At 60.2% G+C, this 57,210-nt stretch carries 52 protein-coding genes, 1 tRNA gene and 1 riboswitch (1 of these 54 only partly in view); of the genes, 16 read left to right on the forward strand and 37 right to left on the reverse strand.

Annotated elements, in window-relative coordinates; translation table 11 throughout:
- Positions 1-143 precede the first annotated feature (143 nt).
- Positions 144-220 (forward strand) — tRNA-Met (locus FHP24_RS21815).
- 206 nt (positions 221-426) lie between these two features.
- Here FHP24_RS21815 and FHP24_RS21820 read toward each other — a convergent pair.
- Genes FHP24_RS21820 through FHP24_RS21830 form a run of 3 tightly spaced genes read right to left on the reverse strand, consistent with a single transcriptional unit; the run spans position 427 to position 3,049 of the window.
- The gene (locus FHP24_RS21820; protein WP_210237859.1) at positions 427-1,047 is read right to left on the reverse strand and encodes an anaerobic ribonucleoside-triphosphate reductase activating protein; all 621 of its coding nucleotides are present in this window, start codon (positions 1,045-1,047) and stop codon (positions 427-429) included.
- Positions 1,040-1,237 carry an anaerobic ribonucleoside-triphosphate reductase gene (gene nrdD, locus FHP24_RS21825; RefSeq protein WP_139678364.1) on the reverse strand — a complete coding sequence of 66 codons (198 nt, stop codon included), beginning with the start codon at positions 1,235-1,237 and terminating at the stop codon, positions 1,040-1,042. Before nrdD ends, FHP24_RS21820 begins: the two co-directional genes overlap by 8 nt.
- 12 nt (positions 1,238-1,249) lie before the next feature.
- A complete protein-coding gene (locus FHP24_RS21830) occupies positions 1,250-3,049 on the reverse strand; it encodes a ribonucleoside triphosphate reductase (protein WP_139678365.1) in 1,800 nt (599 codons plus the stop codon).
- 237 nt (positions 3,050-3,286) lie between these two features.
- Positions 3,287-3,505: riboswitch (cobalamin riboswitch) on the forward strand.
- A 251-nt stretch (positions 3,506-3,756) separates the two neighbouring features.
- Between FHP24_RS21830 and nrdH the strand changes: the two genes are divergently transcribed.
- Genes nrdH through nrdF form a run of 4 tightly spaced genes read left to right on the forward strand, consistent with a single transcriptional unit; the run spans position 3,757 to position 7,530 of the window.
- Entirely contained in the window at positions 3,757-3,990 is a 234-nt protein-coding gene (nrdH, locus tag FHP24_RS21835; RefSeq protein WP_139678366.1) for a glutaredoxin-like protein NrdH, read from the forward strand.
- A 5-nt stretch (positions 3,991-3,995) separates the two neighbouring features.
- On the forward strand, positions 3,996-4,391 hold the full coding sequence (gene nrdI, locus FHP24_RS21840; protein ID WP_139678367.1) for a class Ib ribonucleoside-diphosphate reductase assembly flavoprotein NrdI: 396 nt from the start codon (positions 3,996-3,998) through the stop codon (positions 4,389-4,391).
- Positions 4,379-6,532: a class 1b ribonucleoside-diphosphate reductase subunit alpha gene (gene nrdE / locus FHP24_RS21845; protein WP_139678368.1), complete on the forward strand. Its 2,154-nt coding sequence runs from the start codon at positions 4,379-4,381 to the stop codon at positions 6,530-6,532. Before nrdI ends, nrdE begins: the two co-directional genes overlap by 13 nt.
- A 14-nt stretch (positions 6,533-6,546) precedes the next feature.
- A complete protein-coding gene (gene nrdF, locus FHP24_RS21850; protein WP_139678369.1) occupies positions 6,547-7,530 on the forward strand; it encodes a class 1b ribonucleoside-diphosphate reductase subunit beta in 984 nt (327 codons plus the stop codon).
- 59 nt (positions 7,531-7,589) lie between these two features.
- Here the strand turns inward: nrdF and FHP24_RS21855 are convergent, their stop codons facing one another.
- From FHP24_RS21855 to FHP24_RS21885, 7 genes are all read right to left on the reverse strand, one after another.
- A complete protein-coding gene (locus FHP24_RS21855) occupies positions 7,590-8,420 on the reverse strand; it encodes an inositol monophosphatase family protein (protein ID WP_139678370.1) in 831 nt (276 codons plus the stop codon).
- The gene (locus tag FHP24_RS21860) at positions 8,417-9,247 is read right to left on the reverse strand and encodes a glycerophosphodiester phosphodiesterase family protein (protein ID WP_139678371.1); all 831 of its coding nucleotides are present in this window, start codon (positions 9,245-9,247) and stop codon (positions 8,417-8,419) included. The genes FHP24_RS21855 and FHP24_RS21860 overlap by 4 nt, the downstream gene beginning before the upstream one ends.
- 23 nt (positions 9,248-9,270) lie before the next feature.
- Positions 9,271-10,101: a glycerophosphodiester phosphodiesterase family protein gene (locus FHP24_RS21865; RefSeq protein WP_139678372.1), complete on the reverse strand. Its 831-nt coding sequence runs from the start codon at positions 10,099-10,101 to the stop codon at positions 9,271-9,273.
- Positions 10,098-11,228 carry an ABC transporter ATP-binding protein gene (locus tag FHP24_RS21870; RefSeq protein WP_139678373.1) on the reverse strand — a complete coding sequence of 377 codons (1,131 nt, stop codon included), beginning with the start codon at positions 11,226-11,228 and terminating at the stop codon, positions 10,098-10,100. Before FHP24_RS21870 ends, FHP24_RS21865 begins: the two co-directional genes overlap by 4 nt.
- A 4-nt stretch (positions 11,229-11,232) precedes the next feature.
- Entirely contained in the window at positions 11,233-12,150 is a 918-nt protein-coding gene (locus tag FHP24_RS21875) for an ABC transporter permease subunit (protein ID WP_139678374.1), read from the reverse strand.
- 3 nt (positions 12,151-12,153) lie between these two features.
- Positions 12,154-13,044 carry a carbohydrate ABC transporter permease gene (locus FHP24_RS21880; RefSeq protein WP_139678375.1) on the reverse strand — a complete coding sequence of 297 codons (891 nt, stop codon included), beginning with the start codon at positions 13,042-13,044 and terminating at the stop codon, positions 12,154-12,156.
- A 73-nt stretch (positions 13,045-13,117) separates the two neighbouring features.
- A complete protein-coding gene (locus FHP24_RS21885; protein ID WP_139678376.1) occupies positions 13,118-14,425 on the reverse strand; it encodes an extracellular solute-binding protein in 1,308 nt (435 codons plus the stop codon).
- 200 nt (positions 14,426-14,625) lie between these two features.
- Here FHP24_RS21885 and FHP24_RS21890 point away from each other — a divergent pair, with 200 nt between their 5' ends.
- The 3 genes from FHP24_RS21890 (at position 14,626) to FHP24_RS21900 (ending at position 17,839) form a co-directional block, all read left to right on the forward strand.
- The gene (locus FHP24_RS21890; RefSeq protein WP_139678377.1) at positions 14,626-15,780 is read left to right on the forward strand and encodes an ROK family transcriptional regulator; all 1,155 of its coding nucleotides are present in this window, start codon (positions 14,626-14,628) and stop codon (positions 15,778-15,780) included.
- Positions 15,781-15,899: 119 nt separating this feature from the next.
- The gene (locus tag FHP24_RS21895) at positions 15,900-16,949 is read left to right on the forward strand and encodes a P1 family peptidase (protein ID WP_139678378.1); all 1,050 of its coding nucleotides are present in this window, start codon (positions 15,900-15,902) and stop codon (positions 16,947-16,949) included.
- A gap of 23 nt (positions 16,950-16,972) precedes the next feature.
- Positions 16,973-17,839, forward strand: coding sequence for a D-amino-acid transaminase (locus tag FHP24_RS21900; protein WP_139678379.1), 867 nt, complete (start codon positions 16,973-16,975; stop codon positions 17,837-17,839).
- 7 nt (positions 17,840-17,846) lie between these two features.
- Here FHP24_RS21900 and FHP24_RS21905 read toward each other — a convergent pair whose 3' ends face one another.
- The 7 genes from FHP24_RS21905 to FHP24_RS21935 all read right to left on the reverse strand — a co-directional run bounded on the left by FHP24_RS21905 (position 17,847) and on the right by FHP24_RS21935 (position 25,478).
- A complete protein-coding gene (locus FHP24_RS21905) occupies positions 17,847-18,731 on the reverse strand; it encodes a LysR substrate-binding domain-containing protein (protein WP_139678380.1) in 885 nt (294 codons plus the stop codon).
- 62 nt (positions 18,732-18,793) lie between these two features.
- A complete protein-coding gene (locus FHP24_RS21910) occupies positions 18,794-20,302 on the reverse strand; it encodes a serine hydrolase domain-containing protein (RefSeq protein WP_139678381.1) in 1,509 nt (502 codons plus the stop codon).
- Positions 20,303-20,401: 99 nt separating this feature from the next.
- Entirely contained in the window at positions 20,402-21,145 is a 744-nt protein-coding gene (locus FHP24_RS21915; RefSeq protein WP_139678382.1) for an ABC transporter ATP-binding protein, read from the reverse strand.
- A complete protein-coding gene (locus tag FHP24_RS21920) occupies positions 21,142-21,969 on the reverse strand; it encodes an ABC transporter ATP-binding protein (RefSeq protein ID WP_132275530.1) in 828 nt (275 codons plus the stop codon). Before FHP24_RS21920 ends, FHP24_RS21915 begins: the two co-directional genes overlap by 4 nt.
- 1 nt (position 21,970) lies before the next feature.
- Positions 21,971-22,873, reverse strand: a complete 903-nt coding sequence (locus FHP24_RS21925; RefSeq protein ID WP_139678609.1) for an ABC transporter permease — start codon at positions 22,871-22,873, stop codon at positions 21,971-21,973.
- Positions 22,870-23,883: an ABC transporter permease gene (locus FHP24_RS21930; RefSeq protein ID WP_139678383.1), complete on the reverse strand. Its 1,014-nt coding sequence runs from the start codon at positions 23,881-23,883 to the stop codon at positions 22,870-22,872. Before FHP24_RS21930 ends, FHP24_RS21925 begins: the two co-directional genes overlap by 4 nt.
- A complete protein-coding gene (locus FHP24_RS21935; protein WP_139678384.1) occupies positions 23,880-25,478 on the reverse strand; it encodes an ABC transporter substrate-binding protein in 1,599 nt (532 codons plus the stop codon). The genes FHP24_RS21930 and FHP24_RS21935 overlap by 4 nt, the downstream gene beginning before the upstream one ends.
- A 208-nt stretch (positions 25,479-25,686) precedes the next feature.
- Between FHP24_RS21935 and FHP24_RS21940 the strand changes: the two genes are divergently transcribed.
- Complete coding sequence (locus tag FHP24_RS21940; RefSeq protein WP_139678385.1) at positions 25,687-26,724, forward strand: dipeptidase; 1,038 nt, start codon at positions 25,687-25,689, stop codon at positions 26,722-26,724.
- 102 nt (positions 26,725-26,826) lie between these two features.
- Here FHP24_RS21940 and FHP24_RS21945 read toward each other — a convergent pair whose 3' ends face one another.
- From FHP24_RS21945 to FHP24_RS21970, 6 genes are all read right to left on the reverse strand, one after another.
- On the reverse strand, positions 26,827-27,933 hold the full coding sequence (locus FHP24_RS21945; RefSeq protein WP_139678386.1) for a glycoside hydrolase family 88/105 protein: 1,107 nt from the start codon (positions 27,931-27,933) through the stop codon (positions 26,827-26,829).
- Positions 27,930-29,495 carry a polygalacturonase PglA gene (gene pglA, locus FHP24_RS21950; protein WP_139678387.1) on the reverse strand — a complete coding sequence of 522 codons (1,566 nt, stop codon included), beginning with the start codon at positions 29,493-29,495 and terminating at the stop codon, positions 27,930-27,932. Before pglA ends, FHP24_RS21945 begins: the two co-directional genes overlap by 4 nt.
- A 66-nt stretch (positions 29,496-29,561) precedes the next feature.
- On the reverse strand, positions 29,562-30,830 hold the full coding sequence (locus FHP24_RS21955) for an ABC transporter substrate-binding protein (RefSeq protein ID WP_139678388.1): 1,269 nt from the start codon (positions 30,828-30,830) through the stop codon (positions 29,562-29,564).
- 29 nt (positions 30,831-30,859) lie between these two features.
- Positions 30,860-31,975, reverse strand: a complete 1,116-nt coding sequence (locus FHP24_RS21960; RefSeq protein ID WP_139678389.1) for an ABC transporter ATP-binding protein — start codon at positions 31,973-31,975, stop codon at positions 30,860-30,862.
- Position 31,976: 1 nt separating this feature from the next.
- Complete coding sequence (locus FHP24_RS21965; RefSeq protein WP_139678390.1) at positions 31,977-32,882, reverse strand: carbohydrate ABC transporter permease; 906 nt, start codon at positions 32,880-32,882, stop codon at positions 31,977-31,979.
- Positions 32,883-32,885: 3 nt separating this feature from the next.
- A complete protein-coding gene (locus FHP24_RS21970) occupies positions 32,886-33,767 on the reverse strand; it encodes a carbohydrate ABC transporter permease (protein ID WP_139678391.1) in 882 nt (293 codons plus the stop codon).
- 212 nt (positions 33,768-33,979) lie between these two features.
- On the opposite strand from FHP24_RS21970, the gene FHP24_RS21975 reads away from it, so the two are divergent.
- A complete protein-coding gene (locus FHP24_RS21975) occupies positions 33,980-34,894 on the forward strand; it encodes a helix-turn-helix domain-containing protein (protein ID WP_139678392.1) in 915 nt (304 codons plus the stop codon).
- A 13-nt stretch (positions 34,895-34,907) separates the two neighbouring features.
- Here the strand turns inward: FHP24_RS21975 and FHP24_RS21980 are convergent, their stop codons facing one another.
- Positions 34,908-35,300: a winged helix-turn-helix transcriptional regulator gene (locus FHP24_RS21980; RefSeq protein WP_139678393.1), complete on the reverse strand. Its 393-nt coding sequence runs from the start codon at positions 35,298-35,300 to the stop codon at positions 34,908-34,910.
- Between the two features lie 115 nt (positions 35,301-35,415).
- On the opposite strand from FHP24_RS21980, the gene FHP24_RS21985 reads away from it, so the two are divergent.
- The gene (locus tag FHP24_RS21985) at positions 35,416-36,429 is read left to right on the forward strand and encodes a zinc-binding alcohol dehydrogenase family protein (RefSeq protein WP_139678394.1); all 1,014 of its coding nucleotides are present in this window, start codon (positions 35,416-35,418) and stop codon (positions 36,427-36,429) included.
- A gap of 62 nt (positions 36,430-36,491) precedes the next feature.
- Here FHP24_RS21985 and FHP24_RS21990 read toward each other — a convergent pair whose 3' ends face one another.
- The 3 genes from FHP24_RS21990 to xylF all read right to left on the reverse strand — a co-directional run bounded on the left by FHP24_RS21990 (position 36,492) and on the right by xylF (position 39,935).
- A complete protein-coding gene (locus FHP24_RS21990) occupies positions 36,492-37,277 on the reverse strand; it encodes an ATP-binding cassette domain-containing protein (protein WP_139678395.1) in 786 nt (261 codons plus the stop codon).
- Positions 37,278-37,291: 14 nt separating this feature from the next.
- Complete coding sequence (locus tag FHP24_RS21995) at positions 37,292-38,620, reverse strand: sugar ABC transporter permease (protein WP_139678396.1); 1,329 nt, start codon at positions 38,618-38,620, stop codon at positions 37,292-37,294.
- 274 nt (positions 38,621-38,894) lie between these two features.
- A complete protein-coding gene (gene xylF, locus FHP24_RS22000; protein ID WP_139678397.1) occupies positions 38,895-39,935 on the reverse strand; it encodes a D-xylose ABC transporter substrate-binding protein in 1,041 nt (346 codons plus the stop codon).
- A 203-nt stretch (positions 39,936-40,138) separates the two neighbouring features.
- Between xylF and FHP24_RS22005 the strand changes: the two genes are divergently transcribed.
- Positions 40,139-41,374: an ROK family transcriptional regulator gene (locus FHP24_RS22005; RefSeq protein ID WP_394344656.1), complete on the forward strand. Its 1,236-nt coding sequence runs from the start codon at positions 40,139-40,141 to the stop codon at positions 41,372-41,374.
- Between the two features lie 53 nt (positions 41,375-41,427).
- Here FHP24_RS22005 and mmsB read toward each other — a convergent pair whose 3' ends face one another.
- The 7 genes from mmsB to FHP24_RS22045 form a co-directional block, all read right to left on the reverse strand.
- Entirely contained in the window at positions 41,428-42,315 is an 888-nt protein-coding gene (gene mmsB / locus FHP24_RS22010; RefSeq protein ID WP_139678398.1) for a 3-hydroxyisobutyrate dehydrogenase, read from the reverse strand.
- 32 nt (positions 42,316-42,347) lie between these two features.
- On the reverse strand, positions 42,348-43,943 hold the full coding sequence (locus tag FHP24_RS22015; RefSeq protein WP_139678399.1) for a GMC family oxidoreductase: 1,596 nt from the start codon (positions 43,941-43,943) through the stop codon (positions 42,348-42,350).
- 12 nt (positions 43,944-43,955) lie between these two features.
- On the reverse strand, positions 43,956-44,957 hold the full coding sequence (locus FHP24_RS22020) for a branched-chain amino acid ABC transporter permease (protein WP_139678400.1): 1,002 nt from the start codon (positions 44,955-44,957) through the stop codon (positions 43,956-43,958).
- A gap of 1 nt (position 44,958) precedes the next feature.
- Complete coding sequence (locus FHP24_RS22025) at positions 44,959-45,846, reverse strand: branched-chain amino acid ABC transporter permease (protein WP_139678401.1); 888 nt, start codon at positions 45,844-45,846, stop codon at positions 44,959-44,961.
- 313 nt (positions 45,847-46,159) lie between these two features.
- Positions 46,160-46,876 carry an ABC transporter ATP-binding protein gene (locus FHP24_RS22035; protein ID WP_139678403.1) on the reverse strand — a complete coding sequence of 239 codons (717 nt, stop codon included), beginning with the start codon at positions 46,874-46,876 and terminating at the stop codon, positions 46,160-46,162.
- Entirely contained in the window at positions 46,876-47,658 is a 783-nt protein-coding gene (locus tag FHP24_RS22040; protein ID WP_139678404.1) for an ABC transporter ATP-binding protein, read from the reverse strand. The genes FHP24_RS22035 and FHP24_RS22040 overlap by 1 nt, the downstream gene beginning before the upstream one ends.
- Positions 47,658-48,860 (reverse strand): ABC transporter substrate-binding protein, encoded by a 1,203-nt coding sequence (locus FHP24_RS22045; RefSeq protein WP_139678405.1) that lies wholly within the window; start codon positions 48,858-48,860, stop codon positions 47,658-47,660. Before FHP24_RS22045 ends, FHP24_RS22040 begins: the two co-directional genes overlap by 1 nt.
- 184 nt (positions 48,861-49,044) lie before the next feature.
- Between FHP24_RS22045 and FHP24_RS22050 the strand changes: the two genes are divergently transcribed.
- Positions 49,045-49,953: a LysR family transcriptional regulator gene (locus FHP24_RS22050; protein ID WP_139678406.1), complete on the forward strand. Its 909-nt coding sequence runs from the start codon at positions 49,045-49,047 to the stop codon at positions 49,951-49,953.
- Between the two features lie 28 nt (positions 49,954-49,981).
- Here FHP24_RS22050 and FHP24_RS22055 read toward each other — a convergent pair whose 3' ends face one another.
- From FHP24_RS22055 to FHP24_RS22065, 3 genes are all read right to left on the reverse strand, one after another.
- Positions 49,982-51,022 (reverse strand): zinc-dependent alcohol dehydrogenase family protein, encoded by a 1,041-nt coding sequence (locus FHP24_RS22055; RefSeq protein WP_139678407.1) that lies wholly within the window; start codon positions 51,020-51,022, stop codon positions 49,982-49,984.
- Between the two features lie 94 nt (positions 51,023-51,116).
- Positions 51,117-52,679, reverse strand: a complete 1,563-nt coding sequence (locus FHP24_RS22060; RefSeq protein ID WP_139678408.1) for a hydantoinase/oxoprolinase N-terminal domain-containing protein — start codon at positions 52,677-52,679, stop codon at positions 51,117-51,119.
- Entirely contained in the window at positions 52,676-53,755 is a 1,080-nt protein-coding gene (locus FHP24_RS22065) for a DUF917 domain-containing protein (protein ID WP_112455483.1), read from the reverse strand. Before FHP24_RS22065 ends, FHP24_RS22060 begins: the two co-directional genes overlap by 4 nt.
- Positions 53,756-53,900: 145 nt before the next feature.
- Here FHP24_RS22065 and FHP24_RS22070 point away from each other — a divergent pair, with 145 nt between their 5' ends.
- From FHP24_RS22070 to FHP24_RS22080, 3 genes are all read left to right on the forward strand, one after another.
- Positions 53,901-54,857 (forward strand): AroM family protein, encoded by a 957-nt coding sequence (locus FHP24_RS22070; protein ID WP_210237860.1) that lies wholly within the window; start codon positions 53,901-53,903, stop codon positions 54,855-54,857.
- Positions 54,858-55,033: 176 nt separating this feature from the next.
- Positions 55,034-55,714 carry an AroM family protein gene (locus FHP24_RS22075; protein WP_180356084.1) on the forward strand — a complete coding sequence of 227 codons (681 nt, stop codon included), beginning with the start codon at positions 55,034-55,036 and terminating at the stop codon, positions 55,712-55,714.
- A gap of 50 nt (positions 55,715-55,764) precedes the next feature.
- A protein-coding gene (locus FHP24_RS22080) for an ABC transporter substrate-binding protein (protein ID WP_139678410.1) crosses the window boundary here: on the forward strand, positions 55,765-57,210 show its 5' portion. The gene runs 147 nt beyond the window's last position; only the first 1,446 of its 1,593 coding nucleotides appear in the window; it begins with the start codon at positions 55,765-55,767; its stop codon lies beyond the right edge, outside the window.

Here is a 57,210-nt window from a genome sequence, read left to right on the forward strand (position 1 = left end):
TATCGTTCGCAGAACTTAAATGAATGTCGGGGACGCCATTTGGTGCGGCCCTTACAGGAGACAAATTGCATAGCAATTTGCTCCGGCACTACGCATCACAGCAAAGCTGTGACGCAGTCGCGCAAACAATAGTTTGCGCTTGGCGCGGGGTGGAGCAGCCCGGTAGCTCGTCAGGCTCATAACCTGAAGGCCGCAGGTTCAAATCCTGCCCCCGCAACCAAAATATTTTCCCCGAAATACAATCATGAAATACCCTTTGACACCAGCCGGGGCTATGTCCGTTAGCTGGCGAGCGAGAAATCCAGGCTAGCATTTCAGAGATCGCAGGCCAACCGCAACAAAATCGGGTTTCTCATGTGGGAACGAGACAGCAATTGGGTTCGTATTCTCCAACTCAGAATCCTGGTTGCCTCGCCGTATCGTACATTATGCAGCGCGGATACCGATCGGTCGATACTTTTGGAGCTTGTGGCTAACGATACCGTAAGCGGCGAGTTCGGCCCCGATCATGGCAACCGCCTTGTCGTCGAGAAGTGACGGATCGATGGTGGTGCGCAACTCGTAATCGACGCCGCTTTCGAGGACAAGTTCGAGGCTTTTGCGTGCTTTGAGACCACTTCCCGGTACACGGGTTATTCGATCGTAATCTGTAAAAGCTGCCTTGATGTCGAACCCGACCCAATCGACGAGAGGCAGGATCGCTGCCAGTCGCTGGGGATAGGGGCCGCCGGAATGGAGGCCGATGCGATAACCCATGGTGCGGATATTGGCGATTGCGGCGCCAAGCCCGCGCTGGAGTGTCGGCTCGCCGCCCGAAAATACGACGCCGTCGAGGAGACCTCGCCGTGTTTCTAGGAATCCGAGAAGGTCTGTCCAATCCAACTCGTTGCTGCCAATGGCGGGTAGCAGATGGGGATTGTGGCAATAGGGACAGTCCCAGGGACAGCCTTGGGCGAAGACGGTCGCGACGATCTCTCCCGGCCAGTCGCAAAACGACAGGCTTTCGAAACCGCCGACCCGAAATCGTTCCGTTCCGGTCTCAGTCACGTTGGAAGGGCTCTTCGACGAAATATCTGCGTTCGGCGAATTCGCTTTTCTTGCCAAGATTGAAGGAGGCGACGGGGCGGTGGTAACCCATCACGCGCGTCCATATTTCGCAGCGCTGACGATCCTCATCGCGCAGGGTGAAGGCGGTTGCGTGCTGGCAAGCGGTATCCGGTTCGACGATCCGGTTCATCGGGAGTTCCTTTCAGTTGGCAGCGGCGTTTCGGCGCTGTCTGGCAATCAGGTCGGCATCACATTTCGGGCAGAACTGGTGCTCGCCTTCGATGTAGCCGTGCCTGGGGCAGATGGAGAATGTCGGGGTGATGGTGATGTAGGGCAAACGGAAATTCGTCAGCGCCCGGCGCACCAGCTTGCGGCAGGCCTCCGCCGAGGACAGCCTGGTTCCCATATAGAGATGCAGGACCGTGCCGCCGGTATATTTGCGCTGCAGGGCATCCTGTCGTGTCAGCGCCTCGAATGGATCGCTGGTGAAGCCGGCCGGCAACTGGCTGGAATTTGTGTAATAGGGTGCATCCGCCGTTCCTGCCTGCAGGATGCCGTCGAAGCGCTTGCGGTCTTCACGGGCAAAGCGATAGGTGGTGCCCTCGGCCGGCGTGGCTTCCAGATTGTAGAGGTGGCCGGTTTCTTCCTGAAACATCACGATGCGGCTGCGCACATGATCCAGCAATCTCAGGGCAAAGGCATGTCCCCATTCGCTGGTGATGTCGTAACGGTCATCGGTGAAATTGCGGATCATCTCGTTGATGCCGTTGACGCCGAGCGTCGAAAAATGGTTGTCGAGCGTGCCGAGATAGCGTTTCGTATAGGGTAGAAGCCCGTCATCGATGAGGCGCTGGACGATGATGCGTTTGATCTCAAGGCTGTCGCGGCCCAGGTCCAACAGAGTGTCGAGGCTTGCCAGAAGCGCCTTCTCGTCGCCTTTGTGGAGATAACCCAGCCTTGCGCAGTTGATGGTGACGACGCCGAGCGATCCGGTCTGCTCGGCGCTGCCGAACAGGCCGTTTCCGCGCTTGAGCAATTCGCTCAGATCGAGCTGCAGGCGGCAGCACATGGAGCGGACCATGTTGGGCTGCAGTTCGGAATTCAGAAAATTCTGGAAATAGGGCAGGCCGTATTTGGCTGTAAGGGCAAACAGGCGCTCGGCATTCTCGCTTTCCCAGGGGAAATCCGGCGTGATGTTGTAGGTGGGAATGGGGAAGGTGAACACCCGGCCCCTGTCGTCGCCCTTCGCCATGACCTCCATATAGGCGCGGTTGATCATATCCATTTCGATCTGGAGATCGCCGTAGGTGAAGGGCATCACCTTGTCGGCGATGACCGGCGATTGCTCGCGCAGATCTTCCGGGCATACCCAGTCGAAGGTCAGGTTGGTGAAGGGCGTCTGTGTGCCCCAGCGGGAGGGGACGTTGAGATTGTAGATCAGCTCCTGCATACATTGCAGGACTTCGTCATAGGACAGGGCATCGACCCGCACATAGGGCGCCATGTAGGTGTCGAAGGAACTGAAGGCCTGGGCGCCGGCCCACTCGTTCTGCAGCGTTCCGAGAAAATTGACGATCTGCCCGACTGCGCTCGACAAGTGCCGTGGCGGGCCTGCTTCCACCTTGCCAGGCACGCCGTTCAGCCCCTCCATCAGCAGGGTTCGAAGAGACCAGCCGGCGCAGTATCCGGCGAGCATGTCCAGATCGTGGATATGCAGGTCGCCGCTGCGGTGGGCATTGCCGACGGCTTGCGGATAGACGTGGGAGAGCCAGTAGTTGGCGACCACCTTGCCCGAGACGTTGAGGATCAGACCGCCGAGCGAATAACCCTGGTTGGCATTGGCGTTGACGCGCCAGTCGGCACGGTCGAGATATTCGTCGATGGTGGAGACCACATCGATCGCAACCGGTGTGACGGATGCATCCGCAGGATCCTGTACGGCATCGGGAAGCCCGGTTGCCGGATGCGGGCCGCGAGTTCGGTCATCCACCACGTGTTGCATTTTCTCATCCTTCACGAATCAACATATTGCGTATGTTTCCTCGCCAAGACGCCATATGGAGTGGCATTTCGTTGACTTATCTCAACCGAGAATGACGAACGTCAAGTTGTGCGAAGGCCCTGTTATAAGAGTATATAATTTCCTGCGATTTCCCCTTTTTTGTGCATCGAGTGCTGCGCCGGCAGTTACTTGTCGGGCATAATCGATCTAATAGTTGACGAATTTTTCACCTCATATACTATATCTAGTGTTCGAGGTTCTTCCGATTCGCGTCGGAAGCTAAGACGGGAATACGGTGCGCAACGTCCATGACGGGCCGAGCAATGCCGGAGCTGCCCCCGCAACTGTAAGCGGCGAGCATCCGATCGATCACGTCACTGATGCGCAAGCATCGGGAAGGCAGATCGGATGTTTTGACCCGCAAGCCAGGAGACCTGCCTCGCAACGAAAACGTCCACGGGCGGGGTGTCCGGAAGGTCGCGTATGCGTGCGGGATGATGCCGTGCGTGCGCAACTCCGAATGCCTCGCATGAGCCACTTCGGGGTGAAGTCCTATGTCTTTGAGTTCCAGATTTTATCAACGCGAATGACGCACGTTTTCTGACGTTCGGCGGCCGGTTGCGGCTGCTTTCATCTTCGACCAATTCCTGACGGACATCCTCGCATGTCCGAACGACCTTGCACGCCTATCCGACACGAGGATCAACATGAGCATTACCGTTTACAGCAAGCCCGCCTGCGTCCAGTGCACCGCGACCACCCGCGCCCTCGATCGCCAGGGGATCGACTACAGTGTCATCGACGTTTCGACCGATGCCGCAGCTTATGAGCTGGTGCAGGAACTCGGCTACCGCCAGGTGCCGGTCGTCATCGCCGGCGAAACCCATTGGGCCGGTTTCCGTCCGGACATAATCAGTGGCCTTTCGCCTGCTCTGGCCTGAGGCCGATGGGCAAGATCGTCTATTTTTCCAGTAAATCGGAAAATACCCGCCGTTTCGTGGAGAAGCTGGGTTTGACTGCCCGGCGTATCCCAATCGGCGGCGATGAGGCGCTCGGCGTCGACAAGCCTTTCATTCTCGTCGTGCCGACCTATGGCGGCGGCGAAAGCAAAGGCGCCGTGCCGAAACAGGTGATCCGCTTTCTCAACGATGCGGAAAACCGGCAAAACATCCGCGGCGTGATCGCTGCCGGCAACACCAATTTCGGCGCGGCCTACGGGCTCGCCGGCGACATCATTTCCGCCAAGTGCCAGGTGCCGTTGCTTTACCGGTTCGAACTGCTCGGCACGCCGGAGGATGTCGAAAAAGTCAGACACGGATTGGAACGATTTTGGACACCCTAGTTCTCGACAAGCCGAAAAAGAGCGTCGAGCCCGCGCTCGACTATCACGCGCTCAATGCCATGCTGAACCTCTATGACGAGCAGGGAAAGATCCAGCTCGACAAGGACCGGCTGGCCGCAAAACAGTATTTCCTGCAGCACGTCAACCAGAATACCGTGTTCTTCCATAACCTGCGGGAAAAGCTCGATTATCTGGTTGTTGAAGGCTATTACGAGCGGGAGGTTCTGGACCAGTATTCGTTCAACTTCGTCCGTGACCTGTTCGACCATGCCTATGACAAGAAGTTCCGTTTCCCGACCTTTCTCGGCGCATTCAAATATTACACCAGCTACACGCTGAAGACGTTTGACGGAAAACGGTATCTGGAACGCTATGAGGACCGTGTCTGCATGGTGGCGCTGGCATTGGCGCGTGGTGACGAAAAGCTTGCTCGCGATCTCGTCGACGAGATCATTTCCGGCCGTTTCCAGCCGGCGACGCCGACATTCCTCAATGCCGGCAAGAAACAGCGCGGCGAACTCGTCTCGTGTTTCCTGCTGCGGATCGAGGACAATATGGAGAGTATCGGCCGCTCGATCAATTCCGCGCTGCAGCTTTCCAAGCGCGGCGGTGGCGTGGCGCTGTCGCTGACCAATCTTCGCGAGATGGGCGCGCCGATCAAGCAGATTGAAAACCAGTCCTCGGGCGTCATTCCGGTGATGAAGCTGCTGGAGGATAGTTTTTCCTACGCCAACCAGCTTGGCGCGCGTCAGGGGGCTGGCGCCGTCTACCTGCATGCCCACCACCCGGACATCATGCGCTTTCTCGATACCAAACGCGAAAATGCCGATGAAAAGATCCGCATCAAGACCCTGTCGCTCGGTGTCGTCATTCCCGACATCACCTTCGAACTCGCCCGCAACAACGAGGACATGTACCTGTTCTCGCCGCATGACGTGGAGCGGGTCTACGGCGTTCCGTTCACGGAAATCTCGGTGACGGAAAAGTATCAGGAAATGGTCGAGGACGGCCGGATCCGAAAGAAGAAGATCAAGGCGCGCGAGTTTTTTCAGGTGATCGCCGAGATCCAGTTCGAGAGCGGTTATCCCTACATCATGTTCGAGGACACGGTGAACCGCGCCAACCCGATCGCCGGGCGTATCACCATGAGCAATCTCTGCTCGGAAATCCTGCAGGTCAGCGATTCGAGCGAATTCAACGACGATCTTTCCTATGCGAAGATGGGCAAGGATATTTCCTGCAATCTCGGCTCGCTGAATATCGCCGCTGCGATGGACTCGGCCGATTTCGGCCGGACGATCGAAACCTCGATCCGGGCGCTGACGGCGGTCTCCGAGATGAGCAACATCACTTCGGTGCCGTCGATCGCCAAGGGAAATGAGGACAGCCATGCGATCGGCCTCGGGCAGATGAACCTGCATGGTTATCTTGCCCGTGAACGGATCTTCTATGGTTCGGAAGAGGGCGTCGATTTCACAAATATCTATTTCTACACGGTCGCCTATCACGCCGTGCGCGCCTCCAACCGTCTGGCGGTGGAGAAGGGAAAAAGCTTCAAGGGCTTTGAAAACTCGAAATACGCGTCCGGCGAATATTTCGACAAATATATCGGACAGGAATGGAAGCCAGCGACGGAGCGGGTGACTGAGCTATTTGAAACGGCCGGCATTCACATTCCGACGCAGGAGGACTGGTCCGAACTGAAGGCTGCCGTGATGCAGGGCGGGCTGTATAACCAGAACCTGCAGGCCGTGCCGCCAACGGGGTCGATCTCCTATATCAACCACTCGACCTCCTCGATCCATCCGATCGTGTCGAAGATCGAGATCCGCAAGGAGGGCAAGATCGGTCGTGTCTATTATCCGGCCGCCTATCTCACTAACGACAATCTCGAATATTACCAGGATGCCTACGAGATCGGCCCGGAAAAGATCATCGACACCTATGCGGCAGCCACCCAGCATGTCGATCAGGGCCTGTCGCTGACGCTGTTCTTCCGCGACACGGCCACGACCCGCGATATCAACCGGGCGCAGATCTATGCCTGGAGACGAGGCATCAAGACCATCTACTACATCCGCCTTCGCCAGATGGCGCTGACCGGCACGGAAGTGCAGGGCTGCGTATCGTGTGCACTCTAAGTCTGGTGACCAATATGAATATCCAAATAAAGAACGCAAAGCCCGCCGCCGCCATCCGCGCCATCAACTGGAACCGCATCGAGGACGACAAGGATCTGGAAGTTTGGAACCGGCTGACCAGCAATTTCTGGCTGCCGGAAAAGGTGCCGCTCTCTAACGATATCCCGTCCTGGGCCGCGCTGAAGCCGGAGGAGCAGCAGCTCACCATCCGGGTCTTCACCGGGCTTACGCTGCTCGACACGATCCAGAATGGTGTCGGCGCCGTGCGGCTGATGGAGGATGCCGTGACACCGCACGAGGAGGCGGTGCTCTCCAACGTCTCTTTCATGGAGGCCGTGCATGCTCGCTCCTATTCCTCGATCTTTTCGACCTTGTGTTCGACGCCCGATGTCGATGATGCCTATCGCTGGTCGGAGGAAAATGAGTTCTTGCAGAAGAAGTCGGCACTGATCATGCAGCAATATGCATCAGACGATCCGCTGAAGAAGAAGGTGGCCTCGGTCTTCCTTGAGAGTTTTCTCTTCTATTCCGGCTTCTATCTGCCGATATACTGGTCGAGCCGCGCCAAGCTCACCAACACTGCCGACCTCATCCGCCTGATCATTCGCGACGAGGCGGTGCATGGTTATTATATCGGCTACAAGTTCCAGCGCGCGGTGGAACTCCTGCCGGAAGCGAAACGACAGGGCATCAAGGATTTTGCATTCGATCTTCTGCTGGAGCTTTACGACAACGAGGCGAAATATACCGAGGCGCTTTACGATGGTGTCGGGCTGACCGAGGACGTCAAGAAATTCCTGCATTACAACGCCAACAAGGCGCTGATGAACCTCGGTTACGAGGCGCTGTTTCCGGCGGAAGCCTGCAAGGTCAATCCGGCGATACTTTCGGCGCTCTCGCCGAATGCCGATGAAAACCACGACTTCTTCTCCGGCTCCGGGTCTTCCTATGTCATCGGCAAGGCGGTTGCGACGGAAGACGACGACTGGGATTTCTGAGGCGCGGGCAGTAGATATACGACGAAAGGGCCGTGGGGCGCGGCCCTTTCGTTAGAGGCTCAATCTTCGGACATGGCGGTCCGTATCGCTTCCCAAGATGCCGCGTCGGGTGCCGTCAACAGGTGCCCCTCGGTCATGGTGGGGCGGTATGGCTCTCCGGTCATGGTTGCGGCATAACCTCCGGCCTCTGAATGGATCAGTACGCCGGCGGCGTGATCCCATGGTTTCAGGCTTTCGTTGAGGCAGAAGCTCATCGCGCCAGTTGCCAGCATCCGGTATTCCCAGGCCGAGCAACGCCATGTCGTGACGCGCAAGAAGCGCAGCATGCGTTGCGCCAGTTCCTTTTGCCGATCCGGCTCGAACATGTACAGCGGAATGAAGCCGTGCATCTCTCCGACCGGCGTTGGGGCAGCGACCGACAGGCGTGTGTGCGTGCCATCGGCCGCGACATGAAAGGCGCCTTGCCCACGGCGGGCGACGAGAAAGTCGCCGAGGACCGGGTAGTGGATGATGCCCGCAATGGTCTCGCCGCCCGAAACGATTGCCAGGATGCTGCCGAACATCGGCGTGCCATGGGCGAAATGCCAGGTGCCGTCGACGGGGTCGATGACCGCGGCGAGATCGGCATGGCTAAGACGCTTGAGGATCGAGGCGTCGTCCGAAACGGCTTCCTCGCCGATGATGGTGATGCCCGGCAGTCGAGCGTTCAGCTTTTCGCTGATGACCCGTTCCGACGCGATATCCGCATCGGTGACGATATCGTCCGCCATCGTCTTGGCACGAATGGTGTCCGAGGTGACCGAGTGAAAGCGCGGCAGGATTTCCGTCTTTGCCGCCTCGCGCATATCGCCCATCAGGGCAATGAGCAGTTCGTCGCTGACGGCCTTCATGCGCGGCGCGCCTTGAGATAGGTTTTCAGAGCTTCCGGTTCGTCCGTCTGGAAAACGCTGATGCCGGCATCCATCAAAGTGCCCCAGATGCGGTCGGGATCGGTCAGGGCAGTCTTGTCCACCCATTCGCCGCTGGCTTCCATGTTCAGCGTGTTCGTCCACAGCGCCATGCCGGCGTCGCGGAACATCTGACGGTTGTCGGCGATCGTTTCCAGACGGTCGAAGCGCATCTCGCACATGAACGGTTTGATTTCGGAAAGCAGTGCCATCGTCTCCTGAAACCCGGTTTCGGTGAATTTTGCCATCGCCATAAAAGGCACGCCTTCGATGTTCTGGGCAAGCACCCAGTCCAGTTCCTCGCGGGTCATGACGCGGGTTTTCAGATCGACATAGGGCGCGGCGTTCATTTCACGGGCACAGGCGGCGACTTCAGAAAACAGGCCGCGATCCTTGAGGTCGAGGTCGGCGAAAACGCGGCCGCGGATGATTTCCAGCGCCTGCTTCAACGTCGGGATACGCTGGTCGGTCGCGGGGCGATGTGCTCCGCCGTCATCCTCGCGCAGGGCGATCGCCTGCAGTTCGGCCATGGTGAATGTTTCGGCGTCGCGATCGATGCCGGCCATACGCAGCAGCGTGTCATCGTGCATGATGAACAGCTCACCATCGATGCTCTTGCGGATGTCGAGTTCGACGATATCGGCGCCGACGGCGATCGCCCGCTCGATGGCGGCCAGGCTGTTTTCCGGTGCGCCATGCCAGGCGCCGCGATGGGCGACGATAGCGGGATCGCGTTTCTGGTCGGCAATATAATCTACGTAGTGAGTCATTTTACATTTTCCTTGGGGTCAAGTCAGGCGCGGCGGGCCGCGAGATAGGATTTGAGAGCGGCTGCCTCGTCGGTCTGAATGACCGAGATCCCGGCATCGATCAGCCGTCCCCAGACGGCGTCGGGATCGAGAAGGGCAGCGGTATCGGTGAAGCCGGCGCAGGCGACGCTATCGAGCGTGTTGACCCAGAGTGCCATGCCGTTGTCACGCAGCGGGCCATCGAGAGCGGCAAGCTGTTCGAGGTCATCGAAATAGATTTCGCAGACTGTGGGTGCGAGTTCGCTCAGCAATGCGATTTGCGTGGCGGCGCCTTGTACGTTGAGCCGGGTCTTTGCCAAAAACAGGACTTCGTGCGGTACGATCGTTTCGCGGATCCAGGCGAGATCCTTTTCGCTCTTCAGCGATGCCCAGAAATCCACTTCGGCTTCGACGCCCATGGTTTTGGCGAGAGCGATGACATCCGGGATGACGTCCCGTTGCTTGACGTCGAGATGCAGGAAAATGCGGCCCTTGGTCAGTTCGAACACCTCGGTAAGGCTCGGCAGTTTTTCCGTGGTGAAGGCGTTATCGGGGCCACCATCGCGGTTGCGCAGGGCAAGCGCGGAAAGTTGCTGCGACGACAGGTTTTCCGGTGCCGTGTCGAGACCGGCCATCCGCTCCAGCGTCTCGTCATGCAGCAGACACAGTCCGCCATCGGCTGCACGGCGGACATCGATCTCGACGGCTTCGTAACCGGCATCGATCGCCCGTTGAATGGCGAGAAGACTGTTTTCCGGCGCATCCCGCCAGATGCCGCGATGCGCAACGATGGCGCAGTCGCGGGATTTATCGGCAATAAAGCTTCCGTAATTCACTGGTATTCCTTCACCGATGCAGATGCGGATCTTGCGTCGCCGAAGGCGCCGGGAATGGCGCGGCCGTTTTCGCCGTCGAAGAGATGCAGGCGGGCCTGGGGGAAGGAGAGCGACAAAGTCTGCGTCGTATCTATCTCGACACCGAAGGGCATGGCGATCCGCAGGGTCTGCTCGGCGATTTTCGTTTCGAGAATTTCGTGGGAGCCAAGGTCTTCACGATAGCGGATCTCGGTCTTGATCGAGCCACCGGCATTCACGGAAATGTCCTCCGGTCGGATGCCGAGCCGGAAGCTGCCTTCGCCCGCATAGTTGGCGACGACCTGACCATCTGCCAGCCGCAGCACGTGGCCGTCACCCGTCACATCGAGAATGTTCATTGGCGGCGAACCGATGAACTTTGCGACGAAGACCGAAGCTGGGTTGTGGTAGATCGCCTTGGGCGTATCGAACTGTTCTATATGACCCTTGTTGAGAATGAGGATGCGGTCGGCAAGCGTCATCGCCTCCACCTGATCGTGGGTGACGAAGACGCTGGTGGCGCCGATGCGGCGGTGCAGTTCGGCCAGTTCGACACGCATATCGTGGCGTAGCTGCGCATCGAGATTGGACAGCGGCTCGTCGAACAACAGTACGCCCGGCTCGCGGATGATGGCGCGGCCGATCGCGACACGCTGGCGCTGGCCGCCGGACAGCTGCCCGGGCTTGCGGGTGAGAAAGTCGGCGAGGCCCAGCATTTTTGCGACAGTTGCGACGCGCTCGGTACGCTCGGCCTTGGAAACGCCGGCAACCTTGAGGCTGTAGGCCATGTTCTCGGCCACCGTCATATGTGGATAGAGCGCATAGTTCTGGAACACCATGGCGCAGCCGCGATGTTTTGGTTCCAGATCCTGCACCTCACGGCCGCCGATGACGATCTTGCCGCCGGACACCCGTTCCAGACCGGCGATCATCTGCAGAAGCGTGGACTTGCCGCAACCCGACGGGCCGAGCACGACGGTAAACTCACCGGGGCGCAGCGAGACGTCGATCGGCGGGATGATGGTGGTCCTGGCGTCATAGGACTTGGTGACGCCGATCAGCTGAATTTCGGCCGCGGCGGCGCGAATGCTTAAGTCGATGGAGGTCATGAGATCATTTCTCCGAAAGAACGAGGCCCTGGACCAGAAAACGCTGCAGAAGAGCGATCATCGTCAGGGGAACAAGGGAGACGAGCACGGCACCGGCCATGATCATCGGGAAATCGGGAACCTGTCCGTCGGCATCCGGCACGAGGCGAGCAAGGCCGACTACGGCAGTCTGCATGTCGGGCGTCGAGGCGCCGACCAGCGGCCACAGATATTGCGTCCAGCCGCTGAGAAAAGTGAGGACGAACAGCGACGCGACGCTGGGGCGGGCAAGCGGCAGCAGGATATCGAACAGGAAACGGATCGGGCCTGCGCCATCCATGCGCGCCGCCTTGAACAGGTCCTTGGGCAGCGTCATGAAAAACTGGCGGAACAGGAAGGTGCCGGTGCCGTGCGCGACGAGTGGCGCGATCAGGCCGAAATGCGTGTTGAGCACGCTCAGTTCCAGATGCACCGGAGCACCGAAAGCGCCCGCGATCAGGTCGTTGAGGCCGGTCACGTCGAGCACCGCATTGAGCGGCGAGAAGATGTTCGAGGCGACCTGATAGGTAGTGATCACGCGGATATCGAGTGGCAGCATGATCGTTGCGAGGATAAGCGCGAAGACCACACCAGCCCAGCGGATGCGGAAATAGACGATCGCATAGGCCGACAGGAAGGACAGGGCGCAGGTTGCCAACGCGTTGGAGAAGGCCACGATCATGCTGTTGAGCATCTGGATCGGGATACGCGTGTCGTTGATGACCTTGCCCATATTGGCGAACAGTTCTGTGCCCGGAACCCAGGCCAAGCCATTTTGCAGCATGTATTCGTAGGATTGCGACGCAGTGGAGAGCGTCAGGTAGAGCGGTCCGACGATATAGAGGATGCCGATGGCCAGAAGTATGCCGGCGGCGATGTTGATGGAGCGTGCGTTCTCGACCATGGCTCAGCGCTCGTAGTTGAGGCGCCGGCCGAGGAAGACGAACTGGCAGGCTGCAAGAAGGAGAACAAAGACCATCAGGATGGCCGTCTGGGTGGAGGCGCCGGAGAGATCGAAACCGCGAAAACCATCGACATAGATCTTGTAGACGAGCAGGCTCGTCGAACCGCCCGGACCGCCTCCGGTAATGGTGTCGATCAACGCGAAAACCGAGGTGATGCTTTCGGTGAATTCCAGCACGAAGGTCAGAAAAAGCTGGGGCATTATCAGCGGCAGCTGGACATCGAAGATGCGGCGCCACGGACCGGCGCCGTCCATCGCTGCCGCCTGATACATCGTGGGCGGGATCGAGCGCAGGCCGGCCAGCAGGATGACGAAATTGAACGGAATGCCGCTCCAGACATGGGCTGCGACCAGTGTGACGAAGGCGTCGGTGCCATCGATGCCGGGATTCCACAGGCCGGGAAACAGCGTGTTGAGCGGCGCCATCAAGCCGACGAACGGGTTGAAGATGAAGGCGAAGACGACGCCGATGGAGGCGCCGGCAATGCCCTTCGGCCAGACGAGAATATTGCGCGCCGCATAGGAGAGACCGATCTTGCGGTCGGCGGCAATCGCCAGCATCAGCGGTACGATAACGGCGAGCGAGGATGCCGTCAGCATGAAGACGACTGTGCGGCCGGTGGCGGCCCAGAATTCCGGGTCCGTGAGGACGCGCCGAAAATTCTGCAGACCGACGAATTCCGAACCGCCGCCGAACGGCTGTTCAAGGAAAAACGACCAGTAGAAGGCCTGAAAGACCGGCACGTAAAAGAACAGCACGATCAGCAACATCAGCGGCGCGACCAGAAGCAGCGGCAGCCAGCGATGGCCGAACAGGGAGGATTCCGACGACATGGAGAGAGCTCCAGAACAGAAACAGGGCATGGGGCGGATGCCGCCCCATGCTGCGAAGGCTTAAAGGCCCGGATCAGGGAAGCGTCTTGCCCTTGTAGGTCTGCTCGAAGCGGCGCAGCAACTGGTCGCCGCGCTTCTTGGTGTTGTCGAGCGCCACCTGCATGGTCTGCTGGCCAGCAAAGGCCTTCTGGGTCTCTTCCATGAAGACTTCACGGAACTGGACGTAGAAACCGAGGCGGATGCCGCGGGTATCGGCAGTTGCCGGCTGGTTCATGGATTCGACGCCAACCTTGGCGGTGGCATATTTCGGCGATTTGGCGTCCGGGCTCTTGGCGATGGTATCGAGAACGTCGGTGGTGACGGGGACGTAACCGGTGGCGGCTGTGAAGAACATCTGCTGTTCCGGCTTGCGCAGGAAGTCGAGGAAGGCCTTGGCGGCTTCGATTTCGGGTTTGTCGTGGCCCTTCATGACATAGATGGAGGCGCCGCCGACAAAGGTGTTGTGGCGTTCGTAACCCTTGTACATCGGCGCCATGTTGACGGTCAGTTCGTATTTGCCGTCAAAAGCCTTGGCGGCAGCAGCGTATGAACCGGAAGACTGTTCCATCATCGCGCATTCGCCGGCATTGAAGGCGGCGGTGTAGTTGCCGGCCTTGGTATCGGCAGCGAGACGAACGAGACCTTCCTTGCGCCATTCGACCAGATTGGCGAGGTGCTTGGCGGCAAAGGTGGTGTTGATGACGTATTCGGCGTCGAGACCGTCATAGCCGTTGTGCTTGGTAGCGATCGGCAGGCCGTGACGGGCGGAGAACTGCTCCAGCACACGCCAAGTATCGCCGTCCGTGACGAACGGGCAGGCATGACCGGCAGCCTTCAGCTTGCGGGCGGCTTCGATGATCTCTTCCCAGGTTGTCGGCGTCTGCGTGATGCCGGCTTTTTCGAGTTCGGTCTTGTTCGTGTAGAACAGCAGGGTCGAGGAATTGTAGGGCTGGGCGAACAGTTTGCCCTTCGACGTTTCGTAATAGGCGCGGGCGCCGGCAATATACTGGTCCCATTTGACGTCCGGCATCAGGTCCTGAACCGGTTCGACCGCATCCGACAACATCAGGTCGAGCGTGCCGGCATCGAAGAACTGGATGAGAACCGGGTGGTTCTTGGCACGATAGGCGGCAATCGCCTTCTGCATCGACACTTCGTAGGAGCCCTGGCCGACGCAGTTGACCTTGTGCTCGCTCTGCGAGGCGTTGAACGCATCGCACTGCGCCTTGATGGCGGTTTCGACCGGGCCGGTGTTGCCGTACCAGAATTCTATGTTGGTGGCCTGTGCCGAGCCAGCACAGCCGAGAAGCGCGGCGCAGGCCGCAAGAGTGGAGATCTTCATGTTCGCTTCGCCCTTTGGATTTCCGGACCGTGCCGGTGAATGACGAGCATTTGTTACACTTAGTGTGTGACAGTTAATTGACGGGTTTTCGGCAGGTCGCATGGGAGGGTCGCCAATCCCAAGGGGATTCCCCAGCGGAATCTTAAGGGCATAGCGATTGTCACATGCGCATGGTAACTGATCGTGTCCCGGAGACTGTCATGCCCTATTCGCCCAATACGCTGATCGAACAACAATTTCTGCGCGCTAACGACGATGCGGTGGCTTCTGCCAACGAACGCAGCCTGCTCCGTCTGATCTGGCGGCATCCGGGGCTTTCCCGTTCGGAGCTGACGGGGCTTTCGGACCTGACGCAACAGTCCGTTCACCGCATTCTCGATACGCTGGCCGAACGTGGCATTGTTCTTCTGGGCGAACCGAAGCCGGGTCTTGGAAGCGGCCAGCCCAGTCCCATGCTGCAGATCAATGGCGGGCACGCTTATGCCTGCGGTCTTTCCGTCACGTCGGATGTCATCGATATCTGCATCGTCGATCTTTCGGGGAAAACACTGGCGGAAAGCAGCGTTCTCCTGTGGGATCGCGGCATGCGGAAATCCCTCGAACTCGTTTACCAGGAGCTCATCGGGCACCAGCAACGTCTCGGCCTGTCAAAGGAGCGTTTTTTCGGGGTGGGGTTCGGCATTGCCGGCTTTCATCTGGACGGCACGCGTTACAACGCTTCGTTGCCGTTGCACGAATGGTCGCTGATCGAACTCGGGCCGCTGCTTTACCAGCTCTTCGGCAAGCCGGTATGGACGATGAATGGCGCCAAGGCCGGCACGATCGCCGAGATCATGTTCGGCGCCGGGCGCCATATCAAGCATCTGGCTTATCTCAGCTTCAACTACGGTTTTGGCGGGGGCCTGATCAGCGATGGCGAACTGCTGCTTGGCGGCAATGGCAATGCCGGCGAATTTTCGCAGATGTACGATCACGAGGAAAACCTGCGTCGCCCGGCGCTGCAATATCTGCTGGAAAGGCTTCAGCGCAACGGCGTCAACGTGCCATCGATCAGCTACATGCGAAAGCATTTCGATCGCAACTGGCAGGGGGTCGAAGAATGGGTGGATGAGGTGACGCCTGCCTATAACCGTCTCGTCAATGCAATCTGGGCAGTCTACGATCCGCAGGCCATCGTTTTCGGCGGGCAAATGCCGCCCGACCTCGCGCAGATGCTGATCGACCGAACGGAATTTTTCGGCAGGCCGCGTTATGGGGCGTCACGCCCGCATCCGAAACTGATCATTTCCGAACTCGGCAGCGATGCCGCCGCAATGGGTGCAGCTGTCAGGCCGTTTCAGGCTTGCTTCTATTGAGGCGGCCGCAAGACGGAAATCATCTTGCAAAGCTGGTCTGAAACTATTCCGTTTTTGTTGTGCCGGTCGGGACCTGCCTGAAGTAGTCTTCGGCAAACCTGATGACGGGAACCTATTCGATGACCAGTGAAAATCGTGCGCGCCTGCGTGATCTCGGCATTTGCATCGGCCATTACGAGACAGGCGTGCTCAATGCGATCACCGATGTCGCCGGTGTTGCCGTCGGCCATGTCACCTGTGTCGAAGGCGAGCGGACGCGCACCGGCGTGACGGCGATCCTGCCGCATTCCGGCAATCTGTTTCAGGACAAGGTGCCGGCGGCGCTTGCCGTGTTCAACGGTTTCGGCAAGTTCGCAGGCTCGACGCAGATCGCCGAACTCGGCGAGATCGAGACGCCGATTCTGCTGACCAACACGCTCGGTGTCGGTCGCGCGATCGAAGCGCTCAACCGGCATACGCTGGCGCAGGCCGGGAACGAGCGGGTGGTGTCACTGAATGCCGTCGTCGGCGAGACCAATGATTCCCGGTTGAACGATATTCGCGCTGCCCGTCCGACCGTCGATGAAATGGCAAGCGCGCTTGCCGCTGCGAAGGCTGGCCGGGTCGAAGAAGGCGCGGTCGGCGCCGGCACGGGTACGGTCGCCTTCGGCCTCAAGGGCGGCATCGGCACCAGCTCGCGCGTCGTTTCGGTTGCCGGAACTTCCTACACGGTCGGTGTGCTGGTGCAGTCCAATTACGGCGGCAAGCTGACTGTGGCCGGACGGCCCTACGAAGCGGAAGGTGCTCACGACAAGGACGGCTCGATCGTCATGATCGTTGCGACCGATGCGCCGCTCTGTTCGCGCAATCTGAAGCGTATTGCCGAGCGTTGCTTTGGTGGTCTTGCGCGCACGGGTGCTGCGCTGAGCAACGGGTCGGGCGATTATGCGCTGGCATTTTCTACGGCCGAAGAGGTGCGCCGTACGCCGGAGCGCCGCAAGGCAATTGCTACCTATCCGGTTCTCTCCAACGATGTCGTCTCGCCGCTGTTCGAAGCCGTTATCGAGGCTGCCGAGGAGGCGATCCTCAATTCGATGACGATGGCGGCGACGACCCATGGCTACAATGCCGGGACTGACAAGCTTTCCACCATTCACGCCATTTCCCTCGACGCTCTCAAGCGCCGTTAATTATCCCCAAGACTGGAGTTCCCATGCCTGCCGCAACACCCCGCACCGTTTATCTCAACGGTGCCTTCCTGCCCGAGAACGAAGCTCATGTGTCGATCTTCGATCGCGGTTTCCTGTTCGGCGACGGCATTTATGAAGTGACGGCGGTGCTGGACGGCAAGCTGATCGACAGCCCGCTGCATATGGCTCGTCTTGAGCGCAGCGTGGGCGAAATCGGCGGTCATCTTCCGATCTCGACGGACGAGATCGTCGCGATCGAAAAACGTCTGGTCGAAGACAACAAGCTGACCGAAGGCGTAATCTACCTGCAATACACGCGCGGTGCCGAAGACCGGAATTTCCTTTATTCGGAAAATCTGGAGCCGACGCTGCTTCTCTTTACCCAGGCGAAGACGCTGGAGCATGTCGCGGCTGTCGAAAAGGGTCTGAAGGTCAAGATCGTGCCGGACCAGCGCTGGGAACGCCGCGATATCAAGACCGTCTGCCTGCTGCCGCAGGTTCTTGCCAAGCGCATCGCCAAGGCCGAAGGCTGCGACGAGGCCTGGATGATCGAGGATGGCTTCATTACAGAAGGTGCGTCTTCGACAGCCTATATCATCACCCAGGACGACAAGATCGTCACGCGCGGCAATGGCAATGCGATCCTGCCGGGCTGCACGCGGTTGGCCGTGCTCGATCTTGCCCGCGAACAGGGACTGACTGTCGAGGAGCGCCTGTTCACCGTCGAGGAAGCAATGGCTGCGCGCGAAGCGTGCCTGACGAGCGCCTCCAACTTCATCGTGCCGATCACCTCGATTGATGGAAAGCCGGTCGGCGACGGCAAGCCGGGTGCGATGTTCAAGCGCCTGCGCGAGCTTTACATGGATAATGCCCGTCGCACGGCGGTGTAATAAGAGTTCAGCCGGCGGCCAGCGTCTCCCAGATGCGTTTGACGATAGGCCGCCGGTTTTCTTTCGAGCGATAGAGCCGGATCTCGACTTCGATATCCCATTCGGGATCGGCCGCACGCATCAGCCGGCCGTCCTCGAGCTCGACTGTGACAAGGCTCTCGGGAATCCAGGCGAGCCCCCAGCCCGACATCACCATTCCCTTCAGGCCGACGGACATGCTGCCGACGTGAACGCGGTTGTCTGTCGGCAGGCGTGTCGCCAGAGCGCCGGCTACCAACTGTCCGAAGAACGAGGTCTTCTGGTAGCTGACATGGGCAAAACCCGGCTCGACGCAGTGCATCGGCTGGCCGTCCGGGTTTGGGGCGCTGACCGGAATGATGGTTTCTGCGCCCAGTCGATGATGCTCGAATTGCGGATCGAGCAGCATCGGCACGTGCTGGTTCTGATAGGTCAGGAGAAAGTCCGAATCGCCATCGACGAGTGAATCCAGGTTCTGTTCCATGCTGCCGGAATCGGGCCGCATATGGGAAACGATCGGGCCAAGCCGGGCGCTGAGATCGGTCAGCCAGTCCGGAAAGAAGGTGAAGGATAGCGTGTGCAGGGCCGTCAGCGTCACTGTGCGGGCGTCGGTGCCTTCCTCATGCTGCAGGTTGCGGCGTGCCTGATAGAGACCCTGCAAGGTCTGTTCGGCGATCGGCACGAAACGATGGCCGGCTTCGGTCAATCGGGAGGGATAGGTAGCGCGGTCAATCAGGCTGGTGCCGACCCAGGCCTCCAGCTGCCTGATACGGCGGCTGAAGGCGGATTGGGTGACGTTGCGCTCGTCCGCCGCCTTTGAAAAATTCAGCGTCTGTGCCAGCGCCAGAAAATCTTCAAGCCATTTGACTTCCACCACGCGCTCCCATGCAAAACCGGCTGCGGCTCTGCATTGGTCCCATTGGCGGGAAAATGCAATCAGCCGGTGCGGCTATATTCGATCATGCGCGCGCGGGAGAGAACTAGTTCGAGACGATTTTCGGACAGAAGGTGCAGGCAGACGCGCTTCGTCCAGGGGCCGTCCTTCAGCGTGAAGAGGAAACGGCCGTTGCCGAGTGCCTTCAGCGGCATGCGGTGACGAACCGGGCCGACGCCCATGACGAGGGTTTCGTCTGTGATTTCGAAAGTCGCGCCTTCATCGGAGAACCAGCGGCCGGAAAGCGATGCCGGGACACCCGTATCGACGGCCGGCAGAAGACGGCGGGGCGGGTGGCCGATCTGGCCGAGGATCGCCGTGCCGTCCATCTTCAGGCGCAACGGCGAGGACGCGGAGAAGGATGAGACATAACCATCCTCATCTTCATAGGCTGTATCGTCGGCATCGAGCCAGGTAATGGTCGAGCCTTTGACTTCGGCCCAGAACGGGCCGGTCTCGGTGATGTAAAGGCCATCTGTCAATGCGGAGGAGGGGACGGGTAGGGCGAGATCGAAGAGGGCGGCCATGGCCTCCTGGGCGATCTTGTTGCCGTTGGTGTCTTCCCGATTGGAGACGATGACAAAACCGCTCCGGTTTTCCTGGTCGAGAAGGAAATAGGTCTTGTAGCCCGGATGCGAGCCGCCGTGGCCGGTGAATTGGCGGTCGCCGAGCGTGGTGGCGCGCAACCCAAGGCCGTAGCCGCTTTCGCGGCCATCAGACAGGGCGCGGGGTGCGGAGAGGCGGTCGAGTGTCCCGCTGAAGGGTGCTTCGTTGGAAAGCAGGAGGCGCAGCCAGTTGGCGAGGCTCGTGGCGCTGCCGGTCATGCTGCCGGAGGCGGAAATGTGAAGACCTGCGGCGGAGAGCTGCCATTTTTCGCCGTCGTGCCAATAACCCGGCACGAGGCCGGTGACGGCATCGTTCCAGACGTCGGGGGCATCGAGCGTGGCACCGGCCCTGGCGCCTGCATCGCGGATGAAGTCGCGGAAGAACAGGCCCTTGCGCTCCAGCGCCGTCTCAACGAAGCGATAGCCGGTGTTGGAATAGGAAACTTCGGTGCCGGCTTGGTAGTTCAGGCGCGTCTGGCGGGCGAGGAGTTCCATCAGCGGGCCGGCCTTGGTTTCGGTGTAGACCGAGAGGCCGAGAAGCGACAGGCATTCGCGGGTATCCGGCAGGCCGCCGCTCATGTCCAGCGCACGGCCGACGGTGACGCTTGCGAATGGCTCCTGAAGCTCGGGCAGATGCTGGCCGAGCGTGTCGTCGAGCGAGATCGCTTCAGGATGCGTAAGCACCATGGCGCAGAAGGCGTGTTTGGTGACTGAAGCGTAGCGCACCACCGTATCAGCGGAGAAGGGCGCCATGGTCGACAGGCTCTCAACGCCGCCGACTTCTGCGAAGCGGATGCCATTGGCGTCGAAGCCGATCACGGCACCACCGGGCTGATCCGCACCCCATCCGCCAGTGAATTTCCTGACGGCTTGTTGCGCTGCTTCCCAATTGGTCGTGATCGACATTTCGCTTCTCCAGATAATTCTCGAAGACCGGGCCTGGGGTCCGCCAACCATGAAAGAAATGACCCGAAACCGGTCTCGGTTTTCGGGTCAAATTTCGGGTCAGGCCGGTTCTTCGAGCTCCACGCTCAGGCTGCGCAATTCGCGGGTGTGAGCGTGATTGACATTGCCGAGCCTCAGATCCTCGGCGGTGACCTGTTCCACCATATGGCCATCGATCATCACGCCGACTTCGGTGCACAGATGCGCGATGACGCTGAGATTGTGGCTGACCATCACGTAGGTGAGGTTCCGCTCGACGCGCAGGTCGGCCAGAAGGTTGAGGATTTCCGCTTGAACCGACACGTCCAGCGCCGAGGTCGGTTCGTCGAGCAGCAGCACTTCCGGCTCGGCGATCAGCGCGCGGGCGATTGCGACACGCTGGCGCTGGCCGCCGGACAACTGGTGCGGGTAGCGGAAACGGGCGCTCATCGGCAGGGCGACGGCCGACAGCACCTTGGCGATGCGGTCGTCGATATTGTCCATGCAATGCACGAGCGGCAGTTCCGACAGGATACGGTCGATCGTCTGGCGCGGGTGCAGCGAACCGTAGGGGTCCTGAAACACCATCTGCACCTTGCGGAAGAAAGCCGGCGGGCGATAGAGCGGCGCGTTTTCGCCGGAAAAGGCGATACGGCCCGACCATTCGTTGTTGAGGCCGGCCATGGCGCGCAGGACGGTGGATTTGCCCGAGCCACTTTCGCCGACGATGCCGAAGCTGGCGCCTTTTGCGACGTTGAAGGACACGCCCTTGACGACTTCCTTGTCACCGAAGCTGATGCGCAGATTGTCGATCTCGATGGTCATTTCAGCCACTCCGGATCACGGGTCAAGACAGGCAGGCGCTCCTTGGGATGGATCAGCGAGGGCATGCAGTTCAAGAGGCCGCGCGTATAGGGATGCTGCGCGGACAACAATTCGGAGGCTTTCAGCTCTTCCATCACACGGCCGGAATACATGACGGCGACGCGGTCGCAGAAATGCGAGACCAGCGGCAGGTCGTGACTGATGAGCAGCAGGCCCATGCCGCGTTCCGACACCAGTTCCTCGATCAGGCGCAGGATTTCCGCCTGCACCGTCGCATCCAGAGCCGAGGTCGGCTCGTCGGCGATCAGCAGTTCCGGATCGGGTGCCAGCATCATGGCGATCATGACGCGCTGGCCCATGCCGCCCGAAACTTCGTGCGGATAAGCGCTTGCCACCTTGCGCGGATCGCGGATCTTTACCATTTCCAGCAGGTTGATGGCGGCTTCAAGGGCTGCACGCTTGCTGCCGCCCTTGTGTGCGCGCCAGGATTCGGCCACCTGGCTGCCGATCGTCTTCACCGGGTTCAGCGAATATTTCGGGTCCTGAAGAATGAAGCCGGCCCGTTTGCCGCGAATCGTGCGCATCTGCTTTTCAGACGCCGACAGAATGTCGATGCCGTCGAATTCCAGCTTGTCGGCCTCGATACGGGTCTGTTTGGGCAGGAGTTTCATCAGGGCGCGGGCGGTGAGGCTCTTGCCCGAACCGCTTTCGCCGACGATGCCGAGCTTTTCGGTGCCGAGCGTCAGCGACACGCCCTTGACTGCGGGTGCAAAGCCGGTGCGGCTTTCAAAGCCGATATGCAGGTTCTTGATCTCTACAAGCATATCAGGCCGCCTTCGGATCAAGGACGTCGCGCAGCGCGTCGCCGAGGAAGTTGAAGGCCAGCGAAACCATGAAGATCGCGATGCCGGGAATGGCGGCAACCCACCATTGTTCGAAAATGAAGCGTTTTGCGGTGGCGATCATCGCACCCCATTCCGGCGACGGCGGCTGTGCGCCCATGCCGAGGAACCCGAGCGAGGCGGCGGTGATGATGATCGACGACATGTCGAGCGTGACGCGAACGATGAGCGTCGGCACGCAGAGCGGCATGATGTGGCGGAAGATGATGCGCCATGAGGATCCGCCGGTCAGGCGATAGGCGGCGATGAAATCGCTGCCGCGCACCGTCAGCGTTTCGGCACGGGCCATGCGGGCGTAAGGCGGCCATGCGGTGAGCGCGATGGCCAGAATGGCGCTTTCCACGCCGGGCTGCAAAGCCGCGACGAAAGCCAGAGCCAGAACGAGGCGCGGGAAAGCGAGAAAGATGTCGGTGATGCGCATCAGGATCGTATCGACGATACCGCCGAAATAACCTGCGATGCAGCCGATTGCGAGGCCCACTGGGGCTACGAGCACGACCACCGCGATGACCATGCCAAGCGTGACGCGACCGCCGTAAAGCAGGCGCGAATAGATGTCGCGGCCGAGCTCGTCGGTACCGAACCAGTGCAGGGCAGTGGGGGCGGCGAGGCGGTTGGCTAGGTCCTGCGATGCCGGATTGTGGGTTGCTAGCAGCGGTGCGAAGATCGCGATGCCGATGAAGATCAGGATGATGGTCAGGCCGATCATGCCGAGCGGATTGCCGCGCAGGTTGAGCCAGATGCGGTACCAGTTGCCCCAGGCGGCCTGGCGGCGCGAGGACGGACTATCGTCCAGCGCCCAGTTTCGGAAGGTGGCGATCATTATTGTACCCGTGGATCGAGGACGCGGTAGAGAATGTCCGCAATCAGGTTGAGGCCGACATAGATGATGCCGATCAGGAGCGTGGTGCCGACGACCGGGTTCATGTCCGCGTTCATCAGCGATACGGTCAGATACTGGCCGATGCCCGGCCAAGAGAAGACGGTCTCGGTGACAACGGCGCCTTCGAGAAGGCCGGCATAGGTCAGAGCCATGACGGTGACGAGTTGCACGGCGACCGTCGGGAAGGCATGGCCCCAGATGACGGTGGTCAGCGACAGACCTTTCGCACGGGCGGTGATGACATACTCACCCTTCAGCGCATCGATCATGAAGGCGCGCGTCATGCGGGCGATATAGGCCATCGAGAAATAGGCGAGAATGATGACGGGCTGGGCCATATGCGCCAGCGCATCCCAGAAAGCGCCGAAATCGCCGGCGATGAGGGTGTCTATCGTCAGGATGCCGGTGACCGTGTCGATCATGCCGTCATAGATGATGTCCTGGCGGCCGGGGCCGGGTGCGATATCGAGCCACGAATAGAAGATCAGCAGCGAGATCAGCGACAGCATGAAGACCGGCACCGAATGGCCGGCGAGGCAGACGACGCGGATCGCCTGGTCGGTGAACGTGCCCTGACGGACTGCCGCCCAGACGCCGAGCGGAATGCCGATAAGGGCTGCCAGCAGCAACGCTGCAGTGGCAAGCTCGAAGGTTGCCGGGAAGAAGCGGACGATATCGGTCGCGACCGGGTTCTTGGTCAGAACCGACATGCCGAAATCGCCGTGGGCGAGCTGGTAGAGATAATGCAGGAACTGCACCGGAATGGGCTGGTCGAGGCCCATTTCGGCGCGAGCGCGAAGAATGACGTCCTCCGGTGCATTGTCGCCAACGGCGGCAATGACCGGATCGACCGGCATGACCCGGCCGATGAGGAAAGTCAGCACAGTCAAACCGAACAGCGTCAGGAGGACGCTGCTCAGTGTTGCTGCAAGGCTTTTGAAACGTCTGTTCACGCCTTGTTGGTCTCCAGATAGGTGTTGCCGTTGGACAGGACGCCGAGCTGGAAGCCCGAGACGTTCTTGCGGCAGGCCGCGGTCTTGGTGTTCTGGAACATGACGGCGAACGGGCTGTTGTGCATGAAATCACGCTGCAGCGCTTCGTAGAGTTCCAGGCGCTTTGCCGGGTCCTTTTCGTCGCGGGCAGCTTCGGCCTTGGCGGTCAGTTCGTCGTTCTTGAAGCTGGAGCGCCATGCGAAAGGCTTCTTCTTGGCGTCGTCCGAATTGTCCTTGTTGATGCAGAACACTTCGGCGTTGGAGTTCGGATCGAAATAATCCGTGCCCCATGCAGAAAGAGCCATTTCGTGCTGGCGGGCGCGCATCTTGGTGAGAACCTGACGGTTTTCTGCCGACTGCAGCTTAACGCGGATGCCGATTTCGCCGAGGTTTGCCTGGATCGCCTGGGCAAGATCCGGGTAAGGCTGGGCCGAATAGTGGTCCATGGTGATGTCGAAACCGTCAGCAAGATCGGCTTCGGCCATCAGCGCCTTGGCCTTTTCGACGTCCTTCTTGAACGGCGTGTCGGTGACGGTGCCGGGGAAACCGGCAGGTTCCATGCTCTGGTGAACGGCATGGGTCAGCGGGATGATGTTCTTCTGCATGCCTTCATAGTCGAGCGCCCACTTGACGGCTTCCCAGACCTGCGGCTTGGCAAGGTTGGCATTGTTCTGGTTGAGCGAGACGAGCATCAGCGAGGCGATCTGCTTGCGGACCAGGACAACGTTTTCGTCGGACTGGAGCACCTTGAGCTGTTCCGAGGTCAGGTCGCGCGCGATATCGACATCGCCCTTCTGCAACATCAGCATCTGCGACGACGGATCGACGACGTGACGGATGATGACGCGCTTCAGGTTGCCCTTGTAGGGGCCGTTTTCGTTCAGCGTCAGTGCAATGCTTTCCGAAGCCTTCCAGGACTGAAGCTTGAACGAGCCGGAGCCGGCGCTGTTCTTCTGCAGCCATGCATTGCCGAGGTCGCCATTCACTTCGTTTTCGAGAACCGTCTTCTTTTCGACGATGGCGCCGATGTTCGCCGACAGGCAGAACAGAAGGAAGGAGATGGCGGTCGGGGTTTCCGTCGTCAGCGTGACGGTCTTTTCGTCCTTGGCGACGATGCGGGCTTCGACATTTTCCGGCGTGAAGCCGAACTGATTGATGATGAAGGCCGGGCTCTTGTTCATCTTGATGGCGCGCTGCAGCGAGAACGCGACGTCGTCTGCCGTCACTGCGGCGCCGGACGCAAACTTGACGTCAGCGAGCTTGAAGGTGAAGACCTTGTTATCGGCATCGGCTTCCCAGGAAGCTGCGACGACCGGGGTGACTTCGTTCGGGTTGTCGCTGTTGGCGCGAACGAGCGTCTGGTACATGTTGTTGATCATTTCGCCACCGACGGCCTCAAAACCCTCATGCGGGTCAAGGCTGGTCATGTTGTCGAGCTGCTGGGCGACGACCAGGATATCCTTCGGCGTGGCTGCAAATACAGTGTCTGCCAGATTGATGTAGGACAGGAAGGGCAGGGCTGCGCCGCCGATCAGAAAATTACGTCTCGATACCATTGCTATATTCCCCATTAACGTCCGAGCCTGCAGGCACACTGCAGCCCGGCAAGATTTTGCCGCAATTCGTCGGGCCTATTAACAGTGCGTTTAAAGACCGACCAATTCCATTTTTCGAATAGGTTATGCGTGGATTGCATTTGCTGCCGAGGCGCCACGTACTTACGGATAGCTGAAACGCTCAATTTCCCGCAGGAATTCTCAGAAAATGTTGAACAATTTGCTCCCGATCTTCGATGGCCATAACGATGTGTTGTTGCGCTTGCGGCGCGGCGCAGGCAGCGACCCGGTTAAGCGTTTTCTGGACGGCGAGGATACGGGGCATATTGACCTGCCTCGTGCCAGAGCCGGTGGTCTGGCCGGTGGGCTGTGTGCGATCTACGTCCCATCGCCAAGCATGACGAAGGACGCGAATGGAGATTATCCGACGCCCGCGCAGCCGGATGCGCTGAACGAAACGCTCGCCATGGCGCGGCTTCTGTTCGACATCGAGGCGCGCTCCGAAGGTGCGGTGACGGTATGCCGCACGGCATCCGATATTCGCCACTCGATCGAAACCGGCAGTTTTGCGGCCGTATTCCATATCGAGGGCGCCGAAGCGATCGCAGCCGATCTCGATGCTCTGCATGTCCTGCATCAGGCCGGTTTGCGCACTCTCGGCCCGGTCTGGAGCCGGCCGAACATCTTTGCCTATGGCGTGCCTTTCCGTTATCCGTCGTCACCTGATATCGGCCCGGGCCTCAGCGAAACGGGTAAGAATCTTATCCGCGCCTGCAACGAGCTGAAGATCATGGTCGACCTGTCGCACATGAACGAGGCAGGTTTCTGGGAGATCGCCAAGCTTTCGAAGGCGCCGCTGGTTGCCTCGCATTCCAACGTTCATGCGCTGTGCAACCACAGCCGCAACCTGACTGACCGTCAGCTCGACGCGATCCGCGATACGGGCGGTCTTGCCGGCATCAATTTCGGCGTGCTGTTCCTGCGTGACGACGGGGTGAAGGATCCGAACACGAGCCTCGACCTGCTTGTGCGCCATGTTGCCTATATCGCGGAGCGGATCGGCATTGATCACGTCGCGCTCGGTTCCGATTTCGACGGAACGACAATTCCGGCCGAACTCAAGGATGCGGCGGGTCTGCCGCGTCTGGTCGACGCCCTGCGCAAGCACGGGTTCAACGATGCCGAGCTGAAGAAGATTGCCCACGAGAACTGGATTTCGGTTCTGGAACGCAGCTGGGCTGCCTAAGGCCGTTTGCGTTTTGACGCATGGCCTGCCGAATGATGTAACGCTTTCCAAGCTGAACGCGCCGTGTAATTCCGAGGATACACGGCGCGTCAACGTAAAAAATCAGGCGGCCTTTGCCCGGATCGCCAGAGTGGCTTCGGCATAGGCCATCATGAACGGACCGACCCCCTTGGCGTCATCGGCCACGACCGCTTCCGTCAGGTAATAGGGAGGCGAGCCGTCGCGATACCGGCCCTCGAAGGGGCCAAGGCCTGCCACCTGGCAAATTCCGACGAGGCGGGTTTCGCCGTTTTCTTCAACAAGACGGCTGTCGATAAGGGCTTCGGCTGCCTTCTGACCAGATGCGCGGATCTTCGGCGCCTCTTCCGCCGCCACCAGATCCATTCGTTCCGCCCGCAACAGGGCATAGGCGAACATAGCCGATGCCGAGGTTTCGTCGTAGTTTCCGGCAAGATCCCGCGCATCGAGAACCTGTGGCCATAGCCCTGATGCCTGCTGGCGTTCGGCGAGCGCCAGAAGAATGGCGCGCGTCTGTTTTCTCAGTGTCGCTGAAGCCTTATCTGCGGGGATAACGGCAAGGATATCGACCAGCGCCATGACCAGCCAGCCCATGGCACGAGACCAGACTGCCGGAGATTTGCCGGTGACCGGATCAGCCCATTTTTCCGCGCCGCTGTCGTCGTAAGCATGGACATAGAGCCCGTTACCGACCTGTGTCAGCGCGAGGGCTGTTGCCATCTGCTGGAGGGCGTCGGAGATCCGCGGCGCTTCGCCGGAGGCAATCGCATATTCGACCTGGAAGGGCAGGCCCATATAGAGCCCGTCCAGCCATAGCTGTGAGGGATAACGTTTCTTGTGCCAGTAGTTGCCGGCCGGAATGCGCGGATGTCCATCGAGCTGCCCGATCAGGCGGCGTGCGGCCGCCATGTAGCGGGGATCGCCGGTCTCGCGGTCGAGGAAGATCAGCGCGCGTCCGGGCAGGATGTTATCGATGTTGAACTCTTCCGGGGTGTAGCCCGCAAGGCTTCCGTCAGGGCCGACCTGCGGCGTTATCAGCCGTAGAATGTGGTCGAGCCAGCGCTGCTCGCCGGTAGCTTGATAGAGCAGTTCCAACCCGCGATAGATGCAGCCGTCTTCGTAGCACCAGGAGCCCTTTTTATAGGCCTGGTAGCGAGTGCAGAATTGGTCGAAATAGTCGGTAGGTTTCATCGGGGTGCCAGTAGGTTGGGGAGAGAAATAGGATCGGGAGAGAGGAGGCTCGCGTCGTCGCAATCGATCTGCGCATGTTCGCAGAGGATATTTTCGTGACGCATCGGCCGCACGCCGTCAGCCATGATCGCAGGGGCCGCAATAGCCGCCGGGTCGGTGGAATGGATGCGCAGGCCGCGGATACGGATGTTGCGAACCGGCATTTCCGGCAGGCCGAGAAAGACGCCTGCGGCGAGCGCGAGACCATAGACATCCACGTCTTCGACGAAGATGCCGTCGATATGCGGCGTGCCTTCGACGACCGGTGCCGGCTCTCTCGACTGTACCCAGTCGTCATGGCCGTCCGCATCGCAGAAATAATGGACGTTGGCCGAAAGCGTCACAAGCACGCCGTCCATCTTGACCCGGCGCATGGAAATGTTGGTGATCCCGCCACCACGACCACGGCGGGTCTTCACGCGCAGGCCACGATCGGTGCCGATCATCTCGCAGTCCTCGACCGTGACGTCGTGAACGCCGCCGGACATTTCCGAACCGATGACCACGCCGCCATGGCCACGTTCCATCAGGCAATGACGGATAGTGACGCCGCGGGTTTCGCTCAAATGATCGGCTTCACCCTTGTTACCGCGCTTGCCGGCCTTGATGGCGATGCAATCGTCGCCGACGGAAAAGCGCACGCCTTCGACGGTCACATTCTTGCAGCCTTCGGGGTCGAAACCGTCGGTATTGGGGCTGTCATGGGGTGCCTGGATATGCAGTGCTACCGCAGCCAGTCCGTCGCATCCCTGCGGGTGGACGGTCCATGACGGTGCATTGCGGATGGTGAAGCCGAGAAGAAGCGTTTCCTTGCCGTCGATCAGGTGCAGGCCGCGCGGCCGGCGAGCGCCGTCGCGGGTTTCCTTCGGCCATGTCCACCAGTCGCCGGCATTGCCGGAACCGTCGAGGATGCCTTTTCCTTCGATGATAAGACGTTCGGCGCCGATGGCGTGAACGGGGGCGGCAAAGCAGGCATCGGGTAGGCCTTCCCAGCTGCCCAGCATGCGACCATCGTCACCGCGTGCCGGAAGGATCGGCCAGCCGTCTCGGACGCTCGGTGCGCGAAGTATCGCGCCTTCGGCAAGATGCAGCGTCAAATCGCTTCGCAGCCTGAGCGGAAAGGTGGTCCAGATCCCGGGGCCAAGATAAAGTGTGCCGCCCGAGGGCGTATCTGCGAGCGCCTTTGCGAGGGCATCGGCATTCGAGCGCGCTGCGCCAAGGTCGGACAAGGCCGCATCCTGAACGAGGCCGTAGTCGATTGCCCGTACAAGTCCGGCGCAATCGCGGGTCCGGAATGAAAGTGGCTCGAAACCTTCTACCTCGAAGCGGTAATCCGTGGCCGGATAAAGGGTATCCAGAAGGGTGACGACGCTGGTTGTCGTTCCCTGCTGTACCGGTTCGTGTTCCCCGTTGCGTAGCAGCTGCCAGGGCAAGGGGTGCGGCAGGGCATAACGTGCGCCGGGCACAGCCAACCTTATGGCCGCGATCCGTGCGGAGATCGCAACTGAAATGGCTTTGTTCATCGTTTCTCTCTTGATTTATCAATCACCCGGCCTGTTTTGAGGCCGGGTGATAAGCGTCATCTGCGCTTAGTCGAACTTGGCCAGCGCGTCGTTCACGCCATCGATGATCTGTTCGGCAGCGGCCTTCGCATCGATCTGGTCGTAGGCATATTCTTCGAGCGTATCGATGATGATGCCGCGGATGACCGGGTTTTCGTCGAAGGGCGAAATCGTCGGGCCTTCCGAGGCCATGACGATGGCATTGGCGGCGCGGACTTCCGGCTCACCCGCATTCGTCAGCCGTGCCATCGCTGCCTTGGAAGCAGGAATGCCACGCGAGGTGCCGAGAATATCGATGCCTTCCGGCTCGTTCAGCAGGCAATTGGTAATCTGGGCTGCTGCTTCCGGGTTCTTGGAGTTCTTCGAGATGGAGAACACCATCGACGGCTTGCGGAAGACGCCTTCGCTCTTGCCATTGGTCATCTTCAGCATCGGCACCGGCTTCAGAACCTGACCTTCCTTCAGCGGATCGGCGTATTTCGAATAGGTGGAGTCCCATTCGTAGGAGCCTGCGATCTTGCCTTCCGACCATGCCGGCTTTTCGAAGAGGTTGACGTTGCCGTCAGCCGCTTCCTGCTTCTGCGAGCGGATCGCGCCGGTTTCCACCAGCTTGCCGAGGAAGCTGATGCCGGCTTCCAGTTCTTCAGGCGTCCAGGCGACGCGGTTGGTCTTCGGGTCCACCATGCCCTTGCCGGTTGCCTGCGTCACGGCCAGCGTCATCAGAAGATGCGCCGTCTCCTTGACCGCGTTGAATGTGTAATAATCCGGGCCGAGTTTCTCCTTGACCGTTTTGGTCATGGCAAAGAATTCATCCCAGGTGGTCGGTACGGCTACACCGGCCTTTTCAAGCGTCGTCGTGTTGAAGAAGAAGACGCGACCGGATGTGGAGACCGACAGGCCCTGCAGCACGCCGTTCGTCGAGCCGGAGGCAAGATCGGCCTCTGTCCAGTTCGAAAGATCGAGGCCCTTCAACGCACGCAGATCGGCAAAGCCATTGCCGTTCTTGGAGAACAAGGGCAGCCAAGGCCAGTTGACCTGGATGATATCGGCTTCCGTCTTGCCTGCCATTTGGGTGGTCAGCTTTTCCAGATAGCCGTCGAAGCCGGTGAATTCGCCTTTTACGGTGTGTCCGTATTTGGCGCCGCAGGCGGCGATGGCCTTTTGCGTTGCGACGTGGCGGCTGTCCCCGCCCCACCACGACATGCGCAATTCCGCGGCTCCCGCCGATGGCGCCATTGCGATGACCGCAAGTGCCGTACCGGCCAGAACGATGGATGATTTCAATAGGTTTTTCATATGTGCCTCCTCAAATTGGCTGTATCTGGTTATGCCGCAATGCTGCCTCCATGCAGCGAAACGTTACGGCCGTCTGACTTGTCGAAAACGTGCAATGTTTTCGGGTCGGGGCGCAGGCGGATCACGTCGGATTGCCCCCGCGCCTCGAATTCTGCTGCGCCGACCACACTCACCAGCCTGCGGCCTTCGCAGTCCGCGTGCATGTAGACTTCGTGACCCATGAATTCCGCATGGACCAGCTTGGCCTCGAGTGCCGGGCCTTGCGCCACCAGCGAGAACTGCTGCGGACGGATGCCGAGAACGGCATCCGCGGGTTGGCTGGAAAGCCGACCGGAAAGATCGCTGCCCATCGCCAGACGCTGGCTGCCGACGACGAAGTCACCGCCTTCCATTGCTCCCTCGACAAGGTTCATTTCCGGCGTGCCGATGAAGCCAGCGACAAACAGGTTGGCCGGTGCGTTGTAGAGTTCCTTCGGCGTGGCGACCTGCATGATGCGGCCGGCCTGCATGACGCAGATCCGATCACCCATGGTCATGGCTTCGGTCTGGTCGTGGGTGACGTAAACGACGGTCGGCGAATTCCCTTCCGCCTTGAGCTGTCGGTGCAGGTCGGTAATGCGCACGCGCATCGAAGCGCGCAGCTTGGCGTCGAGGTTCGACAGCGGCTCGTCGAAGAGGAAGACGCCGGGGTTCTTGATCAGTGCGCGGCCGAGCGCGACACGCTGGGCCTGTCCGCCCGACAGCTGTTTCGGCAGGCGATCGAGCAGCGGTTCGATTTCGAGAATGGCAGCGACTTTTTCGACTGCTGCCTCGATTTCGGCCTTCGGGCGGCCGGCGATGCGCAGACCGAAAGAGAGATTGCCGCGCACCTTCATATGCGGATAGAGCGCATAGTTCTGGAACACCATCGCGATCTGCCGCTTGCTCGGCGACAGGTCGTTGACCCGCTGATCGCCGATGATGATGTCGCCAGCGGTAATTTCTTCCAAGCCGGCGATCATGCGAAGCGTGGTGGACTTGGCGCAGCCGGACGGACCGACGAACACCATGAACTCTCCATCCTTGATATCGAGGCTGAGACCGTGAACGACCTTGTTGGTGTTGTTGTAGACTTTCTCGAGGTTTTTCAATTGTACGTATGCCATGTCAGCCCTTCCTGCCTCCCGCAGAGATTCCTTCGATGAAGTAGCGTTGCGCCACGAAAAACACGACAAGCGCCGGTGTGATGGTGAGCACCGACATCGCCAGGATGCGGTTCCACTCGAAGGCTTCGGTGGTATCGATTGATAGTTTGAGCGCGAGGCTCACGGGGTATTTGTCGACGGACGAGATGTAGATCAGGGGTCCGAGGAAGTCGTTCATCGTCCACATGAACTGGAACAGGCAGACCGAGACCAGCGCCGGGCCAAGCATGGGAACGACGATGAAGACCAGTGTCTGCAGGCTGTTTGCGCCATCGACGCGGGCAGCCTCTTCCATGTCCGTCGGCAGCGAGCGCAGGAACTGCACCAGCATGAAGACGAAGAAAGCGTCGCCGGCGAGTGCCGAGGGCACCCAGAGCGGCAGGAAACTGTCCAGCCAGCCGAGATCCCTGAAGAGGATGTATTGCGGAATGCGGGTGACGACGTTCGGCAGAAGCAGGACGGCGATGACCGATCCGAACAGGATCTTCTTGAATGGGAAGTCGAAGCGGGCAAACGCGTAGGCCACCATGGTGCAGGAGATGGCCGTGCCAATGACTTTCGGCAGAATGATCAGGAACGAATTCCAGAAGAAGCGGCCGAACGTATAGGGCGTGGAAGTCTGCCAGCCCTGCACATAGCCTTCCACCGTCGGGCTTTGCGGCAGGAAGCCTGCACCGGAGAAGATTTCCGAATTCGTCTTGAAGCTGGCGCCGACCAGCCAGATCAGCGGATAGAGCATCAGGAAGCCGACCGCAAAGAGAAGTGCGTAGCGGATAACCGATGACATGAGATGCATGCGGGCGCGCCTGGCTGCGGCGGCTTCGTCCAATGTGCGGGCCGAGGTTTTGGCCAAGGAAATATCGGTCATGGCTTAGCTCCTCTTGTCGCCGGCGTAATAGACCCACTTCTTCGAGGACCAGAAGGCCACGAGGGTGAGGACCATGATGATGGCGAAGAGCACCCAGGCAATTGCAGAGGCGTAGCCCATGTTGAACTTCTTGAATGCCTCCTCGTAGATGTAGAGGGGCAGGAGATAGGTGTATTTCAGCGGTCCGCCCTGCGTGATGATGTAGGGGCCGTTGAACTCCTGGAATGCCTGGACCATCTGCATGACCAGGTTGAAGAAGATCACCGGTGTCAGCAGCGGCAGTGTCACGAAGAAGAACGTCATGACCTTGCCTGCACCGTCGATTGCGGCTGCTTCATAGAGCGACTTGTCGATCGACTGCAGGGCCGCCAGGAAGATCACCATGGCAGAGCCGAACTGCCAGCAGCGCAGCAATGTGATGGTGAACAGTGCATTGGTCGGATCGCCGAACCAGTCCACCGCCGAAAAGCCGAGGCCGGCAAGCGCCATGTTGACGAGGCCTTCGGTGGAGAAAAGGTAACGCCACAGAACTGCGATGGCGATCGATCCGCCGAGGATCGACGGAACGTAAAATGCCGTCCTAAAGATATTAATGAACCTGATCTTGTAGTTCAGGATGGCCGCGATGAAGAGCGCGAAGGCGAGCTTCAGCGGCACCGTTGAAAATACATAAAGCAACGTGACGCTCAGCGATTTCTCGAAGGTGCGGTCACGGGTGAACAAGCGCGTGTAATTGGACAGCCCGGTCCATTGCGGGCTGCTCATCAGATCGTAGCTGGTGAAGCTGAGATAAAGCGAAGTCAAAAAAGGAATGGCCGTGAAAATAATGAGGCCGATCAAATAGGGGGCCAGATAGGCGTAACCCAGGAAACGTTGCGCCCTCATGTGACGCCCCCAACGGGCAAATCACACCCGGTTATGAGAAATACATTTTTGTGCAAATCAAATTCCTCCTCCAGCCAATATGTGCAAGGCTGTTATGCGTCAGTGGCTTAGCTGGAAGTCTGAACAATCGTCAATTCCGTCACTCCTCCAGTATTTAACGTGACATAATTTCATTTTAGGCCGAGAATGAATGAACAAACACGGGAAAAAAGATGGACGAAATCGAAGGTGGAATTCTCTCCAGCATCGCGCCCTCGGCGCTGGCGCTGAAACTCACCCGCGCCACCATTAAAATGGAGCATTCGCGGACCTGGCGGATCGACAAAACCAACCCGGTCGAGGACTTCATCATCTGTCTGGAGGGCAGCGGTCATTATGTGATCGAAGGCGAGCGTCGGATCATGGAGCCGGGGGATGCAATGCTGATCCGGCGGGGGCAGCGTTTCCGCGGCTGGAACCGCGGAACGACGATGTACAGGGGCATTGCCCAGCATTTCACGCTCGATATCTACGGCAAGCATGACCTGATCGCACAGATGGAACTGCGTCCTCATGTCCATCTGAAGAAATGGCCGCTACTGGAGCCGCTGGTGCGACAATATCGCCAGACGGCGCCGCCTTCGTCGCTGACGCTCAGCCAGCATCACCTGTTCATGTATCTGCTGATCGCCTATATCGAGGATGCCTTCATCGGCTGGCATGACAGTGCGACATATCAGACCGAGGGCACCGATGCGCTGGACCTTGCCATCATGAAGGCGGCCGCGATGATTTCGGCCAACCCTCTCGACCCGGATATCGCGGAACAGGCCGTCGATGCATCCCCGTTCAACGCCGACTATTTCCTGCGCGAGTTCAAGAAGCGAGTCGGGCACACGCCACGCAAATACCAGGAGCAGAAACGGATGGAGCGCGCCATGCATCTGCTCGAGGCGGGGATGCCGGTGGCAAATGCGGCGGTCGAGGTCGGTTACGGCGATCCCTATTATTTCTCGCGCATGTTCAAGCGTGTGACCGGGGTCAGCCCGCGCGCTCACGTCAACCGGGTGAAACGGAACCGCAATGGCGGATTGCTTCGCTTCGACGAGGCCGAACAGATCAGGTTGATGGGGCTCGATTCTGCCTGAAGCATATCGCTCATTACGCGGCGAGATCGCCTGACTTCGGTTCGCGGGGATCGACGCCGTGCGGCTTTCCGTAGAGGCCGATATTGGCGTCTCCCCAGAGTTTCAGCGCCAGCAGGATCGGCTCCATGCTGCGGCCAAGCTCAGAAAGGCTGTATTCCACCTTTGGCGGTACCTGGGCGTAGACCTTGCGCACAATCAGGCCATCGTCTTCCAGTTCGCGTAGCTGGTTGGTGAGCATGCGCGGAGTGACGTTGACGATATGCCTGCGGATCTCGTTGAAGCGCAGGGTTCCCGAGAGAAGGTGGAAAAGCACGACCGACTTCCACTTGCCGTCGATGAGGCCGATCGCGGCTTCCACAGAACAGCCGGGAGAGCAATCGAAACGAGAGTGGCGGGCTTTAGCCATAACAGTATCCTTTTTGATACTACGTGCGATTTTTGTGCGTATTGTCGATTATCGAATATAGCCCATTTTAGCTCCACATCAATCGACGCCCATTCGTTCATGCAAGGAGCAGATCATGAAAGCCATCGGATACAGAGAAGCCGGTACAATCGAGCGCCACGACGCCCTCCAGGATATCGAGCTTCCGCGCCCGGTGCCGGGCGGCCGGGATATTCTCGTTGAAGTCGAAGCCATTTCCGTCAACCCGGTCGATACGAAGATCCGCAAAGGGGTCAACGCCGAAGCCGGCCAGTGGAAGGTGCTCGGCTGGGATGCTGTCGGCAAGGTGGTCGAGACCGGGCCTGAGGCGAAGGGCTTTGAGGTAGGTGATGAGGTGTTTTACGCCGGCTCGCTGATCCGCCCCGGTGCCAACAGCCAGTTTCATCTCGTCGACGAACGTATCGTCGGGACGAGGCCAAAAAGGCTCTCGAATGCGGAAGCCGCAGCCCTGCCGCTGACGGCGATCACGGCCTGGGAAATGTTGTTCGACCGGCTGGATATCCGCAAGCCGGTTTCCGGTGCCGCCAATGCGATCGTCATCATCGGCGGCGCGGGTGGTGTGGGGTCGATTGCCATCCAGCTCGTGCGGGCGCTGACCGATGTGACGGTGATCGCCACCGCCTCAAGGCCCGAAACGCAGGACTGGGTGAAGACGCTCGGTGCCCATCACGTGATCGACCACTCGAAGCCGATCGCGGAACAGGTTGCAGCACTCGGCATCGGCGCGCCCGCCTTCGTTTTCTCCACGACCGAGACGCACCGTCATCTGAAGGAGATCATCAAATTGATCGCGCCACAGGGCCGGTTCGGGCTGATCGATGATCCCGAAAGCCTCGATGTTCTCGGTTTCAAGCGGAAAGCCGTTTCCATTCACTGGGAACTGATGTTCACGCGCTCGATCTTCGAGACCGCCGATATTGCCGAGCAAGGCAAGCTGCTCAACGAGGTCTCGCGACTGGTTGACGAGGGGAAGATCCGCACGACTGTGACCGAGACACTTTCGCCGATCAACGCCGCAAACCTGAAGAAGGCGCATGCGGGGATCGAAAGCGGCAAGACCAAAGGCAAGGTCGTGCTGGAAGGGTTCTGACACGATAAGATGCAGCAGGCGGGCCGGTCCATCCGGTCCGCCTGCTGCCTTTTGGACGAAAATTAAGCGACTTTCATCGCGCCCGGTCCGGGAACGGCGCCGGGCGGCACCTTCCCAAGGATAATCATGCCAAGCACTTCGTCTTTGGTGACATCCTGCGTGCGGGCATGGCCGACAATCTTGCCGTTCTTCATCACGAAAACCCGGTCGGCAAGGTCGAAGACATCGTGGATGTCGTGGCTGATCAGGAAGATGCCGATGCCTTCGCGTTTCAGCTGCTTGATGAGATCGCCGACCTGCGCGGTTTCCTGCGGCCCGAGTGCTGCCGTCGGCTCGTCCATGATCAGGATGCGGGCGTCGAACAGGATGGCTCGGGCGATCGCCACCGATTGCCGCTGGCCGCCGGAGAGCGCCTTGACCGGTTCCTTGAAACGCCGGAAATTCGGGTTCAGCCGGCCCATCACTTCGCGGGTATTGGCCTCCATCGCCACGTCGTCAAGCGTGCCCCATTTGGTGCGCAGCTCGCGGCCGAGATAGAGATTGGCGGCGGCATCGACATTATCGGCGACTGCCAGCGTCTGGTAGATCGTCTCGATACCGTATTTTTTGGCGTCGCGCGGGTTCCTGATCTCGGCAGCTTCGCCGTTGATGAGGATGTCGCCGCCGTCCCTCCTATAGGCGCCGGATAGGACCTTGATCAGCGTCGATTTTCCAGCGCCGTTATGGCCGAGCACGGCGACGACTTCGCCGGGGAACAGATCGATTGTGGCCTTCTCGACTGCATGGATGCCGCCGAAGGAGATGGAAATGTCCTTCATTTCCACGAGCGGAATGTTCTGGTCCGTCACGATGGAATCTCCTCTTACTTGGCTCTGGCGCGATAAACGGTGTCGAGCCACACCGCGGTGACGAGCACAATGCCGACGACGATGCGCTGGAATGGCGTATCGATGCCGAGCAGGACCATGCCGGACTGCAGCGACTGCATGACGAGGGCGCCGAGCATGGCGCCCGCAATGGTGCCCAATCCACCGCCGAGCGATGTGCCGCCGATGACGGCTGCGGCGATGGTATAGAGTTCGTCGAGTTCGCCCTGCGCATTGGTTGCGGCATTGAGACGCGCGGTGGAGATCGCTGCGGCGATGGCGCAGAGCACGCCCATCAGGGCGAAGATTTTCACGGTTACCCAGCGGGTCTTGATGCCAGCAAGTTCTGCCGCCTCCGGGTTGCCGCCGATGGCGAAGACGTAACGGCCGAAACGCAGGCGGGTGGCGATGAAGGTCATGACGATGCCGGCGGCAATCGCGATCAACACCGGAATGGCGATGCCATGCGGGATTTGCAATCCGCCCTCCGGCCAAGGGATGCCGTTCGCCTCGGCATAACGGCGGGCGATGTTGATCGGCCAGAAGTAAGCATTGGCGACCATGACCGCGCCGATGACGGTGACGAAGCCGACCCCGGCCAGCACGTATTCGGCCCAGAGCGGGCGACGGGGGAAGTGAAAACGCTTGCGCTGGTGGCGGGCGTTGACGATGGCGGCGACAATGGCGAGGCAGGCGACGATGCCGACGATCCAGCTCCATGTCTCGCCGATCGATCCCTCGGCGCCGCCGCCCATCAGGCGAAAGCTCGGGTTCATCGGCGCGACCGTCTGGCCGCTGGTAACGAACCATGTGGCGCCGCGCCACACAAGCAGGCCGCCGAGCGTTACGATGAACGAGGGGACTGACAGGAAAGCGATGATGAAGCCCTGCAATGTGCCGATCAGCCCGCCGACGACGATGCCACCTATCAGGGCGACGGCCCATATGGCCGGGTGATCGAAGCCGAGCAGCTGGGGCAGGTACTGCGCCTGCAGTACGCCCATGATCATGCCGGTAAAACCGAGTATGGAGCCGACCGACAGGTCGATATTGCGGGTGACGATCACCAGAACCATGCCGGTCGCCATCACCGCCACCGAGGCGGTCTGTACCGACAGGTTCCAGAGATTGCGGGCGGTGAGAAACAAACCGCCGGTCAGGATATGAAAGCCGATCCAGATGATCAGCAGCGCACCGATCATGCCCAGCATGCGGGTGTCGATCTCGGTGGCGCGGAAGAACCGGGCGACGAGATTGCCCTCCGGTCTTGCCGTGGTGGTTGTCTCTGATGCGTGCGGTGTCGTCGAATGCGTCATGTCGGCCATATCCTGCCGTTCCTCATCGAATGTCTGCGTGGCGGGGTGGTGGCCCAGCCGCGCGGGTCAGGCGGATCTTGAAAAGACCCCCTCTGGCCTGCCGGCCATCTCCCCCACAAGGGGGGAGAAAACTTGCAGTTGCCGCTATGCCTCAAATGAAGTGTGGCGGTGCGGCCGGGTTAAGCCCTCCCCTTGTGGGGAGGGTGGGGAGGGGTCTTGCGTCAATACGAAGAACCAACGTTGCGAAATACTTCCCAGCGTTGGTCACCGGTAGACCAAGACCTCACTTGCAGGCGGCGACCGTGCCGGCTTTGACGCCCTGGCAGGCTTCGGCTTTGGTGATCCAGCCGGCATCGATGACGAGGTTGAGGTTGTCCTTGGTGATCGGCTGCGGCTTGAGGAAGACAGACTGCATCTTCTGCTTTTTCGGGCCGCCGTCGAACACCTGTACGCCCTTGATCTCGGTCAGCTTCTTGCCACCGGCCAACGCAAGGGCGATTTCGGCGGCGTTCTTGCCGAGTTCGCGGCTGTCTTTCCACACGGAAACCGTCTGGGTGCCGAGAGCCACGCGGTTCAGCGCTGCCTTGTCGGCATCCTGGCCGGAAACCGGCACGGAACCCGCAAGACCCTGTGCGTCGAGTGCTGCAATGGCGCCGCCGGCTGTGCCATCGTTGGATGCGACGACTGCGTCGATCTTGTTGTTCGCCTTGGTGAGGAACTGTTCCATGTTCTTCTGGGCGTTTTCAGGCTTCCAGCCGTCGGTATAGGCTTCGCCGACATTCTTGATCTTGCCGCTGTCGATGGCTTTCTTCAGCACTTCCATCTGGCCGGCGAAGAGGAAGTCCGCATTCGGATCGGCGGACGAACCCTTGATGAAGACGTAATTGCCTTCCGGCTTCACCTTGAACACGCCTTCAGCCTGCAGGCGGCCGACTTCCTTGTTGTCGAAGGTGATGTAGAAGGCGTCCGGGTTTTCGATCAGGCGGTCGTAACCGACGACCGGAATGCCTTCGGCCGTAGCCTTTTCGACGGCCGGGCCGATGGCGTCGCTGTCCTGCGCCAGCACGATCAGGGCAGTTGCGCCCTGCGAGATCAGCGATTCCACGTCGGTCAGCTGCTTGGATGCGGACGACTGGGCGTCGGCGGAAATATACTTGGCGCCGGCGGCAGTCAGTGCCTTCTTGATCGCGGCTTCGTCGGTCTTCCAGCGTTCTTCCTGAAAGTTCGACCAGGACACGCCGACCACGACATCGGCGGCGATCGCCGCACCGTGCATGGCAACAAGCATAGCCGTCCCGACCATCAGCTTGGTGATAGCTTTCATCTTATCCTCCTCCCGAGTGACGATGGGCGAGGCAACCTCCATTGCCGTTTTTGCCCACCAGATGGCCCGTCGAAAACGTCGCACTTGCTTTTTTCTCGACAGTCGAGAAAATTGATGGCAGAGAATCTGATAGGTGTCAATTCGGTCTTTGCAGACTATGGTTGCGTCGCTTCCGTCGCTCAAACGGACAAGGCGCGGAAGGAATGGAACGGGTGCCGATCTCGGCCAAATCGAGCCCGGAACTGGTGCGTCAGCAGAACAGTGCATTGGTGCTTTCGGCGCTGCGGCGGCACGCCCGTATGGCGCATACGCAAATTTCCGATGCGACGGGGCTGGCGTCCGCGACGGTCTCGGCCATCACCGCCGATCTCGAGCGGGCGGGCATGATCGAACGCAGCGAGAGCCTTTCGGTCGTCGGCCGGGGTCGGCCGCGTGTGTTGTTTTCCCAGCGGCGGGATTACGGATATCTGGCGCTGGTGGTGATTTCTTCCGATAGTATAGAATATTCGCTGGTCGATTACGCCGGGACACTGCTCGACCGGTTTGTCGAGCCACGTGGTGAGGGCGGTCCTGATCAATTTCTGCCACAGATTTCGTCGGCGCTGCGCCGACTGTTGACGCGCTCGCGTATCGCCAACGAGCAATTGCTACTCGTCTCGGTGAGCAGCAAGGGGCTTGTCGATCCGCAACGGCCAGTGCTTATGTGGTCTCCTGTATTCGGTGCGCAGTCCGTGGATTTTTCGCGTGCGATGGAGCCGGGCTGGCGGGTCGTGCTCAACAACGAGACGCTGCTTGTCGCCGGTGCGCTGATGGACCGGGAACAGAAACGGTGGGCGACGAAGGTCGCGCCCTTTTATGCGGGTGAAAAACGGCTGGCGGCGCTGTCGCTTGGCCATAGTATCGGGCTTGGCATCGCTCGCTCGTCTGCGTCAGGACCTGCGGAAATCTCGGCGCCGAATTTCGGGCATATGCTGCATGTCGCCGATGGTGGCCTCTGTCGATGCGGCGCGCGGGGTTGCGTGGAAGCCTATGCCGGGTTTTATGCCATTTTGCGCAGCACGTTCGAAGTGCCGTCCGATACGGTGCCGGCCAAATTCGTGCCGATCGCGGAGGTCGACAAGATCGCTGTTCGGGCCAGACAAGGCGGTCGGCAGGCCGTCCGCGCTTTCCGGCAGGCTGGGCTTGCTTTGGGCAACGGCCTGTCGCGGCTGATCAGCCTGCATGGTCCGATGCCGGTTTTTATCACCGGGCTCGGTACCCGTTATTACGACCTGCTCGATGGTGGGCTGCATGATGGGCTGGCGGAAAGCCATGTCGTGCGGCTCGGTGGAATGCCTGAGCTTACGGTGGTGGCGGATGAGCCTTCGCTGGTTTTCGAAGGGCATCTTTCCCGCGCCTTTGCACTTCTCGATCAGGGGGTTGCCGGCCTGGCCGTATGACTTCCCCTCAAAAGAGGGAGGGTGATCTGGCCGCTCTCTCCTTTCATCGGTAGCTATGAGGTCTGGGTCTGTCGCAACATGCGGATGATGGCGGAAAAATCTTCCGAGCCGTGGCCGCCGTTTTCAAACGCCCTGTAGAGTTCGGCGGCATGTGCGCCGAGCGGCGTTCTTGCTCCGGACTGTGCTGCCGCTTCCTGTGACAGAAGCAGGTCCTTCAGCATCAGGGCTGCGGCAAAACCCGGCTTGTAGTCGCTGTTGGCAGGTGAGGTCGGCACCGGGCCGGGGACGGGGCAATAGGTGGTCAGCGACCAGCACTGGCCGGACGAGGTGGAGGCGACATCGAACAGGGCCTGATGCGACAGGCCGAGTTTTTCCGCCAGCACGAAGGCTTCTGCGACGCCGATCATCGAAATGCCGAGGATCATGTTGTTGCAGATCTTTGCCGCTTGACCGGCACCATTGCCGCCGCAATGGACGATCTTCTTTCCCATCGCCTCAAGGATCGGCCGACCGGCAGCGAAAGCGCTTTCCGCGCCGCCGACCATGAAGGTCAGCGTACCGGCCGCCGCTCCGGTCGTGCCGCCGGAAACCGGTGCGTCAAGCGAGGGGCAGTTCATCACGCCGGCAAGGCGGTGGGCCTGACGGGCGCTGTCCACATCCACCGTCGAGCAATCGACAAGAAGCGTGCCCTCCGTCACCAGCGTGGCAAGATCGGTCCAGACCGAGACGACGTGCTGGCCCTTGGGCAGCATGGTGATGACGCATTCCGCATCCCGTACGGCTTCTGCAAGGGATTTCGAGGCATCGACGCCCGCTTCGGCCGCTGCTTTCACCGAGGCTTCGGAGAGATCGAAGCCGGAGACCGCATGTCCGGCTTTCACCAGGTTTGCGGCCATGGGGCCGCCCATATTGCCGAGGCCGATGAATGCGATCCGGGTCATGTCGCTTTTTCCCTTTCGTCTTGCGCCGCTTGTCAGCGATTGTCCGCGAGGATCATCTCGGCTGCCTTTTCGGCAATCATGATCGTCGGCGAATTGGTGTTGCCGGATGTTATCGTCGGCATGATCGAGGCGTCGGCGATGCGCAGTCGCCCAAGTGCGCGCAATTTCAGCCGGGGATCGACGACGCTATCGGGATCGGCGCCCATGCGGGCGGTGCCGACCGGGTGGAAGATCGTCGTGCCGATTTCGCCGGCTGCTCTTTCCAGATCCGCATCGGTCTCGTAGCTCGGGCCGGGTCTGTATTCCTGCGGATCGTAGCGGGCAAAGGCCGGTTGTCTGACAATCTCGCGGGTGAGGCGGATCGACCTTACGGCGACATCGCGGTCGGAGGCGGTCGACAAGTAGTTCGGCCGGATCGACGGGGCTGCAGCGAAATCCGGTGCTTTCAGATGCACCGAACCTCGGCTTTCGGGCCGCAGGTTGCAGACGCTTGCCGTCATCGCCGGGAAGGCATGGACCGGCTCGCCGAACTTGTCGAGCGAAACGGGCTGGACGTGATATTCGAGGTCTGCCGTCTCCTTGGCTGGGCCGGAGCGGGTGAAGATGCCGAGCTGGCTGGGTGCCATGGACATCGGGCCGGAGCGTTTCAGCGCATATTCTAGCCCTATCGCCGCCTTGCCCAAAAGACGTGAGGCCTTTTCGTTGAGTGTCGGGACGCCCGTCACCTTGTAGACGAGGCGAAGCTGCAGGTGATCCTGCAGGTTTTCGCCGATATTCCTGACCTCCTTCACCACCTCTACGCCTGCGCCGGAAAGCACGTCGCCGCGGCCGATGCCGGACAGTTCGAGCACATGCGGCGTGCCGATCGCGCCGGCTGACAGCACCGTCTCGCGTCGTGCATGTGCCGTCTTCGTTACGCCGTCATGCTGGAATTCGACGCCTTTCACTTCGCCGTTTTCGACGATCAGCCTGCGCACATGGGCCTTGGTGAGAACGCGAAGGTTGGCTCGTTTCATGGCCGGACGCAGAAAGGCTTTCGAGGTGTTCCAGCGGATGCCGGAGCGCTGGTTTACGTCGAAATAGCTGGAGCCTTCATTGTCTCCCCGGTTGAAATCGTCGATCGCGGGTATGCCGGCTTCTTCCGCAGCCTTCTGGAAGGCGTCGAGTACGGCCCAGCGGACGCGGGCTTTTTCCACCCGCCATTCACCGCCAGCGCCATGCATCTCGTCTCCGCCCTTGTAGAAATCCTGGCTCTTTTTGAAGAGGGGCAGGACGTCATCCCAGGCCCAGCCGGTGCAGCCCATCTGCCGCCAGAGGTCGTAGTCGCGGGACTGGCCGCGCATGTAGATCATGCCGTTGATCGACGAGCAGCCGCCGAGCAGTTTTCCGCGCGGATAGGAAAGCGAGCGGCCGCCCAGGCCCTCTTCCTTCTCGGTGGCAAAACACCAGTCGGTGCGCGGGTTGTTGATGCAATAGAGATAACCGACGGGGATATGCACCCAGTGGTAATTGTCGTTGCCACCGGCTTCCAGAAGCAGCACACGGTTGCGGCTGTCCGCCGAGAGACGGTTCGCGAGCACACAGCCGGCGCTGCCAGCACCGATGATGATGTAATCGTAGGTTTCCATGTTTCTAGCCGATCAGCGCCGATGCTCGAAGCCGAGTTTTCGGCCCAGCCGTGAGGCGTAAAATTCGCCGATAAGGCCGCGGCGGAAGAGGAGGACGCAGACCATGAAGACGACGCCGGTGATGATGGTGACCGGGAATTGCGAGGTTGCCAGATAGTTCTGCAGTGTGACGACGAGGCCCGCACCGAAGATCGGCCCGATCAGGGTTCCGATGCCGCCGAGAAGTGTCATCAGGATGACTTCACCGGACATCTGCCAGCCGACATCTGTCAGCGTCGCGAACTGGAAGACCAGCGCTTTCGTGCCGCCGGCCATACCCGCAAGCGCTGCCGACATGACGAAGGCGCCGAGTTTGTAGCGTGCCACCGAATAACCGAGCGAGATGGCGCGCTGTTCGTTCTCGCGGATCGATTTGAGGATCATGCCGAAGGGCGAGTTGATGAAGCGCCAGATGATGATCATGCCGATCAGGAACACGGCCAGCACGAAATAATACATGTTGGTCGTGTTGGCGAGATCGATGAAGCCGAACAGATGGCCGCGCGGTACGGACTGGATACCATCCTCGCCATGGGTGAACCCGGCCTGCAGGCAGAAGAAGAAGAACATCTGCGAAAGCGCCAGCGTGATCATGGCGAAATAGATGCCCTGTCGGCGGATGGCGAAGAAACCCATCAGCAGGCCGAGCGCAGCGGCACCGGCCGCTCCGGTCAATATGCCCAGTTCCGGTGAAAGCCCCCATTCCTTCACCACATGGGCGGTGAAATAGGCCGCGCCACCGAAGAAGGTTGCATGACCGAAGGACAGGAGGCCCGTGTAACCGAGCAGCAGGTTGAAGGCGCAGGCGAAAAGCGCGAAGCAGAGCAGCTTCATCAGGAAGATCGGGTAGAAGAACATCGGCGCCACGACCAGCAGCACGAGGCCGATGCCGAGGAAGGCTGCATAGGCTTTCGATGCGGTGGCGGAACGCCCGGTGCGGGTTTTGGCGGCAGTGGTGTGGATCACGTCGCTCATCTTACGCGTCCTTTCCAAAAAGGCCGGCCGGGCGGATCAGAAGAACGATCGCCATGATCACGAAGATCACGATGTTCGAGGCTTCCGGATAAAAGACCTTGGTCAGCCCTTCGGCGATGCCGAGCATGTAACCGGTGAGGATGGCGCCCATGATCGAGCCCATGCCGCCGACCACGACCACGGCGAAAACAACGATGATGATGTTCGATCCCATCAGCGGCGAGACCTGATAGACGGGCGCGGCGAGCACGCCGGCGAAGGCTGCAAGACCGGCCCCGAGCGCGTAGGTCAGCGTCAGGAGCAGCGGAACGTTGACGCCAAAGGCCTGTACCAGTGTCGGGTTCTCGGTCGCGGCGCGCAGGTAAGCGCCGAGCTTGGTCTTTTCGATCAAGAGCCATGTGCCGATACAGGCAATGAGTGAGACGACCACCACCCAGCCGCGATAGACCGGCAGGAACATGAAGCCGAGATTTGTTGCACCGGTGAGTGCCGGCGGCGGTGCATAAGGCTGACCGGAAGAGCCGTAGAGATAGCGGAACGTGCCCTCGATCGTCAGCGCCAGGCCGAAGGTGAAGAGCAGGCCGTAAAGATGGTCGAGCTCGTAAAGCCGCGACAGCAGCAGGCGCTCGATCACCGCGCCGAACAGGCCGACGACGACGGGCGCCAGAATAAGCGCGAACCAGTAGTTGATGCCGAAATACTGCAGCATCAGCATGGCGACGAAGGCGCCGAGCATATATTGCGCGCCATGGGCGAAGTTGATGACGCGCAACAGGCCGAAAATGACCGCGAGGCCAAGGCTCAGGAGCGCGTAGAAGGAGCCGTTGATCAGGCCGATCAGGAGCTGGCCCATGAAGGCCTGCAGCGGGATGCCGAAGATCATGGTCATGTCGATGACCTCCCTCGTGTGATGTGTCCGAGAGGCGGAGATCGCTGCGGCGAACTCCCTGTGATCTCCCCCCTTGTGGGGGAGATGTCACGAAGTGACAGAGGGGGGTAACAACGGCTCGACGAACTCAATGGTAAAGGGCGGTGCACGCGGCGCCCCCCTCTGCCCTGCCGGGCTGCCGGGGTCGAGCCACGGGTCTCGACCCGCTCTTCGAGCCCCCCACGAGGGGGGAGATCGGTACGACGCACCGCCCCATATCCCGTCACCCGTTTCGGCATTTGGACGGTCATCGATTCAAAGATTCCAGCCATCCTCACACCCCCAGAACCTTGTGCAGCGTATCCATGCGCTGCGGCAGTTCGCTGACGGGGAAGTCGGCGACCATCTTTCCGTGGTCCATCAGGTAGAATCGGTCTGCGACGCGGCTGGCAAAGCGGAAATTCTGTTCGACCATCAGCACCGTCATGCCCCGTTCCTTCAATGTCTTCAGCACCTCGCCGATGCGCTGGACGATGACGGGGGCCAGCCCTTCCGTCGGTTCGTCGAGGATCAGGAGTTTGACGCCGGTGCGAAGGATGCGAGCGATCGCCAGCATCTGCTGTTCGCCGCCCGACAGTTTCGTTCCGGGGCTGAAGCGCCTTTCGTGGAGGTTCGGGAAAAGCGCGTAGATCTCGTCGAGCGGCATCGCGCGTTCCCGGCCGCCATCGGCCACGACCGGCGGCAGCATCAGGTTCTCCTCCACCGTCAGCGTCGAGAATATGCCGCGCTCTTCGGGTACGAAACCCAGGCCCGCATGCGCCGTCCTGTGCAAGGGAACGTTCGCCATATCCTTGCCGGAAAAACGGATCTCACCCTTGCGCTCTCGGATGATGCCCATGATGGTGCGGAGCGTCGTCGTTTTGCCGACGCCGTTGCGGCCGAGGATGGTGATCGTCTCGCCTTCGCCGACGGTCATGTTGACGCCGTGCAGGATATGGCTTTCGCCATACCAGGCATTGAGGTTGGAGACCTGTAGAAGCGGTTTTGCCATCACGCGTCCTCCGTGCCCATATAGGCGAGCCGCACGCGCTCATCTTTTGACACTGTCGCATAGTCGCCTTCGGCGAGGATCTCGCCGCGCTGCAGGACCGTGACCTGATGACAGATGTCGGCGACGACCGAAAGATTGTGTTCGACCATCAGCACGGCACGGGTCTTTGCCACTTCGCGGATGATGTTGGAGACCGTGCCGATATCCTCCTGGCCCATGCCGGCCATCGGCTCGTCGAGAAGAAGCACTTTCGGATCAAGCGCCAGCGTGGTCGCGATCTCGAGCACCCGCTTGCGGCCGTAGGAAAGGTCGGCGGCGATTGCGTTGCGCTCGCGTTTCAGCCCCACCGTCTCGATCAGTTCGTCGGCCCGGTCGTTCAACCGGTCGAGCGCGGAAGTCGGCAGCCAGAACTGCGTCGACAGGCCATTCGGCCGCTGCAGCGCCACGCGAACATTGTCGAGCACGGTCAGATGCGGAAACACCGCAGAGATCTGGAACGAGCGGACCAGTCCCATGCGAGCCACCTTGTCCGGCGAGGTTTTGGTTATGTCGGTTCCGAGCAGGGTGATGGAGCCGGCCGTCGGCTGCAGGAATTTGGTGAGAAGGTTGAACACCGTCGTCTTGCCGGCGCCGTTCGGGCCGATCAGCGCATGCACCCGCGCGTGTTCGATGTCGAGATCGACGTCCCGAACCGCCAGAAACGCGCCAAAGCTCTTGGAAAGACCGCGGGCGGATAAAACCACCCGCGGCTCCTCGTGCAGGTCCTGTGCAGGCACTGCCATTATTTCACCAGCTCGCAACCGGCCTTGTTCGGGTCGAGATAGGCATCCTTGCCTGGGATCGTGGCGAGCACAGTGTAATAATCCCAGGGCTCCTTGCTTTCATCCGGCTTCTTGACCTGCAGCAGGTACATGTCGTGGATCATGCGTCCGTTGGCGGCGACCGTGCCGCCACGGCCGAAGAAATCGTCGACCGGCATTTCGCGCATGGCTTTCGCCACCGCGTCGGCATCGTCCGAGCCGGCTTTCTCCACCGCCTTCAGATAATGGGTGACGGCGGAATAGGTGCCGGCATGGACCATGTTCGGCATCTTGTTGGTGCGGGCGAAGAATTTCTTGCCGAACTCGCGGCTCTTGTCGTCGAGGTTCCAGTAATAACCCTCGGTGAGCGTCAGGCCTTGAGCGGCCTCCAGCCCGAGACCATGGACTTCGGCAAGGGTGAAGAGCAGGGCTGCGAGTTTCTGGCCGCCCTGGACGATGCCGAATTCGGCAGCCTGCTTGATCGAGTTGGCGGTGTCGAGGCCGGCATTGGCAAGGCCGATCACCTTGGCACCGGAAGACTGCGCCTGCAGCAGGAAGGACGAGAAATCCTGACTGGAGAGCGGATGACGCACCGAGCCGAGCACCGTGCCGCCATTGGCTTTGACGTAATCACTCGTCTGCTGCTCCAGCGAATAACCGAAGGCATAGTCGGCGGTCAGGAAGAACCAGCTGTCACCACCCTGCTTGACCATCGCGCCGCCGGTGCCGACCGCAAGGGCGTGGGTGTCGTAGGCCCAGTGGAAGCCGTAGGGCGTGCAGGCCTTGCCGGTGAGATCGACGGTCGCAGCACCGGTGTTGATCGTGATCTTCTTCTTGTCCTTGGACAGCGCCTGCACGGCGAGGCCGACCGACGAAGTGGTCAGGTCCATGATCGCATCGACCTGCTCTGTATCGTACCATTGGCGGGCGATGTTGGAGGCGATGTCGGGCTTGTTCTGATGGTCGGCATTCACGAGTTCGACCGGGACACCAAGCACCTTGCCGCCGTAATCCTCGATCGCCATCTTGGCCGCCTCGACCGACGATTTGCCGCCGAAATCGGCATAAACGCCGGACTGGTCGTTCAGGATGCCGATCTTTACCTTGCCGTCGGATGCAGATTGGGCGAATGCAGTGCCGCTCGCCAGCAGCACGGCCAGCGACGTCAGGAACGTCTTACGCATAAGGTCTCCTCCCAAGAGATTGCAGAGCGCTATCTGTTCAAAATTGGCAGGCCGCCCTCCTCAAAGCAGCTCTTCCAAGTACGCATGGTTGAGGAAAAAGGCCGTTGACGCAAGAAGCTCGCCACTATTAATTGCAAACAGCATCTGTGCGTTTTTGAACAGATCGCCATGCCGGGGAGGGGTTATGAGTGGAAATCCCGTCTTTACCTGGGATGACCTGCAATATTTTCTGGCCGTTGCCCGCACGGGGCAGTTGTCAACGGCGGGACGGCATCTGCGCACCAGCCATGCCACTGTTGCGCGCCGCATCGACCGGCTGGAATTTGCCCTCAAGGTAAAGCTCTTCGAGCGCAACCCGCGCGGTTATGTGCTCACAGTGGTCGGTCAGCGGTTCATCGAGACGGCGGAGCGGATGGAGGCGGAGGCCGACCGGTTGCAGGCCGAGATCACGTCCGGCAATGCGGCGCATCAGGGAGTCGTGCGGCTGAGCGCTCCGGAAGGTTTTTCCAACTTCTTTCTCGCCCATCATCTCGGAGATTTTACCGCGCGGCATCCGAGCCTTTCGCTGGAACTGGTCACGATCCAGCAGATCATGTCGCTGTCACGCAAGGAGGCGGATATCGCGGTAGCGCTCGATCCGCCCAAGGCCGGACCCTACCTGATCGAGAAGATCACCGACTACAAGCTCAACATCTATGGATCCAAGCGCTATCTGGCGGGTGCAGCCACGCTGAAGCGCCGGGAGGATCTGCTCAATCATCCGTTCATCGGTTATATCGAGGACATGATCTTTGCGCCTGGGCTGGATTATCTTGGCGACGTACATCCCGGCATCAAACCGAAATTCCAGAGTTCCAGCATTTTTGCGCAGTTGACGGCGACGCTCAACGGGCTGGGCCTCTGCATCCTGCCGCATTTCATCGCCAGCCGGCAGCCGGAGCTTGAGATCGTTTTGCCGCGCGAGGTGCAGTTGACGCGGCACTATTACATCGTGCGGCACCGCGATATGAGCCGTGTTCCGCGCGTGCGGGCGGTTGCCGATTATCTGACGGCGCTGGTGCAGGACAATCAGGATGCTTTCGTGGGAGGCTGATGTTTCCGCCTCCCAGTTCGGGCCAGCTTCAGAAGCTGGTGATGACGGCGATACCGGGTGTTTCGGCCTTGTCGAGATTGACCAGTTCGGAGACGCCTTCGGCAAGGCTTACCCGCTTCGAGATCAGTTGCTGCGGTTTCATCCTGCCGGCGGTCAGCATGGAGAGCATCGCATCGTAACGCCAGGCCTGCATGCCGTGACTGCCGTAGATTTCCAGCTCGTGGCCGATGACCTGCGCCATCGGGATCTGCGGCGTTGCGTGTTCGCCGAGCATCAGGCCGACCTGAACGTGGCGGCCGCGGCGGCGCAGGTTCTTGATCGAGTTGAAGCAGGTCGTCGGGTGGCCGAGCGCGTCGATCGAGACATGCGCACCGCCCTTGGTGATTTCCCGGACGGCTTCCACGACATCCGGCACCGAACCGGCATTGATCGTGGCAACCGCCCCGCATTGCCGCGCGAATGCGAGCTTGTCCTCGGTCAGGTCGATGCCGATGACGTTAGCACCGAGTGCGGTTGCGATCATGATGGCCGAGAGGCCGACACCGCCGCAGCCGTGGACGGCGACCCAGTCGCCGGGACCGGTGCGGGCCTGATCGGCAACCGCGCGGAAGGAGGTGGCAAAACGGCAGCCGAGGCTTGCGGCCGTTGCGTCGTCGATCTCTTCCGGCAGATGCACGAGATTGGTGTCGGCATAGTCGATCGCCACGTATTCGGCGAAGGAACCCCAATGGGTGAAGCCGGGCTGGAACTGGTCCGGGCAGACCTGCTGGTTGCCGGAATGACATTCGGCACAATGGCCGCAGCCTGAAACGAACGGCACGGTGACGCGATCGCCGACCTTGAAGCGCATCACGCCCTTGCCCTTTGCCACGACCTTGCCGGCCAGTTCATGGCCGGGAACGTGAGGCAGCTGGATATCGGGATCGTGGCCCTTCCAGCCGTGCCAGTCGCTGCGGCAGAGGCCGGTCGCACCGACCTTGATTACGACGCCGCCGAAGGTCGGCTCGGGATCGGGAAGCGTCCTGATCTCGGGCATCTGTTCGAACGCTTCGTAATACATGGCTTTCATGACGCATCCTCGCCTGTTCAATACGGAAAAGTCCCCGATCCTCAATGAGGTCGGGGACATTGATTTTTTGTTACGTTAGCGCGGCGGACTGCGTTTACGAAGCCTGTTTCTGCTGGTCTTTCATGAAGGCGATATCGCCGACAACGCGGACGCGGACGCGGCGGGCATCACCGGGCAGGTAGGCGATCGGGATGTCTTCCGTATCCAGCGTGACGATCGACTTCGGATCGGAACCGGCCTCGATGGCGCGTTCGCGGGCGATACGGTCGGCTTCGGCAATCGCCTTGTCGCGCGACAGATCGGAGAACACCTGATCGACTTCGCCGGAGACCTGCGCCATGGCGGCACCGAGTGCGTTGGCAACGCCGGCGTGTTCGACGCGCAGCACTTCGCTGGCACCTCTCAGCTTTTCCGGAATGAGGAAAGCACCACCGCCGACTGCGATCAGGCTGACGCCCTCGGCCGAGGTTTTCATCCGGTCGACGCCGTCTTCCACCATCGCCTCGATGCGCTTCAGGAGGTCGGCAACCATTGCCTTGTCCAGATGCTTGACGCGATCGCGGTCGCCGATCTCTACGAGGCCCGCAGCGACGGCAACGTCGGTCGTAGTCAACGTATCACCACCGAAGACGAGGGCTTTCTCGGTGATGCGGTAACCGACCGAACGCGGGCCGATCTTGCGGGTTTCCGGATCGATGATCGTGCCGCCGCCGAGTGCCATGGGCAGAAGGTCCGGCATGCGGAAGAGGGTGCGTACACCGCCGACTTCGACCACGTTGTTGGCTTCGCGGGGGAAACCGCCGACGAGGCAGCCGACATCCGAGGTCGTGCCGCCGACGTCGATGACCATGGCTTCCTTCAGGCCGGTGAGGAAGGCCGCACCGCGCATCGAGTTGGTCGGGCCGGAGGCGAAGCTGTAGACCGGGTTGGCGGCTGCGACATCGGCCAGAACCACGGTGCCGTCGTTCTGCGTCAGGTAGAAGGGTGCGTTGACGCCCGCCTGCTTGAGCGCGTCCTTGAAGGCGTCGATCGTCTTCCGACCAAGACCCTGAAGAGCCGCGTTGAGCAGCGTGACGTTTTCGCGTTCCAGCAGGCCGATACGGCCGAGCGTGTGGGAGAGCGTGATGCGCGCTTCCGGGATGATCGAACGGACGATCTCGGCAGCTTCCAGCTCACCTTCGGCTGTCAGCGGCGAAAAGAGCGCCGTGATGCCGACGGAGGTTATGCCGGCGTCGCGGATTTTCATCGCTGCGTCGCGGATTTCGTCGTGGGCCAGCGGCACCAGTGGGCGACCGTCATATTCATGGCCGCCATGGACCATGAAGGACAGAGGATCGACGCTTTCGCGCAGATCATCCGGCCAGTCGATCATCGGCGGCAGGGAAGCGCCGGCCGGCATAGCGATGCGGATCGCTGCGATGCGCTCCAGACGCGCACGTTCGACGACGGCATTGGTGAAATGCGTCGTGCCGATCATCACGGCGTCGATCGGCGAGGCGCCGGGCGCCTGCGAAGAGACGACGTGACCGATGGCGTTGACGACGCCCTGCATCACATCCGCGGTGGTGGGAAACTTGATGGCGGAAACGACTTTCTCGCCATCGATGAGCACGGCATCCGTATTGGTGCCGCCAACGTCAATTCCGATCCGCTTCATGCTGCAAACACCGATTTGAAATCAAGATCATATCCGAAGGCACGCGGGCCGACATGTTCCAGTCCCTTGGGGCTGGTCAGAACAGCCGGTGCCGGCAGGGCGACAACCGTGACGCGCTGGCCGTAACGCACCGTTTCCGTGCCAATTGCTTCGCCCGACACGGTGTCGAGCAGGCAGATCAGGTCAGGGGTCATGGCAATCGGCTGGCCATCGCGGAAGGCGACTGCCCATTCGTTCTGAAAGGCGAGTTCGACCTTGGCGCCGCGATCCGCGTCGAGGCCGTCGATCATGGCAGCGCCGCGCAGAAAGCCGCCGGTCGTGGTGCGATCCACGTCGGCAACCTTGCCCTTGAACAGGATCTTGCCGCCTTCATGCGCCAGAACGGCTTCGATCGGGTCTGTATGGGCGGCGCGGGCTTCGAGCACCGCACGACCGAGGCTCACGGCTTTGGTCACGGTATGGAGCACGCCCCATTCCTTGACTTCCTTGCCGGTGCGCGGGGCCTTGCAGGTGGCCGAGGTCGAGCCGACTTCGGTGCAGATCTTGCGCGAGATACGCTCCATCCATTTCCAGGATGCGGCCTTGGCAACGATCGCTTCGTTGTCGCGGCAATCGACGAGTGTCAGCGGGTACATCGGCAGGTCGCCAATGGCAAAGCTGGTCATCTGGGCTTCCGGATAGGCACGGCCCATCGCGTCGGCGTCAACCACCGGAATGTCCAGCATGGCGGCTGCGAGGAAGGGCGACAGCGCATTGCCGCCACCGATCTCGACGCTCATCACGGCGCGGAACTTGCGGCCGGTATATTCTTCCATCAGCTGCATGGCGCGGGCAAGATGCGCCGGGTCCACCAGACGTTCCTGGCCCACCAAAGGGGCGCCCATCTTCGACACCACGGCGACGGCATCGCCATCGTCCAAAGCGTTGGGATCGATAAGCTTGACGCGCTTGCCGTCCTTGTAGAGCTTTTTCAGGTTGAGCTGCGCCAGATACGGGCTGCCACCACCGCCGGTCCCGAGAATCCAGGCACCAACGGCAAGCGGGTCGATCTCGCTCGCTTCGAAATCACGGATCATGTTTGCCTCCGAATAATGTGCTAGAACCTAGCCATGTGCGACGAAGAATGCCTATAGGGGACTGCCCCTAGAATGGGCTTGCCTTTAATTTGGGCATGTCTAGAACGACTATAGCGATAGGATCAGAAGGACCGATTCCCTGCCCGTGACGAAGAACCCTTACACTCCGTCTTCGACCATCGCGGAAGCAGCGGAACCGCCTCATCGCGTGATGTTTCTGAGCGTTGGCCAGACGCCGCGCGAAGATATTATCGACGACATGCTGGAAAACCTCGATCTGCCGATCGAAGCGCTTGAAATCGGTGCTCTGGACAGGCTTTCGCAGGCAGAGATCAACGATTTCAAGGTGCGGCCCGGCGAGACGAGCATCGTCACCCGGCTTTCCGACGGCAGCGATATCGTCGTGTCGAAACCGAGGATCGCCGAGCGGATGGCGAAGATCGCCGCCGCATTCCAACCAAACGAATTCGATCTGGTGGTGATCCTGTCGACCGGGCTGTTTCGGGATTTCGAAAGCACGTGCCCGACCGTCAATGCCCAGCGGGCAATGGAATCGACGGTCATTTCGCTTGCCGCGCATGGTTCGGCCGTGGGCTTGATCCAGCCGCTGGAGCAGCAGATCGGCGAACTCGATATTCCGGCGCTCGCGCCTTACAAGGTCACTGCCAGCTACGCTGCAGATGGGAACAAACGATTGCTGGCAAGCGCGCTGGTCGATCTTTCGGATTCGGAGATCATCGTGCTGAATTCGGTGAGCTTTACCGAAGCCGACAGGCAGACGGTGGCCAAGGCGAGCGGCAAGCCTGTGGTGCTTGCAAGACGTATCGTCGTCAGCGCGATCCGGCTGCTTTTGCACGGTACGCATCCGGTTGCCATGCCCGGCGTTCCGGCAGAATTTCTGGAAAAACTGCAGCGTCTCACACCGCGCGAGCGGCAGGTGCTTTCGCTGGTGGCCGAGGGATTGTCGAACAAGGCGATCGCACGTCAGCTCGGGATCAGCCCCAAGACGGTCGAAATCCACAGGTCCAATGTGATGACGAAAATGGAGGTGACGTCCTCCAATGCGCTGATCCGGATGGTTGTCGCCGCGGGTCATCCCTAACAAAAATAATCGTGTTTGCGTAATAAAATTGCGCGAAAAGCACGGTTTGCCTAAAAAATGATCGCAAAATATATTACCGAATTGTTTTCCTCTAGGGGCATTACCCTATAGTGAAGCTGCATATTCGAGCGTTAGGCTCCCTGCCAACAAGACTAATGCAGGGAATGAACGAGAGCATGCCTTCCACATCCAAGATTGCCTTCGTGACCATCGGGCAGACGCCCCGCGTCGATCTGGTTCCTGAAATGATGGCCGAGATTACATCAGGTCTGCCGGAAGGCCGTATCGTGCATCAGGAATTCGGCGTGCTGGACGGGATGAGCCCGGCAGAACTCGATGCGATGCGCGCAAGGGATGGTGAGCATTCGTTTGCGACCCGGCTGAACAGCGGTGAGGAGATTGTTTCCTCCAAGGCGCTGACGGAAGAGAAGCTGAACGTCCTGTTACAGAAGATCGACGGCGAAGGTTTCGATCTCGTCGTTCTGCTCTGCACCGGCACGAAGATCGAGCCCTTGAAGAATACGCTTGTTGTCGAAGCGCAGCGGATCGTCGACTCGACAGTCGAAGCACTTGCCGCGTCCGCCCGCAAGCTCGGCGTCATCGTGCCGCTCGAACGGCAGATCCAGGATTTCGAAGAACGCCATGTGCTGCCGGGTAATCCGAAACTGGTGTCGGCATCGCCTTATGCCGGTGGCGAGATGAGCGAACGTGCCAAGCAGCTGGAAGGCTGCGACCTCGTGGTGATGCATTGCATGGGCTATTCGGCCGAGATGCACGAGGAAGTGCGTAAATCCATCGATGCGCCGGTATTGCTGTCACGCCGGTTGGTGGCGGGTGTCGTTCGCCAGATGCTCTAGAACTTGCATACAGTCTGACTTGAAAGCCGTTTAATAAGAGAGGGAACTACATGCTCGGCAAAATCATCAGGAATATCGCAATCGCGGGGCTGCTCGCCTCGTCGGTTCTTGCCACCCCTGCCGGCGCTTTCGAGCGCACCGACAAGGGCAATGTCATCGTGTTCGGCGGTCGTCAGGCGATCCCGGTTCTCGATCCGCATATCCGCTACGACTGGTCGACACGCATGATGCAGCAGGCCGTTTATGACGGGCTGGTCAAATACGAAGGCGATCCGGCCGAGATCAAGCCTTGGCTGGCTGAAAAGTGGGAAACCAGCGAAGACGGCAAGACCTGGACGTTCCATCTGGTCAAGAACGCAAAATTCCACAACGGCGATCCGGTGAATGCCGAAGCTGTCCGTTATTCCTTCGAGCGCGGCCTGAAGCTCAACAAGGGCGTCGCCTGGATGCTCAAGGACTTTCTGGCGCCGGAAGGCATCAGCGTCGTTGACGATTATACGGTCAAGTTCGAGCTGAAGGGCCCATATACGCCTTTCCTCTCCTTCCTGCCCTGGTGGTACATCGTCAATCCGGCCCAGGTTAAGGCCCATGAAGTGGACGGCGATTACGGCCAGAAGTGGCTGACCGACAACGAAGCCGGCTCCGGTCCGTTCAAGCTCGGCCGCTGGGAACCGAACGTTCTTTATGAAGCCGAAGCCGTTACCGATTACTGGAAGGGCTGGCCGCAGGGCGAAGCAAATCGTCCGGCCGGCGTGATCTTCAAGATCATCCGCGAACCTGCCGCACAGAAGGCCGCTCTTCAGCGCGGCGAAGTCGATATCGTCGAAGGCCTGACCCCGGACGACTATGTCCAGATCGCGCGTGCCAAGGGCATCGCCATCGAAGACCACAAGGGCATGACCACTTTCGGCATCAAGTTCAACACGCAGCAGGGGCCGACCGCCGACATCAATCTGCGCAAGGCAATTGCCTATGCGATGGACTACGATGCGCTGATCCAGGTCTATAACGGTGCTGCCTCGCTTGAGACGAGCCCGATCCCGGATGCGATGCGCGGCCATATCGACGTGCCCGGCATTCCGCGCAAGGATCTTGCCAAGGCCAAGGAATATCTGGCGAAATCCGGTTATCCGAACGGCGGCATCACCCTGCCTTACGTTCACGTTGCCGGCCTCGAAGAAGCCCGCCGCATCGGCCTCGTGCTGCTCGACAGCCTGAAGCCGCTCAACATCAATGTCGAGATAAAGCCGGAACAGTGGCCTAACATGGTCGCCAACGGTTCCAAGGTCGAGACTTCGCCGTCGATGACTTCGGTCTACACGACCCCGGTCTCGACCGATCCGGACGCTGTCGCCTACCAGTATCACAAGAACAGCTGGGGCCAGTATTTCGCGATGATGTTCTACGACAATCCGAAGGTCACCGAGATGATCGACAAGGCCCGGTCCTCGTCGAACTGGGATGAGCGCGCCAAGCTTTATGCCGACATCCAGACC

Source organism: Aliirhizobium smilacinae (assembly GCF_006335145.1).
Lineage (GTDB): Bacteria > Pseudomonadota > Alphaproteobacteria > Rhizobiales > Rhizobiaceae > Neorhizobium > Neorhizobium smilacinae.

Coding starts and splice junctions, on each gene's coding strand:
- xylF (WP_139678397.1), bottom strand. CDS start 39,935: ATGAAAGCTATCACCAAGCTGATGGTCGGGACGGCTATGCTTGTTGCC.
- FHP24_RS21980 (WP_139678393.1), bottom strand. CDS start 35,300: ATGGCTAAAGCCCGCCACTCTCGTTTCGATTGCTCTCCCGGCTGTTCT.
- FHP24_RS21830 (WP_139678365.1), bottom strand. CDS start 3,049: ATGCAACACGTGGTGGATGACCGAACTCGCGGCCCGCATCCGGCAACC.
- FHP24_RS21945 (WP_139678386.1), bottom strand. CDS start 27,933: ATGAAACCTACCGACTATTTCGACCAATTCTGCACTCGCTACCAGGCC.
- FHP24_RS21870 (WP_139678373.1), bottom strand. CDS start 11,228: ATGACCTCCATCGACTTAAGCATTCGCGCCGCCGCGGCCGAAATTCAG.
- pglA (WP_139678387.1), bottom strand. CDS start 29,495: ATGAACAAAGCCATTTCAGTTGCGATCTCCGCACGGATCGCGGCCATA.
- FHP24_RS22060 (WP_139678408.1), bottom strand. CDS start 52,679: ATGAAGCGGATCGGAATTGACGTTGGCGGCACCAATACGGATGCCGTG.
- FHP24_RS22035 (WP_139678403.1), bottom strand. CDS start 46,876: ATGGCAAAACCGCTTCTACAGGTCTCCAACCTCAATGCCTGGTATGGC.
- FHP24_RS21985 (WP_139678394.1), top strand. CDS start 35,416: ATGAAAGCCATCGGATACAGAGAAGCCGGTACAATCGAGCGCCACGAC.
- FHP24_RS21935 (WP_139678384.1), bottom strand. CDS start 25,478: ATGGTATCGAGACGTAATTTTCTGATCGGCGGCGCAGCCCTGCCCTTC.
- FHP24_RS21995 (WP_139678396.1), bottom strand. CDS start 38,620: ATGGCCGACATGACGCATTCGACGACACCGCACGCATCAGAGACAACC.
- FHP24_RS22055 (WP_139678407.1), bottom strand. CDS start 51,022: ATGAAAGCCATGTATTACGAAGCGTTCGAACAGATGCCCGAGATCAGG.
- FHP24_RS21920 (WP_132275530.1), bottom strand. CDS start 21,969: ATGCTTGTAGAGATCAAGAACCTGCATATCGGCTTTGAAAGCCGCACC.
- FHP24_RS22045 (WP_139678405.1), bottom strand. CDS start 48,860: ATGCGTAAGACGTTCCTGACGTCGCTGGCCGTGCTGCTGGCGAGCGGC.
- nrdF (WP_139678369.1), top strand. CDS start 6,547: ATGAATATCCAAATAAAGAACGCAAAGCCCGCCGCCGCCATCCGCGCC.
- FHP24_RS21885 (WP_139678376.1), bottom strand. CDS start 14,425: ATGAAGATCTCCACTCTTGCGGCCTGCGCCGCGCTTCTCGGCTGTGCT.
- FHP24_RS21975 (WP_139678392.1), top strand. CDS start 33,980: ATGGACGAAATCGAAGGTGGAATTCTCTCCAGCATCGCGCCCTCGGCG.
- FHP24_RS21960 (WP_139678389.1), bottom strand. CDS start 31,975: ATGGCATACGTACAATTGAAAAACCTCGAGAAAGTCTACAACAACACC.
- FHP24_RS22005 (WP_394344656.1), top strand. CDS start 40,139: ATGGAACGGGTGCCGATCTCGGCCAAATCGAGCCCGGAACTGGTGCGT.
- mmsB (WP_139678398.1), bottom strand. CDS start 42,315: ATGACCCGGATCGCATTCATCGGCCTCGGCAATATGGGCGGCCCCATG.
- FHP24_RS21855 (WP_139678370.1), bottom strand. CDS start 8,420: ATGAAGGCCGTCAGCGACGAACTGCTCATTGCCCTGATGGGCGATATG.
- FHP24_RS22075 (WP_180356084.1), top strand. CDS start 55,034: ATGCCTTCCACATCCAAGATTGCCTTCGTGACCATCGGGCAGACGCCC.
- FHP24_RS21860 (WP_139678371.1), bottom strand. CDS start 9,247: ATGACTCACTACGTAGATTATATTGCCGACCAGAAACGCGATCCCGCT.
- FHP24_RS21895 (WP_139678378.1), top strand. CDS start 15,900: ATGACCAGTGAAAATCGTGCGCGCCTGCGTGATCTCGGCATTTGCATC.
- FHP24_RS22020 (WP_139678400.1), bottom strand. CDS start 44,957: ATGAGCGACGTGATCCACACCACTGCCGCCAAAACCCGCACCGGGCGT.
- FHP24_RS21910 (WP_139678381.1), bottom strand. CDS start 20,302: ATGTCGATCACGACCAATTGGGAAGCAGCGCAACAAGCCGTCAGGAAA.
- FHP24_RS22025 (WP_139678401.1), bottom strand. CDS start 45,846: ATGACCATGATCTTCGGCATCCCGCTGCAGGCCTTCATGGGCCAGCTC.
- FHP24_RS22015 (WP_139678399.1), bottom strand. CDS start 43,943: ATGGAAACCTACGATTACATCATCATCGGTGCTGGCAGCGCCGGCTGT.
- FHP24_RS21970 (WP_139678391.1), bottom strand. CDS start 33,767: ATGAGGGCGCAACGTTTCCTGGGTTACGCCTATCTGGCCCCCTATTTG.
- FHP24_RS21955 (WP_139678388.1), bottom strand. CDS start 30,830: ATGAAAAACCTATTGAAATCATCCATCGTTCTGGCCGGTACGGCACTT.
- nrdH (WP_139678366.1), top strand. CDS start 3,757: ATGAGCATTACCGTTTACAGCAAGCCCGCCTGCGTCCAGTGCACCGCG.
- FHP24_RS21900 (WP_139678379.1), top strand. CDS start 16,973: ATGCCTGCCGCAACACCCCGCACCGTTTATCTCAACGGTGCCTTCCTG.
- FHP24_RS21940 (WP_139678385.1), top strand. CDS start 25,687: ATGTTGAACAATTTGCTCCCGATCTTCGATGGCCATAACGATGTGTTG.
- FHP24_RS22065 (WP_112455483.1), bottom strand. CDS start 53,755: ATGATCCGTGATTTCGAAGCGAGCGAGATCGACCCGCTTGCCGTTGGT.
- FHP24_RS21875 (WP_139678374.1), bottom strand. CDS start 12,150: ATGGTCGAGAACGCACGCTCCATCAACATCGCCGCCGGCATACTTCTG.
- FHP24_RS21965 (WP_139678390.1), bottom strand. CDS start 32,882: ATGACCGATATTTCCTTGGCCAAAACCTCGGCCCGCACATTGGACGAA.
- FHP24_RS21915 (WP_139678382.1), bottom strand. CDS start 21,145: ATGACCATCGAGATCGACAATCTGCGCATCAGCTTCGGTGACAAGGAA.
- FHP24_RS22050 (WP_139678406.1), top strand. CDS start 49,045: ATGAGTGGAAATCCCGTCTTTACCTGGGATGACCTGCAATATTTTCTG.
- nrdD (WP_139678364.1), bottom strand. CDS start 1,237: ATGAACCGGATCGTCGAACCGGATACCGCTTGCCAGCACGCAACCGCC.
- FHP24_RS21890 (WP_139678377.1), top strand. CDS start 14,626: ATGCCCTATTCGCCCAATACGCTGATCGAACAACAATTTCTGCGCGCT.
- FHP24_RS21880 (WP_139678375.1), bottom strand. CDS start 13,044: ATGTCGTCGGAATCCTCCCTGTTCGGCCATCGCTGGCTGCCGCTGCTT.
- nrdI (WP_139678367.1), top strand. CDS start 3,996: ATGGGCAAGATCGTCTATTTTTCCAGTAAATCGGAAAATACCCGCCGT.
- FHP24_RS22040 (WP_139678404.1), bottom strand. CDS start 47,658: ATGGCAGTGCCTGCACAGGACCTGCACGAGGAGCCGCGGGTGGTTTTA.